Origin of the sequence: Kocuria sp. CPCC 205297, assembly GCF_040981035.1 — a bacterium.
GTDB classification, from domain to species: domain Bacteria; phylum Actinomycetota; class Actinomycetes; order Actinomycetales; family Micrococcaceae; genus Kocuria; species Kocuria marina.
The window spans coordinates 57,672-115,342 of the sequence record NZ_JAVKPY010000003.1 but is presented as its reverse complement, the minus strand read 5'-3'; the positions used below and the strand labels follow the sequence as shown (position 1 = coordinate 115,342).

Annotated in this window: 51 protein-coding genes and 4 tRNA genes (2 of these 55 cut by a window edge); 36 read left to right on the top strand and 19 right to left on the bottom strand. The window is 68.9% G+C overall.

Going from position 1 to position 57,671, the window contains the following annotated elements; genetic code table 11:
- From RF650_RS03535 to murA, 4 genes are all read left to right on the top strand, one after another.
- Positions 1-296: the 3' portion of a F0F1 ATP synthase subunit gamma gene (locus RF650_RS03535; RefSeq protein WP_368814095.1), read on the top strand. 616 nt of this gene lie to the left of the window's left edge; 296 of the gene's 912 nt are visible here — the last part of the coding sequence; its start codon lies off the left edge, out of view; the stop codon is at positions 294-296.
- A 42-nt stretch (positions 297-338) separates the two neighbouring features.
- Positions 339-1,805 carry a F0F1 ATP synthase subunit beta gene (gene atpD, locus RF650_RS03530; protein ID WP_035964656.1) on the top strand — a complete coding sequence of 489 codons (1,467 nt, stop codon included), beginning with the start codon at positions 339-341 and terminating at the stop codon, positions 1,803-1,805.
- Positions 1,806-1,807: 2 nt separating this feature from the next.
- A complete protein-coding gene (locus tag RF650_RS03525) occupies positions 1,808-2,086 on the top strand; it encodes a F0F1 ATP synthase subunit epsilon (RefSeq protein ID WP_064845716.1) in 279 nt (92 codons plus the stop codon).
- Between the two features lie 131 nt (positions 2,087-2,217).
- Positions 2,218-3,501, top strand: a complete 1,284-nt coding sequence (gene murA, locus RF650_RS03520; protein ID WP_131332678.1) for a UDP-N-acetylglucosamine 1-carboxyvinyltransferase — start codon at positions 2,218-2,220, stop codon at positions 3,499-3,501.
- A gap of 262 nt (positions 3,502-3,763) precedes the next feature.
- On the opposite strand, the gene RF650_RS03515 is transcribed toward murA, so the two are convergent.
- The 3 genes from RF650_RS03515 to RF650_RS03505 all read right to left on the bottom strand — a co-directional run bounded on the left by RF650_RS03515 (position 3,764) and on the right by RF650_RS03505 (position 6,339).
- The gene (locus RF650_RS03515; RefSeq protein WP_064845714.1) at positions 3,764-3,967 is read right to left on the bottom strand and encodes a cold-shock protein; all 204 of its coding nucleotides are present in this window, start codon (positions 3,965-3,967) and stop codon (positions 3,764-3,766) included.
- Between the two features lie 292 nt (positions 3,968-4,259).
- The gene (gene nucS, locus RF650_RS03510; protein ID WP_368814094.1) at positions 4,260-4,955 is read right to left on the bottom strand and encodes an endonuclease NucS; all 696 of its coding nucleotides are present in this window, start codon (positions 4,953-4,955) and stop codon (positions 4,260-4,262) included.
- A 202-nt stretch (positions 4,956-5,157) separates the two neighbouring features.
- A complete protein-coding gene (locus RF650_RS03505; RefSeq protein WP_242670648.1) occupies positions 5,158-6,339 on the bottom strand; it encodes an AI-2E family transporter in 1,182 nt (393 codons plus the stop codon).
- Positions 6,340-6,489: 150 nt separating this feature from the next.
- Here RF650_RS03505 and RF650_RS03500 point away from each other — a divergent pair, with 150 nt between their 5' ends.
- The 4 genes from RF650_RS03500 (at position 6,490) to RF650_RS03485 (ending at position 10,739) form a co-directional block, all read left to right on the top strand.
- Positions 6,490-7,449, top strand: a complete 960-nt coding sequence (locus RF650_RS03500) for a tetratricopeptide repeat protein (RefSeq protein ID WP_064845712.1) — start codon at positions 6,490-6,492, stop codon at positions 7,447-7,449.
- Positions 7,450-7,635: 186 nt separating this feature from the next.
- Complete coding sequence (locus RF650_RS03495) at positions 7,636-8,637, top strand: ATP-binding cassette domain-containing protein (RefSeq protein WP_368814093.1); 1,002 nt, start codon at positions 7,636-7,638, stop codon at positions 8,635-8,637.
- Positions 8,619-10,364 carry a hypothetical protein gene (locus tag RF650_RS03490; protein ID WP_368814092.1) on the top strand — a complete coding sequence of 582 codons (1,746 nt, stop codon included), beginning with the start codon at positions 8,619-8,621 and terminating at the stop codon, positions 10,362-10,364. The genes RF650_RS03495 and RF650_RS03490 overlap by 19 nt, the downstream gene beginning before the upstream one ends.
- Before the next feature lie 24 nt (positions 10,365-10,388).
- The gene (locus RF650_RS03485) at positions 10,389-10,739 is read left to right on the top strand and encodes a DUF3039 domain-containing protein (protein WP_186368835.1); all 351 of its coding nucleotides are present in this window, start codon (positions 10,389-10,391) and stop codon (positions 10,737-10,739) included.
- Positions 10,740-10,797: 58 nt separating this feature from the next.
- Here the strand turns inward: RF650_RS03485 and RF650_RS03480 are convergent, their stop codons facing one another.
- Positions 10,798-10,980, bottom strand: a complete 183-nt coding sequence (locus RF650_RS03480; protein ID WP_312917730.1) for a hypothetical protein — start codon at positions 10,978-10,980, stop codon at positions 10,798-10,800.
- Here RF650_RS03480 and RF650_RS03475 point away from each other — a divergent pair, their 5' ends adjacent.
- Complete coding sequence (locus tag RF650_RS03475; protein WP_167318356.1) at positions 10,981-12,768, top strand: DEAD/DEAH box helicase; 1,788 nt, start codon at positions 10,981-10,983, stop codon at positions 12,766-12,768. It begins immediately after the preceding gene.
- Positions 12,769-12,822: 54 nt separating this feature from the next.
- Here the strand turns inward: RF650_RS03475 and RF650_RS03470 are convergent, their stop codons facing one another.
- Together RF650_RS03470 and RF650_RS03465 are read right to left on the bottom strand one after the other, a co-directional pair.
- The gene (locus tag RF650_RS03470) at positions 12,823-13,440 is read right to left on the bottom strand and encodes an isochorismatase family protein (RefSeq protein WP_144998123.1); all 618 of its coding nucleotides are present in this window, start codon (positions 13,438-13,440) and stop codon (positions 12,823-12,825) included.
- 14 nt (positions 13,441-13,454) lie between these two features.
- Positions 13,455-14,795, bottom strand: coding sequence for a nicotinate phosphoribosyltransferase (locus RF650_RS03465; protein ID WP_318545728.1), 1,341 nt, complete (start codon positions 14,793-14,795; stop codon positions 13,455-13,457).
- A 112-nt stretch (positions 14,796-14,907) separates the two neighbouring features.
- Between RF650_RS03465 and clpS the strand changes: the two genes are divergently transcribed.
- From clpS to RF650_RS03425, 8 genes are all read left to right on the top strand, one after another.
- Positions 14,908-15,210, top strand: a complete 303-nt coding sequence (gene clpS / locus RF650_RS03460) for an ATP-dependent Clp protease adapter ClpS (RefSeq protein WP_239318339.1) — start codon at positions 14,908-14,910, stop codon at positions 15,208-15,210.
- Positions 15,210-15,785, top strand: coding sequence for a DUF2017 domain-containing protein (locus RF650_RS03455; RefSeq protein WP_064845706.1), 576 nt, complete (start codon positions 15,210-15,212; stop codon positions 15,783-15,785). Before clpS ends, RF650_RS03455 begins: the two co-directional genes overlap by 1 nt.
- A gap of 68 nt (positions 15,786-15,853) precedes the next feature.
- Complete coding sequence (gene murI, locus RF650_RS03450; protein WP_368814091.1) at positions 15,854-16,744, top strand: glutamate racemase; 891 nt, start codon at positions 15,854-15,856, stop codon at positions 16,742-16,744.
- A 25-nt stretch (positions 16,745-16,769) separates the two neighbouring features.
- Positions 16,770-17,609 (top strand): MBL fold metallo-hydrolase, encoded by an 840-nt coding sequence (locus RF650_RS03445; protein WP_131332683.1) that lies wholly within the window; start codon positions 16,770-16,772, stop codon positions 17,607-17,609.
- A gap of 10 nt (positions 17,610-17,619) precedes the next feature.
- Positions 17,620-18,429 carry a ribonuclease PH gene (rph, locus tag RF650_RS03440; RefSeq protein ID WP_368814090.1) on the top strand — a complete coding sequence of 270 codons (810 nt, stop codon included), beginning with the start codon at positions 17,620-17,622 and terminating at the stop codon, positions 18,427-18,429.
- Entirely contained in the window at positions 18,419-19,120 is a 702-nt protein-coding gene (rdgB, locus tag RF650_RS03435; RefSeq protein WP_368814089.1) for an RdgB/HAM1 family non-canonical purine NTP pyrophosphatase, read from the top strand. Before rph ends, rdgB begins: the two co-directional genes overlap by 11 nt.
- Positions 19,121-19,123: 3 nt before the next feature.
- Positions 19,124-19,984, top strand: coding sequence for a phosphotransferase family protein (locus tag RF650_RS03430; protein WP_206398974.1), 861 nt, complete (start codon positions 19,124-19,126; stop codon positions 19,982-19,984).
- A gap of 39 nt (positions 19,985-20,023) precedes the next feature.
- Positions 20,024-20,605: a 3'-5' exonuclease gene (locus tag RF650_RS03425; RefSeq protein ID WP_131332686.1), complete on the top strand. Its 582-nt coding sequence runs from the start codon at positions 20,024-20,026 to the stop codon at positions 20,603-20,605.
- 28 nt (positions 20,606-20,633) lie between these two features.
- Here RF650_RS03425 and RF650_RS03420 read toward each other — a convergent pair whose 3' ends face one another.
- The 3 genes from RF650_RS03420 to RF650_RS03410 form a co-directional block, all read right to left on the bottom strand.
- Positions 20,634-21,842, bottom strand: a complete 1,209-nt coding sequence (locus tag RF650_RS03420) for an ADP-ribosylglycohydrolase family protein (RefSeq protein WP_368814088.1) — start codon at positions 21,840-21,842, stop codon at positions 20,634-20,636.
- A 215-nt stretch (positions 21,843-22,057) separates the two neighbouring features.
- A complete protein-coding gene (locus RF650_RS03415; RefSeq protein ID WP_368814087.1) occupies positions 22,058-23,203 on the bottom strand; it encodes a hypothetical protein in 1,146 nt (381 codons plus the stop codon).
- Positions 23,164-23,943 carry a DUF6318 family protein gene (locus RF650_RS03410; protein WP_368814086.1) on the bottom strand — a complete coding sequence of 260 codons (780 nt, stop codon included), beginning with the start codon at positions 23,941-23,943 and terminating at the stop codon, positions 23,164-23,166. The genes RF650_RS03415 and RF650_RS03410 overlap by 40 nt, the downstream gene beginning before the upstream one ends.
- Before the next feature lie 313 nt (positions 23,944-24,256).
- Here RF650_RS03410 and RF650_RS03405 point away from each other — a divergent pair, with 313 nt between their 5' ends.
- The 3 genes from RF650_RS03405 to RF650_RS03395 are packed head-to-tail and all read left to right on the top strand — an operon-like array spanning position 24,257 to position 30,060.
- Complete coding sequence (locus RF650_RS03405) at positions 24,257-25,480, top strand: exonuclease SbcCD subunit D (RefSeq protein ID WP_368814085.1); 1,224 nt, start codon at positions 24,257-24,259, stop codon at positions 25,478-25,480.
- Positions 25,481-25,491: 11 nt separating this feature from the next.
- On the top strand, positions 25,492-28,764 hold the full coding sequence (locus RF650_RS03400) for an AAA family ATPase (protein WP_368814084.1): 3,273 nt from the start codon (positions 25,492-25,494) through the stop codon (positions 28,762-28,764).
- A 9-nt stretch (positions 28,765-28,773) separates the two neighbouring features.
- A complete protein-coding gene (locus RF650_RS03395) occupies positions 28,774-30,060 on the top strand; it encodes a hypothetical protein (protein ID WP_368814083.1) in 1,287 nt (428 codons plus the stop codon).
- Between the two features lie 79 nt (positions 30,061-30,139).
- Here the strand turns inward: RF650_RS03395 and RF650_RS03390 are convergent, their stop codons facing one another.
- The 8 genes from RF650_RS03390 to bcp form a co-directional block, all read right to left on the bottom strand.
- Positions 30,140-30,823 (bottom strand): MBL fold metallo-hydrolase, encoded by a 684-nt coding sequence (locus tag RF650_RS03390; RefSeq protein ID WP_368814082.1) that lies wholly within the window; start codon positions 30,821-30,823, stop codon positions 30,140-30,142.
- The gene (locus RF650_RS03385; RefSeq protein ID WP_064845695.1) at positions 30,820-31,917 is read right to left on the bottom strand and encodes an S-(hydroxymethyl)mycothiol dehydrogenase; all 1,098 of its coding nucleotides are present in this window, start codon (positions 31,915-31,917) and stop codon (positions 30,820-30,822) included. Before RF650_RS03385 ends, RF650_RS03390 begins: the two co-directional genes overlap by 4 nt.
- A 243-nt stretch (positions 31,918-32,160) precedes the next feature.
- A complete protein-coding gene (locus RF650_RS03380) occupies positions 32,161-33,240 on the bottom strand; it encodes a YihY/virulence factor BrkB family protein (RefSeq protein WP_368814081.1) in 1,080 nt (359 codons plus the stop codon).
- A 313-nt stretch (positions 33,241-33,553) separates the two neighbouring features.
- Complete coding sequence (locus tag RF650_RS03375) at positions 33,554-33,904, bottom strand: MarR family winged helix-turn-helix transcriptional regulator (RefSeq protein ID WP_231885488.1); 351 nt, start codon at positions 33,902-33,904, stop codon at positions 33,554-33,556.
- A gap of 307 nt (positions 33,905-34,211) precedes the next feature.
- A complete protein-coding gene (locus RF650_RS03370) occupies positions 34,212-35,696 on the bottom strand; it encodes a malate:quinone oxidoreductase (RefSeq protein WP_082943204.1) in 1,485 nt (494 codons plus the stop codon).
- A 115-nt stretch (positions 35,697-35,811) separates the two neighbouring features.
- Complete coding sequence (locus RF650_RS03365; RefSeq protein ID WP_368814080.1) at positions 35,812-37,419, bottom strand: ABC transporter substrate-binding protein; 1,608 nt, start codon at positions 37,417-37,419, stop codon at positions 35,812-35,814.
- A gap of 52 nt (positions 37,420-37,471) precedes the next feature.
- Positions 37,472-37,556: transfer RNA gene (locus tag RF650_RS03360), tRNA-Leu, on the bottom strand.
- Positions 37,557-37,711: 155 nt separating this feature from the next.
- Complete coding sequence (bcp, locus tag RF650_RS03355) at positions 37,712-38,185, bottom strand: thioredoxin-dependent thiol peroxidase (protein WP_098054727.1); 474 nt, start codon at positions 38,183-38,185, stop codon at positions 37,712-37,714.
- 287 nt (positions 38,186-38,472) lie between these two features.
- Between bcp and RF650_RS03350 the strand changes: the two genes are divergently transcribed.
- Positions 38,473-38,988 (top strand): MarR family transcriptional regulator, encoded by a 516-nt coding sequence (locus RF650_RS03350; protein WP_311254115.1) that lies wholly within the window; start codon positions 38,473-38,475, stop codon positions 38,986-38,988.
- Between the two features lie 127 nt (positions 38,989-39,115).
- Here the strand turns inward: RF650_RS03350 and RF650_RS03345 are convergent.
- A tRNA-Lys gene (locus tag RF650_RS03345) sits at positions 39,116-39,188 on the bottom strand.
- 165 nt (positions 39,189-39,353) lie between these two features.
- Between RF650_RS03345 and RF650_RS03340 the strand changes: the two genes are divergently transcribed.
- The 13 genes from RF650_RS03340 to RF650_RS03280 all read left to right on the top strand — a co-directional run bounded on the left by RF650_RS03340 (position 39,354) and on the right by RF650_RS03280 (position 54,988).
- Positions 39,354-40,331 (top strand): NAD(P)-dependent oxidoreductase, encoded by a 978-nt coding sequence (locus RF650_RS03340; protein ID WP_368814079.1) that lies wholly within the window; start codon positions 39,354-39,356, stop codon positions 40,329-40,331.
- A 364-nt stretch (positions 40,332-40,695) separates the two neighbouring features.
- On the top strand, positions 40,696-42,573 hold the full coding sequence (locus RF650_RS03335; protein ID WP_368814078.1) for an acetolactate synthase large subunit: 1,878 nt from the start codon (positions 40,696-40,698) through the stop codon (positions 42,571-42,573).
- A 3-nt stretch (positions 42,574-42,576) separates the two neighbouring features.
- Positions 42,577-43,086, top strand: a complete 510-nt coding sequence (ilvN, locus tag RF650_RS03330; RefSeq protein ID WP_064845687.1) for an acetolactate synthase small subunit — start codon at positions 42,577-42,579, stop codon at positions 43,084-43,086.
- A 98-nt stretch (positions 43,087-43,184) separates the two neighbouring features.
- Positions 43,185-44,210: a ketol-acid reductoisomerase gene (gene ilvC, locus RF650_RS03325; protein WP_312918547.1), complete on the top strand. Its 1,026-nt coding sequence runs from the start codon at positions 43,185-43,187 to the stop codon at positions 44,208-44,210.
- A 144-nt stretch (positions 44,211-44,354) separates the two neighbouring features.
- Positions 44,355-45,908, top strand: coding sequence for a methionine--tRNA ligase (gene metG / locus RF650_RS03320; RefSeq protein ID WP_131332696.1), 1,554 nt, complete (start codon positions 44,355-44,357; stop codon positions 45,906-45,908).
- A 193-nt stretch (positions 45,909-46,101) separates the two neighbouring features.
- Positions 46,102-47,190, top strand: coding sequence for a 3-isopropylmalate dehydrogenase (locus RF650_RS03315; protein ID WP_131332697.1), 1,089 nt, complete (start codon positions 46,102-46,104; stop codon positions 47,188-47,190).
- A gap of 108 nt (positions 47,191-47,298) precedes the next feature.
- The gene (locus tag RF650_RS03310; protein WP_206398982.1) at positions 47,299-48,396 is read left to right on the top strand and encodes a branched-chain amino acid aminotransferase; all 1,098 of its coding nucleotides are present in this window, start codon (positions 47,299-47,301) and stop codon (positions 48,394-48,396) included.
- A gap of 117 nt (positions 48,397-48,513) precedes the next feature.
- On the top strand, positions 48,514-49,287 hold the full coding sequence (locus RF650_RS03305) for a fumarylacetoacetate hydrolase family protein (RefSeq protein WP_368814077.1): 774 nt from the start codon (positions 48,514-48,516) through the stop codon (positions 49,285-49,287).
- Between the two features lie 195 nt (positions 49,288-49,482).
- Positions 49,483-51,003 carry a glutamate--tRNA ligase gene (gene gltX, locus RF650_RS03300; protein ID WP_368814076.1) on the top strand — a complete coding sequence of 507 codons (1,521 nt, stop codon included), beginning with the start codon at positions 49,483-49,485 and terminating at the stop codon, positions 51,001-51,003.
- Between the two features lie 143 nt (positions 51,004-51,146).
- A tRNA-Gln gene (locus tag RF650_RS03295) sits at positions 51,147-51,218 on the top strand.
- Positions 51,219-51,382: 164 nt separating this feature from the next.
- Positions 51,383-51,455 (top strand) — tRNA-Glu (locus RF650_RS03290).
- 120 nt (positions 51,456-51,575) lie between these two features.
- Positions 51,576-53,330: a dynamin family protein gene (locus tag RF650_RS03285; RefSeq protein WP_368814075.1), complete on the top strand. Its 1,755-nt coding sequence runs from the start codon at positions 51,576-51,578 to the stop codon at positions 53,328-53,330.
- Positions 53,327-54,988, top strand: coding sequence for a GTPase (locus RF650_RS03280; RefSeq protein WP_368814074.1), 1,662 nt, complete (start codon positions 53,327-53,329; stop codon positions 54,986-54,988). The genes RF650_RS03285 and RF650_RS03280 overlap by 4 nt, the downstream gene beginning before the upstream one ends.
- 63 nt (positions 54,989-55,051) lie before the next feature.
- On the opposite strand, the gene RF650_RS03275 is transcribed toward RF650_RS03280, so the two are convergent.
- Positions 55,052-55,786 (bottom strand): IclR family transcriptional regulator, encoded by a 735-nt coding sequence (locus RF650_RS03275; protein WP_165489845.1) that lies wholly within the window; start codon positions 55,784-55,786, stop codon positions 55,052-55,054.
- A 238-nt stretch (positions 55,787-56,024) separates the two neighbouring features.
- On the opposite strand from RF650_RS03275, the gene leuC reads away from it, so the two are divergent.
- Together leuC and leuD are read left to right on the top strand one after the other, a co-directional pair.
- Entirely contained in the window at positions 56,025-57,458 is a 1,434-nt protein-coding gene (gene leuC, locus RF650_RS03270) for a 3-isopropylmalate dehydratase large subunit (protein WP_098054710.1), read from the top strand.
- Positions 57,459-57,504: 46 nt separating this feature from the next.
- Positions 57,505-57,671, top strand: partial view of a 3-isopropylmalate dehydratase small subunit gene (gene leuD, locus RF650_RS03265; protein WP_368814073.1) — the 5' end (the start) only. It continues 433 nt past the right edge of the window; 167 of the gene's 600 nt are visible here — the first part of the coding sequence; its start codon is at positions 57,505-57,507; its stop codon lies off the right edge, out of view.

The window sequence follows — 57,671 nt, the reverse complement described above, 5'->3', positions numbered from 1 at the left end:
ACGAGATCTCCGAGCGTTACGAGGCCCTCGAGGAGACGCAGAACAACTTCGAGTTCGAGCCGAACGCGGAGGAGCTCTTCAACCAGATCCTGCCCCGGTACGTGAAGGCGCGGATCTACTCCGCCCTGTGCCACGCGGCGTCGAGCGAGCTTGCATCCCGCCAGCGCGCCATGAAGGCCGCCGGGGACAACGCGACCGAGCTCATCAAGAAGTACACGCGCTTGATGAACAACGCCCGCCAGGCCGAGATCACCACCGAGTTGACCGAAATCGTCAGTGGCGCCGAGGCACTGTAGCCCGCGCTGCCCGCCCTTGCCAGCCGAAACGAAGTGAGAGAAATGACTGCCACAATCAACGACCAGGCCACCCAGCCGGTCTCGGAAGGTGCCACCGGCCGCATCGCCCGGGTGATCGGGCCCGTGGTCGACGTCGAGTTCCCCGAGAACCAGGTCCCCGACCTCTACAATGCGCTGACCGCGGACTACGAGTTCAACGGCCAGCCCCGCCGGATCACCTTCGAGACGGCACAGCACCTGGGCACCAACGTGGTGCGCGCGATCTCCCTGCAGCAGACCGACGGTCTGGTGCGAGGGACCCCCGTGCAGGACACGGGCGCCCCCATCTCCGTGCCCGTGGGTGACGTGGTCAAGGGCCACATCTTCAACGTACTCGGTGACGCGCTGGACCTGCCCACCTCCGAGCTGGACATCCAGGAGCGCTGGCCCATCCACCGCAAGGCCCCGTCCTTCGCGGAGCTCGAGGGCAGCACCGAGATGATGGAAACGGGCATCAAGTCCATCGACCTGCTGACCCCCTACATCAAGGGCGGTAAGATCGGCCTCTTCGGCGGCGCGGGCGTGGGCAAGACCGTGCTGATCCAGGAGATGATCACGCGTGTGGCCCGCAACTTCGGCGGCACCTCCGTGTTCGCCGGCGTTGGTGAGCGTACCCGTGAGGGCAACGACCTGTGGGTCGAGATGGAGGAGGCAGGCGTTCTCAAGGACACCGCCCTCGTGTTCGGCCAGATGGACGAGCCGCCCGGAACGCGTCTGCGCGTGGCCCTGACCGGTCTGACCATGGCGGAGTACTTCCGCGACGTGCAGAACCAGGACGTGCTGTTGTTCATCGACAACATCTTCCGGTTCACGCAGGCCGGTTCCGAGGTCTCCACGCTGCTGGGCCGGATCCCCTCCGCCGTGGGCTACCAGCCCACCCTCGCGGACGAGATGGGTGTGCTCCAGGAGCGCATCACCTCGACCCGTGGTCACTCCATCACGTCCATGCAGGCCATCTACGTGCCCGCTGACGACTACACCGACCCGGCTCCCGCGACCACGTTCGCGCACCTGGACGCGACCACCGAGCTCTCGCGTGAGATCGCCTCGCGTGGTCTGTACCCCGCGATCGATCCGCTGTCCTCGACCTCCCGCATCCTGGACCCGCAGTACGTGGGCCAGACCCACTACGACGTGGCCACCCGCGTCAAGGGGATCCTGCAGGAGAACAAGGAACTGCAGGACATCATCGCGATCCTCGGTGTCGAAGAACTCTCCGAGGAGCAGAAGGTCGTGGTCTCCCGCGCCCGCCGCATCGAGCAGTTCCTGTCCCAGAACACCTACACCGCCAAGCAGTTCACCGGCGTGGAGGGCTCCACGGTTCCCCTCGAGGAGACCGTCGAAGCCTTCGGCAAGATCTGCGACGGCGAGCTGGACAACGTCCCCGAGCAGGCGTTCTACAACGTCGGCGGCCTGGACGACGTCATGCGGCGCTGGGACGAGATCAAGGCCGAGACGGGCGAGAAGTAATCATGGCCGAACTCATCGTGGAAATCGTCGCCCTGGATCGCAAGATCTGGACGGGTACCGCGCGCCTCGTGCGGGTACGCACCACCGAGGGCGACATCGGCATCATGCCGGGACACGAGTCCATGGCGGGGCTGCTCAAGCCGGGGGAGTTCGCCATCGACCGTGTGGACGGCGACCGTCTCGTGGGCAGCATCGACTCCGGGTTCGTCTCCGTGGACAACAACCGTGTCACGGTGGTTGCGGACGAGGTCTCCCTGGATTCGGAGGCGCGTTCCGCCTGAGCGGTACCGCGTGACCGGTCGACGTCGACCCTCGTGCCTTCGGGTGCGGGGGTCGACGTCGTTCGCCTACCGTGGTGCGCTGGCCCAGGTGTCACGGCGGACTGTCCCGTACTCGTGATCGAGGAGAATGCATGGAAGAGAAGATCGAAGTACACGGGCCCACGAAGGTCAACGGTGAGCTGCCCGTGTACGGCGCCAAGAACAGTGTGCTCAAGCTCATGGCTGCGGCGCTGCTCGCCACGGGCCGTTCCACGATCACCAACGTCCCCGAGATCCAGGACGTCACGATCATGGCGGAGCTGTTGCGCCGGCTCGGGTGCGAGGTCTCGTACGAGCCCTCGGCGCACAGCGTGACCATCGACGTCCCGGAGGAGCTCGGTCACCAGGCCGACTACGACCTCGTGCGGGCCATGCGGGCGTCCATCTCCGTGCTGGGCCCGCTCATGGCGCGCTGCCTCCAGGCCGAGGTCGCCCTGCCGGGCGGGGACGCGATCGGAACCCGGGGCCTGGATATGCATCGCGCGGGACTCGAGGCCATGGGGGCCCGGCTGACCATCGAACGCGGGTTCCTGCGAGCTAGTGCACCGGACGGTCTGACGGGTGCGACCTATCGACTGGGCTACCCCTCCGTGGGGGCCACCGAGAATCTGATGACCGCGGCCACGACCGCCCGGGGCGTCACGGTGTTGGACAACGTGGCCCGCGAACCGGAGATCGTGGACATCGGCCGGATGCTGCAGGCCATGGGTGCACGGATCGAGGGGCTCGGTTCCACCACGATCATGGTCGAGGGGGTCCCGCGGCTGCACCCGGTCACGCACCGCACGGTCCCGGACCGCATCGTGGCCGGGACGTGGGCCTTTGCCGCCGCGGTCACGGGCGGTCGCGTGGAGATCGCGGGTGCGGAACCGGAACACCTGGACGTGGTGCTGGCCAAGCTGCGCTGCGCGGGTTGCGAGATCAACACCGCCGATGGGCGGTTCGTGGTGCGCGGTCCCGAGCGGCCCAAAGCCATCAACGTCTCGACCCTGCCCTATCCGGGGTTCCCCACGGATCTGCAACCGTTCGTGGTGGCGCTCAACGCGGTGGCCGAGGGTAGTGGGATCATCACGGAGAACGTGTTCGAGGCCCGGTGGGGATTCACCGCGGAGCTTGAGCGGCTCGGTGCGCGTGTGCGCCTGGACGGGCATCACGCCCGGGTGGACGGCGTCCCGTCGAACAAGCTGTCGGGTGCTCCCGTGGAAGCCATGGACATCCGGGCCGGCGCGGCTCTCGTGATCGCGGGGATGGCGGCCCACGGGGTCACCGAGGTCTCCGGGGCGGGGCACATCGACCGCGGCTACGAGCACTTCGTGGACCATCTGGCCGGAGCGGGAGCCAAGGTGCAGCGCCGCATGGCGCGCAGGTGGAACTGACCGCCCCCGCGGCGCTCCTCGGATAACCCGCCGCGCCCACCCACACCCCTGCTCCTACTCAGCAGAAGCAGATTTTGGCGCGCTGAGCTGCTTCTGCTCCACTTGACATTCTGTGGAGTGGGATTGCCGCGGCGTGCGAACGTCCTGTGCGTCCCGGCATCTGCCCCTCAGCTCACCCGGCCCCGCGACTCGCTCGCGTCACAGCGGGCGCGAGAAAACCCCCGCCACCTCGAAAGGCGACGGGGGTTTCGTCCGGCGAATATCAGATGACGTTCACGCCGGTGGCCTGCGGGCCCTTCTGGCCCTGACCGATCTCGAACTCGACGCGCTGGTTCTCTTCGAGGGTGCGGAAGCCGCCCGACTGGATTTCGCTGTAGTGCACGAAGACGTCGCCATCAGCGTCGTCCGGCGTGATGAAGCCGAAGCCCTTCTCTGCGTTGAACCACTTAACGGTGCCCTGAGCCATAATGGGGCATCTCCTTCTGGAGTATGTAGTGCGTGCACACGATTGTGCACCTGAACCGGTACCGCGAGAAGGCTGTGGATGCGGCTCACAAGATGTTGTGCCACAGCGCCAGTCAGAACTTCACGCTCGCTACCATTCCTGCGAGCATGTCAAACATGATGCGAGAACACCTCAAGCATCACACACTGTCGTCCCAGGGTCAATCGGCATCAGGTGATTTACTACGAGGTCCGAGAATATGACCGTTTTCCTCCCACGCTATCCGCAGACGGGTTCCGGCATAGGGGGCTGATCAGAAGAGGCGGGACTGGGTGTCCACGTTGCCGCGCATCTCGTCGTAGTCCAGGGTCAGGCACTCGATGCCGCGGTCGCGCGCGAGGACACGGGCCTGCGGTTTGATCTGCTGGGCCGCGTAGACACCTCGCACGGGGCTCAACAGGGGATCGCGGTTGAGCAGTTCGAGGTAGCGGGTCAGCTGCTCCACGCCGTCGATGTCACCGCGGCGCTTGAGTTCCACGGCCACCGTGGCCCCGCCGGCGTCCCGCGCGAGGATGTCCACGGGGCCGATGCCCGTGGGGTACTCGCGACGCACCAGGGAGAACCCGTCCCCGAGCAGGGTGATCTGCTCGGCGAGCAACCGCTGCAGATCGGCCTCCACGCCGTCCTTGACCAATCCGGGGTCCGTGCCGAGGTCGTGGGTGAGCTGGGAGTGGACGGTCATGATGTGGATGATCAGCCGGTCGTCGGACTTGCCCGCCTGGACCTCCCACACCTCGCTCACACCGTCCGCGGCAAGCTCGTCGGAGGGTTCGCGCACGTGCATCGTGGCGGGCGGGCTCATCCAGTTCAGCGGTTTGTAGGATCCGCCGTCGGAGTGGATCAGCACCGAGCCGTCCGCCTTGAGCATGATGAGCCGACGAGCCAGGGGCAGGTGCGCGTTCAAGCGCCCTTCGTACCGGACCGAGCAGTCTGCAATCACTAAACGCACCAGGACAGCCTAGCGGTCCGGCTGCCCCTGGCTGACGCGCTCTTGTGCACCGGCGACGATGCCGCGCGTCGGCATGGGCGGCAACGGCACGGAGCTGCCGCCGCGGACGACGGCCCGCACCTGCCTGCTCGGACGACGACGCGCCCCCACCTGCACGGGCGACGACGCGGCGCGGCGGGGTACAACGGCGTCGCCGCCGCCGTCAGCGCGCGTCCTGCCGCGGGACGAAGACCTCGCGCACCAGCAGCAGTCCCGCGGCCGCGGTGGGGATGGCGACGAGCGCACCGAGGATGCCCCACAGCGCACCGCCGGCGGCCACCGCGATCACCGCGACCGCGCCGGGAACGGCCACCGCGCGGGCCATGATCCTGGGCGAGACCACGTAGGCCTCGAGCTGGAGGTACGCGAAGTAGCACAGGGCAAACGGGATCGCGGTGTCCCACCCGCCGAGCGTGGCCATGAGCGTCACGAGGATGCCGGCGAGCACGCCACCCACCAGGGGGACGAACGCGAGCAGCGCGACGAACAGGACCAGCAGTGTGGCGTAGGGGACCCCCGTGACGTTCATGAGGATGAACGCGACGAGCGCGTTGAGCAGTGCCACGCACGCCTGACCCATGACGTAGTTGCCCACGCCCTTGGTCATCTGGTCGCCCAGGTGCTTGACCCGGGCGCGCTTGCTCGCGGGGGCCAGGCGATAGCACCAGGCCTTGATCGTGGGCAGCGAGAAGAGGAAGTACAGGCTCAGCGCCATGACGATGAGCGTCCCGGTCACTGCATTGATCACCACGCCGCTCACGCTCACGACCGAACCGAACATCCCGCCCAGTAGGTTCTCGTCCGTGGCGAGGCGTTCCTGGAAGGCCCCGGTGGTGTGTTGCACGGACGCGGCGATGTCGAAGCGGTCGTCCAGGCCCTGGAACAACTCGGAGTTCATGAACTCGGTCACGAGCTCAGGGGCGCGGGCCACGAGTTGCTGGGCCTGCTCGATCATGCGGGGGACCACGACCATGATGAACGCGGTGATCACCAGGGCCAGGGCCAGGATCACCACCCCGGCGGCCACCGCGCGGGGCAACCCCTTGGTCTCGAGCCGGCGGACCAGGGGATCCATCCCCAGACAGATGAACGCGGCCGTGACGATCCACCCCACGAGCCCGCCCACGTTGGTCAGCACGTAGTAGCCCAGCAGCGCGATCCCCACGCCCACGGTGAGCAGGAAGCCCGTCTGGATGGGATGCGTCCGCGTGTTCACGGGGTGGTCCCACGGCGCACGCCGCACGGGCTCTCCACCCGCAGCGGGTTCGGGCGGCACCTCGAAGCGGTGGCGGGTCGGACGGAAACGCGCGGGGGGCCGACCCTGCGCTCCTGGGGATGTGCTCACGCCGGAAGCGTACAACGCTGGGCCGCTGGGACTTCCAGCGTTCCCGGTGCACATAATGGGAGCAAAAGACACCCGTCCGTGCGCCCGGGAACAGGGCGCACGATCGAGTCCGCGTCCCATGTCGCGGACTCGCCGTCGAAGGAGGTTCCCATGAGCGAATTCCCCCGTTCCACCCCGGACCAGCAGCCCCCACGGGACGAGCAAGCGGTTCCTGCGTCCGTGCGCGGTGCCGTGGATCTCGGCGCGTCGGGCGGTGCCCGGACGGGTGCGCCGAACGACGACGCCGCGGCGGCGTCCGCGGGCGCCGGTAGCTATCGCGTGGAGCTGACCACCGCGAACTTCCAGCGCTACGCCGAGGCGTCCGCGACGTACCCTGTGGTCGTGGTGCTGCACGCGCCCCAGAGCCCGGAGTCGGAGACGTTCGTGGACGTGGTCGGGCGGGTCGTGGACGAGTTCCGGGGTCGGCTCATGCTGGGGACCGTGGACGCCGCCGCGGAACCGCAGATCGCGCAGGCGTTCCAGGCGCAGACCGTTCCCACCGTGCTCGCATTGCTCGGTGGGCGCGTGGTGCCGCTCGTGAACTCCACGGTCTCGGAACAGCAGTTGCGTGAGCTGCTGACCGAGCTCGTAAGCCTCGCGCAGCAAAACGGCGTCACGGGAACGGCCGAACCGGTCGCGGCGAACGAGCCCAAACCCCTGCCCCCGCTGCACCAGGAGGCCCTGGACAAACTCGAGGCCGGGGACCTGGCCGGCGCGGAGGCCAGTTACAACAAGGCGCTCGCGGAGAACCCGGGTGACCACGACGCCAAGCTCGCACTCGCCCAGGTGCACCTCTTGCAGCGCGTGAGCGCGATGGACGCGACCGCCGTGCGGGAAGCCGCGGCCGCTGATCCCACGAACGTGCAGGCCGCTCTGGACGTCGCGGACCTGGACCTCTCCGGTGGGCACGTGGAGGACGCGTTCCGGCGCCTGCTCAACCTCGTGCGCACCACGGCCGGGGACGACAAGGATGCCGCGCGTGCGCGTCTCGTGGACCTCTTCGACGTCGTCGGCGCGGAGGATACCCGCGTGGTGGCCGCGCGCGCCCAGTTGATGCGGGCGCTCTTTTAGGCTGCCGCTGATGTCCGGGCTGCGGCTGAAGTCGACCGGTACGGGCGGTGGGCCTTGCGGCGACGCGCGGCCCCGGACGGGCGTCGTTCAGCGGCCCCGGTGAAGGGTTGGGGGGATCCTCGGGTCGACAGTGACGAGGTCCGGTGAATCCGCCATGCCACGCGGGTCACTCAGTACATTGGTGACATGAGTAGCCCAGTGAACGGACCCACGACCCCGCGCCGCGAGCCCGCCCCCGGCGCCGGGGGACCCGTGGTGAACAACCCCTCGACCGAGCAGCAGGGAGCACCCCGGCACGCGGCGCCCTCTGAGCATGCGGCACCCCCTGAGGCCGCCCAGCGGTATGCGGCGCCCCATGCCACCACGCAGTACGCTCCCCGAGACCCCGCGCCGCACTCCGGCACGGGGACGCCCGCGCTCGCCGTGCGGGACCTCACCAAGTTCTACGGCCAGTCCGGCCGACCCGCCGCGGATCATGTGAACCTCACGGTGCCGCGGGGCTCCTTCTACGGCCTCGTGGGGCGTAACGGCGCTGGCAAGACGACCACGCTGTCCATGGCCACGGGATTGCTGCGCCCCTCCGCGGGCTCGGTGCTCGTGGGCGGGGGAAGCCGCGACGAGCTGGTGGACGTGTGGCGTGATCCCGTGACCGCCAAGCGACGCATGGGTGTGCTGCCCGACGGCGCCCACCTGTTCGACCGGCTCACGGGACGCCAGCTCGTGACCTACTCGGGTCTGCTGCGCGGGATGGACCGCGAGCTCGTCGCGCAGCGGACCGAGGACCTCATCGTGGCCATGGACCTGCAGGACGCAGCGGGGCGCCAGGTGCAGGACTACTCCGCGGGTATGACGAAGAAGATCGCCCTGGCCGCGGCCATGATCCACGCACCGAGCCTGCTCGTGCTGGACGAGCCGTTCGAGTCGGTGGACCCGGTCTCCGCCGCGAACATCCGATCGCTGCTGCACCAGTACACGAATTCGGGCGGCACCGTGGTGGTCTCGAGTCACGTGATGGACCTCGTGCAGCGCATGTGCGATCACGTGGCCGTGATGGACCAAGGCCGTGTCCTCGCGCAGGGGACCATGGACGAGGTGTGCGCCGGCATGTCCCTCGAGGACCGGTTCGTGTCCTTGGTGGGCGGACGCACCGAAGCGGGGGAGGGGTTGCAGTGGCTGCGTCCCGAGTGAACGACCCGCGCGACGCCGCGGCTCCCGACCACCTCGACACCGCATTCGCAGAAGGCCCCGCACAGGACGTCGCGCCCGACGCCGCCGTTCCCGCCTCCGTGCGCCCCTCGCACAGCGGGGGTGAACCCGTCACGCGCAGCATCGGGGCGTTCGAGGAGGCCCGGCGGTTGGCCGGGCTGAAATGGCGCGTGCTCATCAACACCCTGACCCGCAGCACGTGGATCCTGGTGGGCACGATTCTGGGTGGCCTCTACGCACTGTTCCTCCTGGGGATGGCGCTGACCGCGTTGATCGCGCTCGGGGGTGAAGCCCTCGAGACCGTGGTGGTCGCGTCGGTCCTGCTGGGTTCCCTGCTGCTCGTGGGCTGGTGGCTCGTACCGCTGGTCTCGTCCAAGGCCGACTCCACGCTGGACCCTTCCCGGCTCGCCTTGTTCCCCCTGAGCACCACGGGTCTGGTGGCCGGCCAGGTGGCGGGCGCGGTCGTCGGGATCCCGGGGGTGTTGACCGTGATCGCCCTGCTCGGCTGGCTGTTCTCGTGGCGCGGTTCCACGGTGGCGCTCATTGCGGCAATACCGTGCGCGATCATCGGCGCCCTGCTCGCGTTCGTCGGTTCGCGCTGCGTTACGGCCCTGGGCGCGAACGTCGCGAAGGGGCGGCGCACGAACGAGATCATCTCCATGGTCGTGCTGGTTCTCGTTGTGCTGCTGGGGCCCCTCATCTCCTTGTTCGCGACCGGCCTGGGCCAGGTGTGGCAGCTGCTGCCCACATGGGCGGGAGTACTCGCGTGGACCCCCCTCGGTGCGATCTGGGCGGTCCCCGGCGACGTCGCGTCGGGTCACTGGCTCGCGGCCCTCGCCCGTGTCGTGATTTCCGTGGTCACGCTGCTCCTGCTCGTGGTCGCCACGCGTGCGGGTCTGCGCCGCGCCCTCGGCGACGCCGCCGGCGGAGCCGCCCGGGGGACGTCCCGCCCGCAGGAGGGCGTCGGTCTGTTCGACCGGTTCCCGGCGAACCAATGGGGTGCGGTGGCCGCACGGTGTCTCACGTACTGGCTCAAGGACCCGCGCTACTCGGCGTCGCTGCTCATGATCCCCGCGATCGGGGCGGTCTCCTGGTTCATCGCGGGTGAGTCGGGGTTCAGTCTGTGGGCGCTGCCCCTGTTCGTGTCGCTGCTCATGGCGTACGCGATCTCCGCGGACGTCTCCTACGACAACACCGCGTTCAGCCTTCACGTGCTGGCACCGGTCTCCGGGCGTGCGGATCGGCTGGGGCGCGTGGTGGCCCTGCTGATCGTGGCCGTGCCGCTGGTGCTGCTCTCGATCGTGCTCTGGCTCGCGGGCGTGCAGCGCTGGGACGCCCTGCCCGCCGTGGTGGGCGTGTGCGTGGGGATCCTGCTCGGTGGCGCCGGCGTGGTCTCGATCGTCTCGGCCCGGTACACGTATCCCACGCCGCCCCCGGGCGCGTCCCCCATGAAGACACCCCAGGGGTTCACGATCCTCAACCTGGTGGTGCAGTTCGTGATCATGGGTCTCATGGCCCTGCTCGCGCTCCCGGCCGGGATCCTGCTGATCGTGTACCTCGTCACGGGAGCCGCCGTGTGGTGCTGGCTCGCGCCCGCCGTGGGCCTCGTGGAAGGCTTCGTGGTGTTGTGGATCGGCGTGCGTTCGGGCGGTAAGTGGCTGGACGCGCGCGGGCCCGAACTACTCCAGGAGGTGGCCGCCTACCGGTGAGCCGGGCCCGGTGCTCGGGGTAGAGTGGGGGACATGGAAATCACCGAAGCCCAGGAATTCACGGGTCCTTCCGTGCGCTCCTCCCGGGTGATCAGCAACGGTCTGTTCGGCACGAAGCCCGAGACCGTGGGTGGCACCTCCACGATCGAGCGCGAGGACACCCGGCAGCTGCAGGAACCCGGTGATCACGAGCGGTTCGCGCACTACGTCCGGAAGGAGAAGATCATGGAGTCGGCACTGTCCGGCGAACCCGTGATCGCCCTGTGCGGCAAGGTGTGGACCCCGGGTCGGGATCCCCAGAAGTTCCCCGTGTGCCCGGAGTGCAAGGAGATCTACCAGGGCCTGCGTCCCGGCAAGGACGAGCCCGAGAACTGACCACCCTTCCCTTCTCGTGAGGTCCCGCGCCGGGCGGGACCACCGGCGGCGCCCGCGCTCAGCGGGCGCCTTTGCCGTGCGGGGCCGCGCGGGCGGCGTCATCGTCCGTGCCTCGTACGACGGCGATCCGAGCGTCGTCGTCCGCGCGAGCGAGACCCCTGATCCGTGTGACGGGACCGGAGTGGATGCGCGCCAACGAGCGCGCGGAGAGGACGAGCACCACGTGTCTGACAGCGATCAAATGTCCCTTTTCGGAGCCGCGGCGGATCTCCCGCCGGCCTATCCGGACCGGGCGGCGTGGGGGACCGCGCCCAAGTTGCGCGCGTGGCAGGCGGAGGCGATCCACCGCTACGAACAAGCCCAACCGCGTGATTTCATGGCCGTGGCGACCCCTGGTGCGGGTAAGACGACCTTCGCGTTGACCGTGGCCAAGAAGCTGCATGACGCGGGGACCGTTCAGCGCGTGACCGTGGTAACCCCCACGGAACACCTCAAACGCCAGTGGGCCGACGCCGCGGCGCGCGTGGGACTCGCGATCGACCCCAACTTCAAGAACGCGGACGGCCAGCACGGCCGCGGCTACATGGGCGCGGCCGTGACCTACGCACAGGTGGCCAACAAGCCGCTGCTGCATCGCGCGCGCACCGAGGCCGGGCGCACGCTCGTGATCATGGACGAGATCCACCACGCCGGTGACTCCCTGTCCTGGGGCGACGGGCTGCGCGAGGCCTTCGAACCCGCGACTCGCCGGCTCGCCCTTACGGGTACACCGTTCCGCTCGGACACCTCGCCCATCCCGTTCGTGAGCTACGAGGAGGACGGGGACGGGATCCGCCGGTCCACGGCCGATTACACGTACGGGTACGCGGACGCCCTGCACGATCACGTGGTGCGTCCCGTGATCTTCATGGCCTACTCGGGTCAGATGCGCTGGCGGACCTCGGCCGGTGAGGAGATGGCCGCCCAGCTCGGGGAGGGGTTCACCAAGGACATCACGTCCCACGCGTGGCGTACCGCCCTGGACCCGCACGGGCAGTGGATCCCGTCCGTGCTGCGCGCCGCCGATCAGCGGCTCACGCAGGTGCGGCGCACCGTCCCGGACGCCGGGGCGCTCGTGATCGCCACGGACCATCAGGACGCCAAGGCCTACGCCGAACAGTTGCACGCCATCACGGGGGAGCGGCCCACCGTGGTGCTCTCGGACGACAAGACCGCGTCCAACAAGATCGACGAGTTCTCCGAATCCGACAAGCGCTGGATGATCGCGGTGCGCATGGTCTCCGAGGGCGTGGACGTGCCCCGGTTGGCCGTGGGCGTGTACGCCACGTCCACCTCCACGCCGCTGTTCTTCGCCCAGGCGGTGGGTCGCTTCGTGCGCGCCCGCAAGCGCGGGGAGACCGCGTCCGTGTTCCTGCCCTCGGTGCCCACGCTCATGGCGCTCGCAAACTCCATGGAGGAGGAGCGGGACCACGCGTTGGACAAGCCCAAGAACATGCCGGGGGTCGTGGACTTCGACCAGCCCATGGAAACGGGCTGGGACGACGACCTGCTGGATGAGGCCAACCGCGAGGACAAGGCGTCGTCGTCCCTGGCCCAGGGCAACTTCCAGGCCCTGGACTCGGACGCGTCCTTCCACGGTGTGCTCTTCGATGGCGGCGCCTTCGGCGGTGGCGCGGCGGTTGGTTCCGAGGAGGAAGCCGAATACCTGGGGATCCCCGGGTTGCTCGACGCGGACCAGGTCTCGGCCCTGCTGCGGGAGCGGCAATCGCGCTCGGCCCAGCGCAACGGTCGGAGCGGCCATGACGCACCCCAGACCCCCGCGGTGCCGGATCACCGCCGCCTGAAGGACCTGCGCTCGCAGCTGTCCAAGAACGTCTCCGCGTGGTCCGCGCGCACCGGAACACCGCACGGGGTGATCCACAACGAATTGCGCACCAAGTGCGGAGGCCCGGCCGTGGCCCAGGCCTCCGAGGACCAGCTGACCGCACGGATCGCCCTGTTGCAGCGCTGGTTCATCGGCCGGAAGTAGCCGACGCGGCGACGCGGCCAAGCGGCGCGGCCCGCACGGCGGCGCGGCGGGCGTTCAGTCCAGGCCGGTCACGACCTCCGCGCCCGCGGCCTCGAGTTCCTCGACCGCCCGCTCACCGGACTCGGCTGCCACGGGCGCGGTGAGCGGCAGCAGCACCCGGGTCTCGTAGCCGGCCTCCACGGCGTCCTTGGCGGTGGCCAGCACGCAGTGGTCCAGTGCGAGACCGACGACGTCCACGGCCTCGACGCCGCGTTCCTGCAGCCAGTCGTCCAGGCTCACGCGTTCTTCGTCGGAGTCCTCCTCCGATTCCCCCATGGGGACGTCCACGTCCGGGGCGGACAGGCCCTCGAAACCGGAGTAGGCGGCGTCGTATGCGCCCTTACGGAAGTACTCCGTGACGTACTCGGTGTCGAGATCGGGGTGCGTGTCAGCGCCGGTGGTCTCTGCGACGCAGTGCACGGGCCAGCTCGTGACGAAGTCGGGGGTGTCGCTGAAGTGCTCCCCGGGGTCAACATGCCAGTCCTGGGTCGCGGCCACGGCAACGTAGTCGCCGTGGTGGTCCTCGAGGTACTCGGAGACCTGCGCGGCGACCGCCGCCCCGCCTTCGACGGCCAGGCTGCCGCCCTCGCAGAAGTCGTTCTGGATGTCCACGATCAGCAATGCAGTGCGCATAGCTACCTCCCTGGTCAGTGTGCGGTTCCGGGTTCGATCACGGTGGGGATCACGGGCTCGCCCTCGGAGAGTCGGCGCGCCGCGCGGGGCAGTTCGGCCACGGAATCGACGTGGCGCTGCCGGGCACGGGTGACGGCCTCGGGGCCCGTGTAGCCGTCGTGCAGCTCGCCGCCGGTGACGTAGTCCACGAGCAGGGGTCGGTCATCGCCGTCGTCCTCGGGCACGTGCGACACGCCCACGATCTCGTGTGTGGCCACGCCCTGGGGATCACGACGGCGCAGCGCGTACTTCTCGCCGCCCACCGACTTCTTGCCGGAGGACGCCTTGGCCACGGGTTCCATGGCGCCCGAGGCGCCCTCGCGCGAGACGAGCTTGTAGACCATCGACGACGTGGGGGCACCCGAGCCCGTGACGAGGCGCGTGCCCACGCCGTATGCGTCCACGGGAGCGGCGCGCAGGGCGGCGATCGCGTACTCGTCCAGGTCGCTGGTGACCGTGATCCGGGTGTTGGAGTTGCCGAGCTTGTCGAGCAGCGCGCGCACGGACGTGGCCTGCGTCACGAGGTCGCCGGAGTCCAGGCGTACGCCCCCGAGGTCCTTGCCCGCGATCTCGACGGCGAGCGTGACGGCCCGTTCGACGTCGTACGTGTCGACCAGAAGGGTCGTGGACACACCCAGCGCGTCCAGTTGGGCGCGGAACGCCTGCTCCTCGGAGTCGTGCAGCAGGGTGAACGAGTGGGCCGCGGTGCCCACGGTCTTGACCCCGTAGCGGAAACCGGCCTCGAGGTTGGAGGTCGAGTCGAAGCCCGCGACCACGGCGGCGCGGGCCGCGGCCACGGCCGCCTGCTCGTGGGCGCGGCGCGATCCCATCTCGATGCACGGGCGCTCTCCCGCGGCACCCACCATGCGGGAGGCCGCCGAGGCCACGGCGGAATCGAAGTTCAGGACGGAGAGGATGTAGGTCTCCAGGACGCACGCCTCGGCAAACGAGGACTCCACGCTCAGCAGCGGCGAGTGGGGGAAGTACGTCTCGCCCTCGGCGTAGCCGCGGATCTGGCCGGTGAAACGGAAGTTCTCGAGGTACGCCACGGTCTGGGCGTCCACCACGGCGGTGTCCCGCAGGAACCGCAGCTGCTCGTCGGTGAATCGGAACTGCTCGAGCCCCTCGAGCACCCGGCCCATCCCGGCGAACACCCCGTAGCGGCGGCCGTTGGGGAGTCTGCGGGCGAAGACCTCGAACACGCTGCGGCGGGACGCGGTGCCTGCCCGGAGCGCGGCCTGCAACATGGTGAGCTCGTAGTGGTCCGTCAGCAAGGACGTGGGCTGCGGGTGCCAGGAATAGGTGTGCTCGTTCACGTGGCCAGCCTAGTGGGCCGTCCGTCGTGCGCACATCCGTGTCCCCGTGACTACCATGGAGGCGATGTTCACTACGCACCGCGCCGTCCCCGCCCGGATCCCGGCCGTCCAGATGAGCTCCGCGCCGGCGGAGTCCCCCGTGCTCGAACGGGAGGAGCAGGCGGTCACGGCCATGAACGTGCCGTGGAACGTGGTGGTGTGGGACGATCCCGTGAACCTCATGAGCTACGTGGTCTACGTGTTCCGCGTCCACTTCGGCTACTCGGACGCCAAGGCCCGCACACTCATGCTCGAGGTGCACAACCGGGGCCGCTCGATCGTGTTCACGGGAACCCTCGAGGAAGCGGAGACGCACGTGAGCTCGCTGCACGGCTACGGCCTGTGGGCCACGTACGAGAAGGCGGGGGAGCACTGATGGCGCACGGGTTCAAGCGCACGCGCAAGGGCATCGTCGGCCGGTTCGAGGCCCCCGAGGTGCGGTTATTGCAGAAACTGTTCTCGGACGTGGGGGAGACCCTGGCGCCCGCAGCGCGCGAGGACGGACCGGCTCGCAACGACGACCCGCTCGAGGCGCTGCTCGGCTGGGACGAGGAGGTGGCCGAACCCACGGACCCGGCGGTGCGCAGGCTGCTGCCCGCGGCGTCGTCGGACCCGGAACAGGCCGCGGAGTTCCGGCGACTCACGGACCGCTCGCTGCGCGAACGCAAGACCGCGGCATTGCGTGCGTCCTCCCTGGCCCTGGAATCCCAGCCCGTGGTGCTGAGCGTGGCGCAGGCACAGGACTTCGCGCGCTCGCTCAACGACGTCCGCCTGGTGCTGGCCTCCCGGCTGAACATCGACTCGACCGAGGCCGCCGAGCGCGTGGCCGAGCTGACCGACTTCGGGCGGGCCGAGGACGTGGAGCAGTACATGGGTGTGGTCTACAACTTCGTCTCCTGGCTTCAGGAGACCCTCATGAACGCGCTACTGAAGACCCTGCCGCCCCGGTGACCGGGGATCGCCAAGGTCACACGTCTCATGCGCGAGGGCGCGCGCGAAAAGCACTACAGTTTTCCGGTATGCAGGTGCACGAACGTCCCACCGGTCCCAATCCCAACTCGCCCATCGGCGTGTTCGATTCGGGTGTGGGCGGGCTCACGGTGGCGCGGGCGATCATCGACCAGCTGCCCAACGAGGAGATCCTCTACGTCGGTGACACCGCGCACGGCCCCTACGGGCCCCTGCCGATCGCCGAGGTGCGTTCCAACGCCCTGCGCATCATGGACGACCTCGTGGACTCCGGGGTCAAGCTGCTCGTGATCGCGTGCAACACCGCGTCCGCCGCAGTGCTGCGGGATGCGCGCGAGCGTTACACGCGCGGTTACAACATCCCCGTGACCGAGGTCATCCAACCCGCGGTGCGCCGCGCGGTGGCCACCACGCGCTCCGGTCGGGTGGGGGTGATCGGCACCGAGGCGACGATCGGCTCGCGCGCGTACGACGACACGTTCGCGGCCGCACCCCAGCTCGAAATCACGTCAGCGGCGTGCCCCGAATTCGTGGAGTACGTGGAGCGCGGCGTCACCACGGGGCCCGATCTGTTGCGCACCGCCCAGCACTACCTCCAGCCCCTCAAGGACGCGAGCGTAGACACCCTGGTGCTCGGGTGCACGCACTACCCGCTGCTCACGGCGGTGATCTCTTACGTCATGGGCGAGAGCGTGAACCTGGTCTCGTCCTCGGAAGAGGCCTCGCGGGACGTCTACCGCTGCCTGCTGGACAACCACCTCGAGCGGGATCCCGAGCTCGCTCCCCACCACGAATTCCTGGCCACGGGGGACCCCGTGAGCTTCGAGGTCCTCGCCCAACGGTTCCTGGGCCCCGAAGTGGTCCGCGTCCGGCACACGGCGTCCGTCGCGGAGCAGTACCCCACCGGTTCCCTCGCCACGATCCACGCGGCTCAGCGCTGAGTCGGCACCAGAAAGGCGATCACCCATGATCCTCACAGTGATCGGTAACACCGGAAGTTTTCCCGGGCCCGATGCCCCCGCCTCGTGCTACCTGCTCTCCGGCGAGGACGCGCACGGGCGCACGTGGCGCATCGTGCTGGACATGGGCAACGGTGCCCTGGGTGTCCTGCAGCGCCACATCGACCTGCACGAGATCGACGCGATCATGCTCTCCCACCTGCACCCGGACCACTGCGTGGACGTGGGCGGTCTGCACGTGGCCGTGAAGTGGGATCCCCGCGGATGGCAGGGCGGTCGCATCCCGATCTACGGTCCGTCCATGCTGCACGGCTACCTCAACCAGCTGCACCTGTTGCCGCCCGAGCACTCGATGGACACCGAGTTCGACTTCCACGTGTGGCAGGCCAACCAGCCCGTGACCGTGGGTCCGTTCACGGTCACACCCCACCCAGTGAACCACCCGTGCCCCGAGCCCTATGCGCTGCGCGTCGAGTACCGCGGGGCCCAGGGCACGGAAGTCCTCACGTATTCGGGGGACACCGACGTGTGCGACGAGCTCGTGGCAGCGGCCCGCGACGCGGACGTGTTCCTGTGCGAGGCCGCCTACCAGGAGGGCCGCGAGGACCATCTGCGCGGGATCCACCTCACGGGCAAGCGCGCGGGAGAGACCGCGACCGCCGCGGGTGTGCGTCGGTTGCTGCTGACCCACCTGCCCGTGTGGAACTCGGTGGACACGGCCACGGCGGAGGCCGCCGGAGCGTTCTCCGGTCCGGTCACGGTGGCGCGCGTGGCCACGAGTTACGACGTTGCCGGGCCGACCGACCAGTCGTTCACTGCATTGGCAAGCGCGGTGACCGGGGACTAGGCTGAAACCCATGACTTCGCCTACCGAGCCGGCACGATCCACCGAGAGTTCCACGGGCGAGGGTGGCTCCGCCGCATCGGGGCTGGTACGAGCGGACGGGCGCGCCGTCGACGAACTGCGGCCCATCACCATCACCCGCGGTTGGTCCGAACAGGCCGAGGGTTCCGCCCTGATCGAATTCGGCGGCACCCGTGTGCTGTGCACCGCGTCCCTCACGGAGGGCGTGCCTCGCTGGCTCAAGGGTGAGGGCCGGGGTTGGGTCACCGCGGAGTACGCCATGCTCCCGCGCGCCACCTCCACGCGCTCGGCCCGCGAATCGGTCAAGGGCAAGGTCGGTGGCCGCACCCATGAGATCTCGCGTCTGATCGGCCGCTCCCTGCGTTCGATCATCGACCTCAAGGCCCTCGGGGAGAACACCGTGGTCCTCGACTGCGACGTCCTGCAGGCCGACGGCGGTACGCGCACCGCGTCCATCACCGGCGCGTACGTCGCGCTCGCCGAGGCCATCCGCTGGGCCCACGACAACGGTATCCTCAAGCCGCGGGTCAACCCCCTCATCGACACGGTCTCGGCCGTGTCCGTGGGGATCATCGACGGTGTACCCATGCTGGACCTGCCGTACGTGGAGGACGTGCGCGCGGAAACCGACATGAACGTCGTCGTGACCGGCTCGGGGGACTTCGTGGAGGTCCAGGGCACGGCCGAGGGCGCACCGTTCAAGCGCGCCGAACTGGACGTGCTGCTCGACCTCGCCGTGGGCGGGTGCGCCCAGCTGGCCGAGATCCAACGGGAGACCCTGGAGGCCACCCGTGGCCGATGACGTACGCGGTGCCCGCGTGGTGCTCGCGACACAGAACGCGGGCAAGGTGCGCGAGCTGCAGGCCATGCTCCGCGACGCGGGGCTGACGGATCCCGGGATCGTGGTGGACGCGCGCACGGCCGGGCTGAGCGACGTCGTCGAGACGGGCGTCACGTTCCAGGAGAACGCGCTGCTCAAGGCGCGCACTGCCGCCGCGGAGACGGGACTCATCGCGCTCGCGGACGACTCGGGACTCAGCGTGGACGTCATGGGCGGCGCCCCGGGCATCTTCTCCGCGCGGTGGAGCGGGGTCCACGGCGACGACGCAGCCAATCTCCAGCTGCTGCTTGCCCAGCTCGGAGACATCGCCCCCGAGAACCGCCGCGGCTCCTTCCTGTGCGCCGCCGCGGTCGTCGCACCGGACGGCGCCGAGCACGTGGTCACGGGTGAGCTGCCCGGGAACATTCTGCGCGAACCCGCGGGGGAGAACGGGTTCGGCTACGACCCGATCTTCGCCCCGGACGGCCAGGACGGCCTCAGCTGCGCGCAGTTGAGCCCAGAGCACAAAAACAGGATCAGCCATCGTGCGCAGGCCATGGCCGCCGTGTTGCCGCACTTGTTGCAGCTGCTCACGGGTTTGAGTGGGACCGCGCGGCAGGACGGGCCGGAAGCCGCAGTGGCGTCCCCCCTGGAACCGGAGCCAGAGGACTGACCCATGACTTTCGCGTGCGGACACCTACCTTTTGCTCCGGCTGTCGAGGCTGTGTTGGCGGAGGCCAGGGTGCGCGTGGATCGCTCCGAGTGGGAGCTGCACGCCGGCGGGTCCGCGCACATCGTGGTCAACGCGGGGCACGTGATGAGCGTGCGGATCGCCAAGAACCCGACCTCGGGGGAGAACGTGCGCAGGCGTACCCGTGCGCTGTCGCGGCTACCGGAGTTCGACTTCGCCGTGCCGCGCCCCCTGACCCCCGTGCTGCAGGACGGGCGGTACACCGCGGTGGGGATGACCTGGATCCCGGGCAGCCCCCGCCCGCCGGGGCACGCGGACCCGCGGGAGCTGCGCAGGGTCCTCGAGCAGGTACATGATGCGGACGCGCGCGCGGCGGAACCGTGGCTGGACCGGCCCGGTCAGCACTGGGGCGGTCACCGCCGTCGCCACGTCCTGCTGGACCAGGTGCTGCCGCTGCTGCTCCCGCGGAACCGGGACCGCGCCATGAATGCGATCGAGGACCTCGTGGCCCTGGACAACGTCCCGCCGCGGCTCGTGCACGGGGACCTCATGGGCTCCAACATGCTGTGGCAGGACGATCACCTGGTGGGCGTGATCGACTGGGACCACGCGAGCATGAGCGATCCCGCGTACGACGTCGCGTCCCTGGGACTCTGGTTCGGCTGGTCCAGCGTGCGCCAGGCCACGGACGAGGAGAACTATCTGCGCGCGCGGTTGCACTCCCGGATCTTCCCGCTGCAGGCCGTGGCATACGCGCTGCACCATGAGCTCGACACCGCCCAGATCCGCCAGGCCGTGGAGAAGGCGGACGCGTGGTACGAGACCCGCGCCATGGCCTCCGTGTGAGCGACATGCCATGTCGGAGGCGTTGCCTACCCTGATCGGGTGCCCGTCAGTTTCACCGCCATAGATTTCGAGACCGCCAATCGCAGCCCTGCGTCCGCGTGCGCCCTGGGGGTGGTACGGGTCCGGGACGGTCAGGTGGTGGACACCCGGTACTCACTCATCCGTCCGCCGCTCGGCCACGACGGGTTCGAGCCCGGCAACGTCCGGATCCACGGCATCCGGCCCGCGGACGTCGCCCACGCGCCCACGTTCGACCTGCTGTGGGACTGGATGTGCGAGAACATCAGCCCGGAGGATCCGGATTCGGTTCTGGTGGCACACAATGCCGTCTTCGACACCGGCGTGATCAAGGCGGCGAACCGGGCGTGCGGCGGAACCGCTCGGAAGTGGGACTACGCGTGCACTCTCCGCTTGGCCCGCGCGGCCTACACGCTGCGTTCCTATGCTTTGCCGTCGGCGTCCCGCGCGGCGGGGGCGGAGGTCGCGGAGCACCACAATGCGCTCAGTGACTCCCTCGCGTGCGCCGGGATCGTGCTCGATCTCGCGCGCCGCAGTGGGGCGCGCAGCATGGCCGAACTCACGGCGCACTACGGGGTCAGGCTGCAGCGCGCGACCCTGTGACGCGACGCGCCTCCGATCGGGGTGATTCTCAGGCGTGCGGCCGCCACAGGGTGAGCCAGCGATCGGCCAGGGCGAGCAGTTCACGGCGGGTCGCCGCGCGGGTTCCGGAGGGATCGGTGCCGGATGTGTCCGTGCCGCTGTCCGTTTTTGTGGTGCGGCTGTTGTCGTCGGCCACGGCGTCCTGCCGGGCCATGCGGTCGTCGCCGGCGACGCCGTTGCCGCCGACCGAGCCGTTGTCGCTCTCCCCGATGTCCTCGCCGTGTGCGGCGTCGCCGAGCCCCCAGCGCGCGGCAGCAACACTGACCGCGACGGTACGTGCCGCGTCGTTCGCCGCCAGGTGACCGGACAGCAGCGAGAGAGCCCGCTGAGCGACGTCGTCCCCCGAGTTATCCGCGTGCGGCGCATCCTCGGCGCACAGCACCGCCGCGAGCCCCAGTGCCAGGGCCGACGACGCCGCGGTTCCGTCCCCCACGGCCCGCGTGAACGCTCCCGCGGGTTCCGTCATCCCATCGAACAGGGAGTCCCGGGCGGATCGGTCCGCGCACAGGTCGAGCAACTCCCGGGTGAGGGGCGCGGGCCGGGTCATGAGTGCGACCACTCGGCCGGTTTCCTCGACCACGTCCTGCAGTGAGGCCCCACTGCCCCGCGCACGGCCCGCCGCGTGAACGGTCAGGGCCGCACCAACAGCCGCGGTCTGTGCCTCGGCGCTGCCGTGGGTGATCGCGGCCGAGTCCACGGCGAGGGCCACGAGCGACTTCCACCCGATGTGGGGCACCAGTCCATAGGGCAGCGTGCGGGCCAGGATCTCGGCGCTGTCCGCACGTGGCAGGACCGGACGAGTGACCTCGCCCAGGCGGCCCATGGACAAGGCGGTGAAACCGTCCCCGGCGTGCTCACCCGGTGCGGTGAGGAGGGGGTAGTCGTGGTCCAGGTCGTCGTCGGGCGGGTGCGGTGCGTCGCCGGGGAGCTTCGCGCCGTTGCGCACGGCCCAGCGCAAGTACGCGAGCCACGCGCACGCCGTGGGATCCGCGGCCTGACCGTCATTCGCCCAGTGGGCAACCTCGTTCAGCGCCCCCGCGGTGCGCGCGAGGAGCTGGGTTCCCTCGCCGGGTCGTTCTGCCGCGGTCGCGCGCCACGGCGTAAGGAACACGCTCCTCACGAGCGACGGATACCACGACGACGCCGCGTCCAGACCGCGGTCTTGTTCCAACAGTTCGGGTGTGCGCGGTGAGGTCATGGGGTCAGTCTATGAGGGTGGCAAAGGACGGTGCGGGGTGATGCAGCTCGGGCATGGGGCCGTTCGAGAGGTCCGGGCGGCATGGGAGCCTGCCCGGGCTGGGGGCGCCTCGGGTACGGGACGGATCAAGTCGGCCGGGTGTCTCAGGAGCGTGTGCGGGCGTACGGGCATGTCCGGCCTCGAGAGCGTGGGGGCGCGACCCTCCCTGGGCTCGGCTATTTGTCGGTGCCGGGGCAGCCGATGCCGGTGGGGTTGGTGTGGCAGTCATCGGCGACGTTGTGCACGGTGGCCCGCCACACACTCAACGCGACCGGTGGGGAGGTGACTTGGTTGTAGCCGGAGACCGGTTGCCACCCGGTGTCGGCGATGTTGTATTCCCCGTAGAACGAGGTTGTCAGGGTCACGGTGAAGTCCCCGGTGGTCGTGTAGACGTGGGAAGTGTCGGTGGGCTCATCCCACGCACCGTCGGGTAGGGGTGCCCCGGTCAGGGGTGTGGGGCCCAGGGTGGTGCCGTCCCCGTAATACCAGGTGTATTGGACGGGGTAGGCCCTCACCTGGACAGGGTAGCCACCCAGGGTCGTGGTGAAGGTCTGGGGTTGGGCCTGCGCATAAACATTGGTGTGCATGTTCTTCAAGGTGTCCGGGGCGGGTTGGACGTGACTGGCGGCGGGGGCGACGGCCAGTTGTTGGAAGTCCTGGAGGGTGAACACCGGCAGCGGCACGTACCCGTCGTCGCTGGCTTGATCGGCTTGGGTGTTGCTGACGCACAGTTGGGTACCGCGCGCGGCGCGGGTCCTGTCATTGGCGCCGCCGATGACGATGTCCATGTTCACACCGGCGGCCCCGGTGTCGTCGGTGCATTCCTGGGTGGTACGGCACCGTGTGAGTGCTGCCCCACGTTGGTCGGTGCAGGGGTCTTGGAGGCCGTAGACGGTTTTGTTCTTAGCGGTGTCCATCAGGCGGGCGTTGAAGAAGATTGAATCCTCGTTGGACATGAGCCGATCACGCAGCGCCTTCTGGAACGTGGGATCGGTATCCGGATCCCACGCCGTGGCGCCACCAGGTCGCTGCCCATCTAGTCCGTTCTCCGTCTCGATTGCGCTGACACCGGGAGCCACGCCCGCCTCTCTCACGGCCAAGGTGATATCAATCACAGCATTTTCGGCGCTCGCACTTACTTCCCCGGGAATGGCCTCATCGCCCTGGCCAAATCCGGAGGGAGACTCAGCTGCGTAGGAAATATTGAGACCAAAAGAAGAAGTCAGGATTAGCAACAATGAAATGATTAACGCCGAAATTATGCCGCGCCCGTATCTCATCATCACAATTTGCCCCGGGGCGATGCTGTGACGTATGTCCATCGTCCATTTCCATACGTCAGGGACACATCCAAGAGATTTTCGTCGTCATACGGGAGCTGCCGGCTAACGATGTCCCCGTTGTCGATCACCATCACGCCCGCGCTCGATGCGTCGATCGGTAGAGTGTATTCGCCCGTTGGTCTTTGCACGAACGAATCGGGCAGAATCTGGGCGTCCTCGTAGCCTCCGACCATCCAACGGTTGGGCCCAAAATTGCGCTCGATTCGGGTGCGCTGGTCCGCGCATCGGCTACAGGATGACGACGTGACGTCGCGGATCAAAGACGTGTCCCCGGTTTGGAAGGCGTACCACTGCGCTGCCAACCGATAGTTCAGGAACGCCTGCGCGCCGGCCTCGGTTTCGTCCCTGGCCTCCGCGGGCATCACGGGCTTGGGAACATTGCGGGCCGGATGCTCCAGCGTGGCGGGTTCGTAGTCCTCCGGGACCTTCTGGCCCGTGGCCAGCACCGTGGGTTCCTCCGGACGCCAGTCATCGGGCAATGCGCTGTCGGACCCGCTCGGGGACCCGCTCTGCGGCGTCGTCGGGGATGCGGGGGAGGCGTCCGGCGCGGGGGACGTGGGCTGCGCCGTCGTCCCCGCGGAAGTGACTCCCGTGGGCGCGGCGCTGTCACCCCCACCCGCTCCGGGCGAGCCGTTACCGCACCCGGTGAGTAGCAGCGCTGCGAGCAGGGCGAGGGTCGTTCCCCGGCCGGCCGTGGCGATCAGTCGTGGTGAATGCATCCCGGTGAACCCCCTCGTGCCACACCGTTGTGTGACGTACCCGACATCCCCCAGAGCATAGAGGCGCAAGACGGCGCGGGCCATGGCCGGGCCGTAGCTTGTGGACGACGAAGAACATGCGCATGCATGACCCCTGGTCACGGCGTGGAAGAGGGAACTAGCGAGTAGAAACAATCCGCCACGTGGCGCGCCGCCGGCCTAGCGAAGCGGTGGCGGCCGCGGTGGATCACACCGTCAGGGGGCCTGCGCCGTGTGACCTGCACATGTGCGGGAGGTCGCTGTGGGTGTCCGAGACCGCGGTTACATTGACCCCATGCTGATCTTGCACACCTCCGACTGGCACCTGGGGCGTACCTTCCACGGCGTCGACATCCTGGACGTCCAGGCGCAGGCCATGGCCGAGATCGTCGAGTGGGTGCGGCACCACGGTGTCTCCGCGGTCCTGGTCTCGGGGGACGTGTACGACCGCGCCCAGCCCCGCACGGAGGTGGTGGAGCTGCTCAGCACCACCCTGGCGCAGATCCGCGAGGCGGGCGCGTACGTGATACTCACGAGCGGCAACCACGACTCCCCGGCGCGGTTGGGTTTCGGCTCCGGCATCATGTCCCACGGCGGCGTCCACCTGTTGACCCGCGTGCCGGACGCCCACGTCCCGGTCCTGCTCTCGCAGTCGACGGACTCCACGATCACGGTCGCCCGGGCAACGGCGCCGCCCGCCCCCGACCCGCGCGGTGCCACCCTGTCGGGGGCGTTCACGGTGGCCGTGTACGGCATCCCGTACATCGAACCGCGCGCGGCCGCGCTGTCGCTCGACTGTGCACCCACGCACCAGGCCGTGCTGGGCACCGTGATGGAGCGCATCGATGCGGACAGGAAAGAACGAGGCGACATCCCGTCCGTCGTCATGGCGCACGCGTTCGTGACGGGGGCGCAACCCACGGATTCGGAGCGCGTCGTCGATTCCGGGGGCCTCGGCACCGTCCCGGCGGAGGTCTTCGCCCGTCATGACTACACGGCGCTCGGCCACATCCACCGCCGGCAGCGAGTCGCGGACGCCGTGCGCTACAGCGGCTCGCCCGTGGCCTATTCCTTCTCCGAGGCCGGACACCCCAAGGGAGCGTGGCTCGTGGACGTCCAGGAGACCGGGGTCCATGAGGTCACCGGCTTGGACCACGCCGCGCGCATGGATCTGGCGTGCCTGCGGGGGACACTCGACGAGTTGCTACGGGATCCGGCGCACACCTCGGCGGAGGGCGCCTGGTGTCAGGTGGTCCTCACGGATCGTGACCGCCCGGCATCCGCGATGGATCGGATCAGGACGCGGTTCCCCCGCACGGTGGAACTGCGCTGGGAACCCGAGGGCGGCCGGACTCTGACCCAGCAGGCGTACAGCGCGCGGGTCGCGGAAGCCGCCGGTGCCGAGGAGCTGTGCGCCCAGTTCTACGACCACGTGCGGCACCGGGGGCTGTCCGGGCCGGAACAGGACGAGATCGCGGACGCGGTGGCCGCCGCGCGCAGCAGGGGAGTGGAGCAGTGAAGCTGCATCGGATGGAGATCACCGCCTTCGGGCCGTTCGCCAAGCGGGAGACGGTGGATTTCGACGTCCTGAACGAGGCAGGGGTCTTCCTGCTCAACGGCGAAACCGGGTCGGGTAAGACCAGCGTGTTGGATGCCATTTGCTTCGCGCTCTACGGATCCGGGCCCACGACTGCCGCCAAGGGCGGGCGCAAGGCCCAGCACAGTGATCACGCGGATCCCCGCACCGGGCCGCGCGTCGAGTTGGAGTTCACGGCGGGTGGCCGGCGGTGGCACGTGAGCAGGACGCCCGCGTGGCGCGAACCGTCCTCCCGGGCCGCGTCCGGGTGGAGCGACCGTCACGCCACGGTGTCATTGCGGGAACACGTGGCGGGGCAATGGGTGGACCGCGGTTACCGCCCGGACGACGTGGGGCAGACCATCCACCACGTCGTGGGCCTGGACCGTGAGCAGTTCACCCAGGTGATGATGCTTCCCCAGGGCCAGTTCGCCAGGTTCCTGCAAGCAGGTTCCAAGGAGCGGGAAGACCTCCTGGAAACGCTGTTCGGCACGGACGTCTACGCGGACATCCAGGATGAGCTGAAAACGCGCTCGGATCGAGCCAAGAGCGTCCTGCACGAGGCGGAACGCGAGGCGGAACGAGCGGACGAGGTCCTCGCCCGGCTCAGGGAACGCGTGGCCCACACGGTCGCCCGGTTACCGGAGGACGTCCTATCGGACCTCCCCGGGGCGCTCCGGACCCGATTGGATCTCCCGTCGGACGAGGGGTCGATCGGCGACGTCGCCGTGGGCACCGCGGCGGACGCCAACGGTGGAGAAACCGACGCGGATTCGTCCGACCAGGGCCGAGCCTCGACCAGCGCTGCGTCGGCCGCTTCGGAGGAGGCGCCCGCGGACGGGAAATCGGGAGACGCAGACAACGAAGGGGGCCCGGATCGATGGCGTGAGCTGGTCGACGACTGCGACACCCTCGTAGACACGGTGGGCCGGGCACGGGATGGCGCGGCGTCGTCGTACACAGGGGCCCAGCAGCGCTACGCACAATTGGAGACCCTGCATTCGCTGGTGAGGAGGCGCGGCGAACTCACGCGGCGCCGGGATGAACTCGCGGAGCATGCGGAGCAGTCGGAGGACGCGGCCCGACAACTGCGCGAGCACGAGGCGGCACAGGAATTGCAAGCGCCGCTCGTGGAACTGCGCGACGCCCGACGGCGCGTCGCGACCCTTGACGCCGCCGTCACCGACCTGTGTGCCACTGTCACCGGGGACGCGCCGTCGGCCCGCGTGGCTCAGCACATTCTGGGTCCGGACGCGAGCCTCATGGACGCCGTGGACGAGTCCGGGCAGGTGCCCGCGGGTCTGCGCGATGCAGCCGTGACCGCGCGCGAATCCGCCAGGGGCGCCGTGGCCCAGGAGGAGTCGCTCACGAGGGACGAGGAGGAGGCGGCTCGTGAACGCAAGGCCCTTTCGGCGCTCGAGGAGCGGGCGACGCACCTCACCCGGGACCTCGCCTCCGCGCGGGACGCCTTGACCCGCAGCGAGGAATCGCATCGCGAACTCCTGGGGGAGGTCAAGGACGAGGCCCTCGTGCGCGAACGGGCCCGCACCGCGCGGGAGGCCGTGGCCGCGAGTCGGGAATACGCACGGGCCCGGGCGGAGGAGCAGGAACGGGCGCGCCGGTACCGGGAGGATGAAACCGCACGGCGGGCTGCCGCCCAGCACGTGGAAGCGCTCGAAGCGCAGCGCTACGCGAGTGCGGCCGCGACCCTCGCCACCGGGCTGGAGCCGGGGGATCCGTGCCCCGTGTGCGGAGCCACGGAGCACCCGCACCTCGCCGGCGCCGGAACCGAGGACGAGGTCACCGATGACGCACTCGATCGCGCACGCGCCGCCCGGGACACCGCACAGGACACCGTGGATGCATCCCACGCAGCGTGGCAGCGGGCGCAGACCGGTGCGGCCGAGGCGCTCGCGCGCGGCGCGGACACGGACGTCGACGCCGCCGTGGACCGGTGTCGCCACGCCGATGAGGAACTGGCCCGACTCGAGCAGAGCCTGACCCGGGTGCGCCGGGGTGAGGCCGAGATCGCGGCTGCTCGGCGGGAGGTCCAAGATCTCGAGGGGGAGGGGACGCGGATCAACGGTGACATCGCGGGGACCCGTGCGCGCCTCGAGGGACTCCTGACACGGTGCGACCGGGTGCGTGAGGGGTTGGCCCTGCGCATCAGGGGTTTCGATTCGGCCACCGAGTTCCTCGAACGGTCCGAGCACCTCGTGCGCACGGTGAACGAGTGGGAATCGCAACAGCGGGCGCTGGAAGCCGCGCAACACGAGGTCCGCACCGCGCAGGGTGCCGTGGAACGTGCCCTTGACGCGTCCCCGTTCGAGACCGAGAGCGCCGCGGACGAGGCTCTCATGGACCCGGCGGACGCGGCCGGACTCTCCGAGCGGCTCACCGCCCTGCAGGAGGAGCGGGACTCAGTCTCGGCGGAACTCGCGACCCAGGACATGCAACGCGCCGAGGGGCTCAGCGCCGAGGAACGCGCGGGCTTGTCCGAGGAAGCACTGGCTCGCACCGCCGCCGAACGGGACGGGTACGAACAGTTGCGGGATGCATTGAACCAGAAGCTGGGCGGACTGCAGACCCTCGCGGCCGACGCCGCATCCCACGCCGAGCACATGCCCGCCCGACACGCCGAACTCGAGCGCGCTCGAGAGAACGCCCAGCGCCTGAGCGGACTCGCGGACGTGGCCACCGCGAATTCCCCCGAGAACGCCCTGCGGATGACCCTGACCTCGTTCGTGCTCGCCGCGAAACTCGAGCACGTGGCCGCGGTGGCGTCCGAACACCTCGCACGGATGTCATCCGGCCGCTTCACACTGGTGCATACGGATCGCACCCGAGGGGGTGGCAAGTCCGGGCTCGGACTCGAGATCGACGACTCGTGGACCGGTGTCCGCCGCGGTACGGAGACACTGTCGGGCGGGGAATCCTTCTTCACCTCGCTCGCGCTCGCCCTGGCTCTTGCGGATGTCGTCCGGTCCGAGGCCGGGGGACAGGAGATCGACACGCTCTTCGTGGACGAGGGTTTCGGCTCCCTTGACGAACAAACCCTCGAGCAGGTCCTCGAGACCCTGGACGGGTTGCGCCGCACGGGGCGGGTCATCGGTGTGGTGTCCCACGTGAGCGAGATGAAACAACGCATCGACACCCAGCTCGTGGTCACCAAGACCCCCGGTGGCTCGCATCTGTCGGTCGTCGCGGGGCCGTGGGATGCCGCGTAGGCTGAGGTCGTGAGTACTGCGATCCGCCGCCCCGCGCCCGAGAAGCCCGGCAAGGTGCTCACCCCGCGTGAACGCACCGTGCGCAGTGATCGCAGCCTGGGCGCGATCACCATGTTGCTCCGCCTGCCCCAGGTCATGGCCCCGTTGGGCCTGCTCACGCTCGTGGCGGTCTCGTCCTCCTCCGCGTGGACGGCCGCGTTGAGCTCGGCGTCCCTGTGTCTCGGCATAGCCGTGAGCGGCGTGGGTGTGGCAGCGCTGGCCAACGCCCGCTGGCGATTGTGGGCCCTGGTCGCGTTCTCCCTGATCCAGGGGATCATCCTCTGGGTGCTGTCACGAGCCCAGGTCACCGAGATCCCGGTCTCGTGGGATGCCGTGTCCGCGCTCGCGCCGTTCTTCGTGGCCGGCGTGGTCATGACACCCATGGGACTGGCCGCGCGGCTCCGCTGGGCCTCCGTGTTGCGAGCACAGGACCGGTCACAAGCGTTCCCGGCGGCCATGCGCCGCGAATCCGTGAACGAGGGACTGGCCACGGTGCTGGGTGCCGCGCTCACGGGACTGCTCGCTGTGACCATGGGCCCGGCGGTGGTGCTGCGTTTCGCCGCCGTGTGGACCGTGCTGATCACGGCGGCATTCGTCCTGCATTCCTCCTCCCGCTGTCCCCGCGCGGACATGCCCCTCTGGTCCTGGCGACGCCCCCGCGGCGCGCCCGGGCGTAGCCGTGCCGTGTTCCGGCTGAGCCATGGATTGATCTACGGTGTGGCGGCGCTGAACGCCCTCATGGGCGCGGTGCTCGGGTGCCTCGTGGTGTACTCAGTGTCCCTGGACAGCGTGGAGACCATGGGGGTCATCTATGCGTTGCTGGGGTTCGGGGCCGCCGTGGGGTCGAGCCTGGCCGTGCGTTTCCGCCGCCGGTTGAGCGCTGAGAACATGTGGATTCTCGCCGCCACGGGTGCACTGCTGGCATCCATGCTCATGTCCGCGCCGTCCGGTTTCGTGGGGTATTCCCTCGTGCTCCTCGCGCTCGGGTTGTTCTCAGGCCCGTGCCTGCTGTGCCTCCACAGCAGTGCCGGTTACGTCACTGCGGGCAGCGACTTCCTGGGACTCGTGGCACGCATGACTGTGACGTCGAGCATCGCCACGGCGCTGGGACTCACGCTCAGCGCGTACCTGGGCGTACACTTCGACGACATGACCGCGGCCATGGTCCCCATGGCGGCCGCTATGGTGCTGTTGTCCACCGCCCTCATCTTCAACTACACGCAACGCCGCAGCCCCGGGCCCAGGCCCCGTATTTGACGCTGCTCACACGACGACGCCGCCCGGGCCGGTTCGCAGGGGACCGGGCCGAGCGGCGTCGTACCGCGAGCGCGATCACTCAGTGGCCGCGGGCGATCCATTCGCTCAGGTGTGGCTTCTCCTGGCCGATGGTCGTGGAGTCGCCGTGACCCGTGAGCACGAGGGTGTCCTCGGGCAGCGTGAGCAGCCGTTTCTCGATGGAGTCGATGATCGTGGGGAAGTCCGAATAGGACCGCCCCGTGGCACCCGGGCCGCCCTGGAATAACGTGTCCCCGGTGAAGACCACCCCGTTCTCACCCAGGTGCGGGGCGTGGAACACCACGGACCCGGGAGAGTGGCCGGGCGTGGCCAACACGGTGAACATCACGGTGCCAGCGAGGATCTCCTGTCCGTCTCGCAGCGGCTCGGGCTCGGGCCCCTCCGGGTAGACGGCGCGCCACAGCATGAGGTCCTCGTGGTTCATCATGATCGGGGCGTCCGTGCCCGCGCGGTCGGTGAACTCGCGCACCGCCGCGATGTGGTCATCGTGACCGTGGGTCAGCAGCACGTGCGTGATGGTGCGATCCGCGACGGCGGCGAGCACGGTGTCGGGGTCGTGCGCGGGATCGATCACGACGCACTCGGCCTGGTTACCCACGACCCACACGTTGTTCTCCACGTCGAAGGTCTCGCCGTCCAGGCTGAACGTACCCTCCGTGACGCAGTTCGTGACGGTGACGCCGCCGCGCGGGTCGGTCAGGACGGTCTGCGGTGTGCGCGTCATCGGGCCAGTTCCACGACGGAACGCAGGACCTTGCCGGACTTCATGGTCCCGAACGCGGCGTCCACGTCCTCGAGGGCGATGCGCTCGGAGACGAAGGCATCCAGGTCCAACCGGCCCAGGAGGTATTGGTCCACGAGCATCGGGAAGTCGCGGGAGGGCAGGGTGTCCCCGTACCACGCGGACTTGATGGACCCGCCGTGGGAGAACACCTGGTCCAGCGGGATCTCCGCCACGGTCCCGGGATTGGGAACGCCCACCAGGACCATGCGACCCGCGAGGTCACGCGCCTGGAAGGCCTGCATGAAGGTGTCGGCCACGCCCACGGCGTCGATCACGAGATCCGCGCCGTGACCGCCCGTGAGCTCGCGGATGGTCTCCACGGGATCCACGGAACGAGAATTGACCGTGTGGGTCGCGCCGAGCCGCTGTGCGGTGCTCAGCTTGTCGTCGTCCACGTCCACCGCGATGATCGTCGTCGCACCCGCGAGCGCCGCACCCGCGACCGCAGCGGTGCCCACGCCGCCGCAGCCGATGATCGCTACGGACTCTCCGCGCTTGACCGCACCGGTGTTGATCGCCGCGCCGATCCCGGCGGTGAGGCCGCAGCCCAGCAGACCCACCGCGGCGTACTGTTCGCCCTCGAGCGGGGATTCGATGAGGGTGCACTGCCCGGCCGCGACCAACGTCTTCTCCGCGAACGCACCGATCCCCAGGGCGGGCTCGAGTTCCGTGCCGTCCTCGAGGGTCATCTTCTGCTCGGCATTGTGGGTGTTGAAGCAGTACCACGGTTCACCGCGGCGGCACGCCCGGCATTCGCCGCACACCGCGCGCCAGTTGAGGATCACGTGATCGCCCACGGCGACCTCCGTGACACCCTCGCCCACGGCACTGACCACGCCTGCGGCCTCGTGCCCCAGGAGATAGGGGAAGGCGTCCCCCACGCCGCCCACCTTGTAGTGCAGGTCCGTCTGACACACCCCGCACGTGAGCACGTCCACGAGTGCCTCGCCCGGCCCCGGATCGGGGACCAGGATGGTTTCAACGGTGGCGGGCTCGTTCTTGGCCCGCACCACCACGCCTTTGACCTTGTGCATACGGTTGCCTCCGTCGTCTCGTAGCTTCCTAGCGTCCTTCCAAGTATGCATGGTGGCCGCCACGCATCGTACGACGACGCCGCGCGTTCGCCCCGCGACGAAAACCGGGTGCGGATGACGAGCCGGGAGATGATCCGGGTTGACGAGAAACCGAATGACGGACCCGGGTGCCAGGCCCTGAACATGAGAACGCGGGCCCGCACGATGGTGCGGGCCCGCGTTGCCAAGGATCGTCGTGGGGACTCAGGAGTCCTGGGAGTAGTCCACGTGCTCGGTGCGCAGCCGGATCTTGCGCCCCTCGGCCTCGAGCTTCTCCTCCTTCTCCTTCTGCTTCTTCACCTGGGTGGTGTCCCGGGGAGGCAGCTGGACGGCGTGCTCGGCACGGATCCCGCCCTGCAACTGGCGGCCACGCTCGAGTTCGGCGTCCACCTCGGCGCCGAAGAGGAGCACGTTGTTCATGATCCACAGGCCCAGGAGCAGGATGATCACGGAGCCGATGACGCCGTAGGTCGCGTTGTAGCTCGAGAAGTTCGCCACGTAGAAAGCGAACCCGAGCCCGGCGATGATCATGAACACGAGCGCGATGGCCGCACCCGGGCTCAACCACTTGAACTTGGGCTGCTTCACGTTGGGCGTCGCGTAGTACAGGATCGCAATGAGCAGCACGAGCAGGAACAGGATGACGGGCAGCTTGGCCCAGTTCCACACGGTCACGGTGGTGGAACCCAGACCCACCAGGTCACCCACGGTCTGCGCGAAGTCACCGGAGAGCAACACCATGAACATCACGGCGGCCACGATCAGCACGATGATCAGGGTGATCAGCAGCATGATGGGCTTGAGCTTCCAGAAGGGGCGGCCCTCGGAGATCTCGTAAATGCGGTTCATGGCGCGGGCGAACGCACCGGTGTAACCCGACGCGGTCCACAGGGCACCCACGACACCGACGACCAGGGCGAACCCGGCCCCGGACTGCGTGGTCAACTGGGAGATGGGCCCGGACAACAGGTCCACGAGGGCCGCGGGAGCGTAGCGGTTCAGGAAGTCCAGGATGGCGTTCGTGGTGGCCTCACCCTGACCGAACACACCGAGCAGGGACACCAGCGCCAGTAGCGCCGGGAAGATCGAGAGCACCGCGAAGTACGTCAACGTGGCGGCCAGGTCGGTGCACCCGTCCTTGCTGAACTCGGACACGGCCCGCTTGAAGACGTAGCCCCACGACTGCCCCTTGAGTTCGGTGGGGGAGTCGGGTTTGGCGTCGTGGTCCGGGTCAGGGGCGGGGTTCTCACGACGTACCGTGGACTCCGGGTGCTGACTGGTCATGGGGGTCCTCTCCAGGAGCGGATGTGGTGGCTGCGCAAAGCAGGTACTCCCACAAGTTTAGCGACCTCCCGACCCCTGCCCACGCACCGTGCGCCTCTACGGCGCCGGCCCCGGTACTGCCGACGACACCGCCGCACGGCGCAGCACCGTCGGGCGCGGCACTGCATCATATGGTATCGGGGCATGCGGCACCGCCGGGGCGCGACTCCGCTGTACGCGACGTCGCCGGACACGACACCGCGCCCACGACGAATCGTGGGCGCGGTGTGGGCCGCCGTACGGGCGGGTCAGTGCGTGCAGCGGTGCGGATCGGTCACCGTGACAACGACAACGCGTACTGATGGATGCGTTCACTCAGTCGCGTGAGCACCCTGATCTCCTGGGCGTCCAGAGCGGTGCTCATGACGTCCGCGACCATCTGGTCGTTGTCCTGCGAGATCTGCTCGTAGAGCTGGGTCCCGGCATCGGTCAGGGCGACCCGCACACCGCGCAGGTCCTGGGAATCCTGGCGCCGGGTCACGAGCCCCTTGTTCTCGAGACGCTCGAGCATGCGTGAGAGGCTCGATTGCGTCAACAGCACGTGGCTGTTGAGATCGCGTAACCGCAGGCCACCCCGGCCGGTGGTGCACAGCGCGGCCAGGACCTCGAACTCACGACGAGACAAGCCGCGTAAATCCACTCCGCGTTGGAGCTGACGTGTCACCGACACATGGCAGCGGCTTAGTGCATCCCACGCTTCGACACTCCCCCTTGATGTCATTCTTCCCCCTTTGGCAACGTCCACCCCCTATGGACGTTATCTACATGTTACGAGAGGGGATGAGCGCGCCCCCAGCGAGCGGTGTCCACACTTGTGGCCGGGAGGACAGAGCCTGTCCACGCATTGGGGCACAGCTGATCAGAGGTGGAGACGACGGAGGGTCTTTGTGCGCAGTGCATAAAGACCCTCCGTAACGTCCGCCGGAACGGGACTACTTGATGCCGAGCACCTGGGCGGTGTGACCCATGATCTCGTCCGCGAGCTGCGGGTTCTCATCGAGCTTCTTGCCGTAGGAGGGGATCAGCTCCTTGATCCTGGGCTCCCACTCGGACATCTTTGCCGGGAAGCAGCGGGAGAGCAGGTTGAGCATGATCGGCACGGCCGTTGACGCACCGGGGGAGGCGCCCAGCAGAGCACCGATCGAGCCGTCCGCGCTGGTCACGAGTTCGGTGCCGAACTGCAGCACGCCACCCTTCTGCCGATCCGACTTCATGACCTGCACGCGCTGACCGGCCTCGATGAGCTCCCACTGGGACTCCTCGGCGGCGGGGTAGTACTCCCGTAGGGCGTCCATGCGTTGGGACCGGGTCTTGGTCAGTTCGCCCACGAGGTACTTGACTAAGTCCAGGTTGGCCAGACCCGCACGGGTCATGGGGTAGAGGTTGTGTGCGCGCACGCTCTTGGGCAGGTCCAGCAGGGAACCGTGCTTGAGGAAGTTGGGCTTGAACCCGCCGTAGGGCCCGAACATCAGGGTGCGCTCGCCGTGGACGTAGCGCGTGTCCAGGTGGGGCACGGACATGGGCGGGGCGCCCACGGAGGCCTGGCCGTAGACCTTGGCGTTGTGCTGGGACGTGACGGTGGGATCGGTGTTGCGCAGGAAGAGACCGGAGACGGGGAACCCGCCGAAGCCCTTGGCCTCCCGGATCCCCGACTTCTGCAGCAGGGACAGCGCGCCGCCGCCGGCACCCAGAAAAACGAAACGCGCGTGGATGACGCGGTTGTTGTCGCTGTTGAGCCTGTCCTCGACCGAGACGTTCCAGGAACCGTCGCTCTGGCGTTTCAGGGTGGTGACCTCCTGACCGTAGCGCACGGTCAGGTTGCGCCCGGTCAGGTGGGTGAGCAGCTGGTTGGTGAGGGCACCGAAGTCCACGTCCGTGCCCTCGGGGGCGAAGGTCGCCGCCACGCGACCGGCGCCGCGGCCGTGCATCGTGAGGGGCGCCCACTCGGCGATCTGGTCGCGGTTCTCGGTGAACTCCATGCGCTCGAACAGCTTGTGAGGCTTGAACGCGTCGTAGCGGGCGCGCAGGTAGTCCGCGTGGTCCTCACCGAACACCATGGAGATGTGGGGCACGGGGTTGATGAACGTGTCGGGGGACTCGAGCGTGCCGTTCTCCACGAGCGAGCTCCACAGCTGGCGCGTCACCTGGAACTGCTCGTTGATGTTCAGTGCCTTCGTGGCGCTCACAGTGCCGTCCGCGGCCTGGGGTGCGTAGTTCAGTTCGCACAGCGCAGAGTGTCCGGTGCCCGCGTTGTTCCAGGCATTGGAGCTCTCGAGACCCGCGGCGTTGAGGCGCTCCAGGACGGTCATGGACCAGTCCGGCTGCAGGTCGCTGAGCAGGGTCGCGAGCGTGGCGCTCATGATGCCAGCGCCCACCAGGACGACGTCGACGGATTCGGTGGGTTGAGATGAAGTCACATTGTCTCCCGTGCGTGCATGATCGACGCGGCACTGCGCCGAGGCTTTCCGTTGTCCAGGGTATCCCCAGCTCCAGTCAACTCCCAACGGAGCCGCCGGGCACACATGGTGCGGTTCAGGCCAGGCGCAGCTCGTTGAAGCGTTCGAACCCCGTGGAGGTCAACGGGAAGGACGCCACGCGCGAGTTCACAGCCACCGCCGAGACGGGGTGCGCGAGCGGCACGGCCGGGATCACCGCCGAGACGCGGTCATTGAGCGTGCGGTACGCGGCATTGCGGGCGTCGCCCTGGGGCATGGTGGCGGCGCGGTTGACCGCGGTGAGCAACCCGGCGTCGTCGTCCCCCAACTGTGCGTCGGGGGTGCCCAGCAACGTGCCCATGAAGCCGTCGGGGTCGCGGAAGCTCCCGCTCCAGCCCAGGAGGCTGAACGCGTGGCCCGCGGTGGGGTCGGTCACGGCGTCCACGTACCCGTCGTCCCAGTCCATGGGGACGGGGTCCAGACGGAAGCCCGCACGGGTGAGCTGCGCCGAGATCTGCGCGTACACGCGCTCCGGTTCCTGCAGGTACATCCGGGACGTATTGCGCGGGTAGTAGAAGCGCAGGGCCTGCCCCCGGTAGGAACTGGCCCGCAACTGGTCCCGGGCGCGCTGGGGGTCGTAGCCGGGGATCTGCAGGTTCTCGCCGTCCACGTTGAACCGGGCGGGGACGAACTGGTCCGCCACGTTGGTCCCGCTGGGGTACAGCTGGGACGCCAGGGCACCGCGGTCGATCGCGGAGGCGACGGCGCGGCGTACCGCGACGTCCCGCAGCACGGGGACGGAACGGTTGAACCCGAGGTAGGACACGGAGTAGGGGTCGCGGTAGAGCACCTGCACGCCGCGGCGCGCGAGGGGCGCGAAGGCGTCGAGCCCCACGAGGTCGTACGCGTCCACCTCACCCGTGAGCAGGGCCGCACAGCGCACATGTGCGTCACGGATGACCCGCATCTCGAGGGTGCCCACATCCCCGAGCTCGCCCCAGTAGCCCTCGTGGGCGGAGAGCTTCACGGTGTCGGCGGTCGCCGAGTCGAAGCGGAAGGGGCCCGTGCCCACGGGGTGCTCGTTCTCCGTCCCCGCCTCGATGCTCGCGGGGGAGGCGATCCCGAACGCCGGCTGGGTCAGGGCGGCCAGCAGCGGCGTGTAGGGGCGGGTGAGCTTCACCACCACGGTGCGCTCGTCCGTGACCTCCGTGCCGGCGTAGGCCGAGGCCACGAGCGGGCTCGACGTGCCGTGGCGGAAGGCCGTGGCGAACGCACAGCGCGAGGCCCACGGTTCGGAGGACTCGGCCTGGGCCTGCCACTTGTCGAAGTTCGCCTTGACCGCGGCGGCGTCCAGCGCGGCACCGTCATGGAAGCGGACCCCCCGGCGCAGGGTGAACGTCACGGACCGACGATCATCCGCGAGCTCCCACGACTCCGCGAGGCCCGGCGCGGGCTCACCGGTCGAGCGGTCCGCCGTAACGAGCCCCTCCAGGATCTGCGTGGCGATCCGGGCCGTCTCCTGCGAGTTCCTCCGGGAGGGGTCCAGCCCCGCCGGTGCCGCGGCGTGCGCCAGAACAAACGTGTTGCGGGGTGCGGTGGCGCTCGCCGAGGAGCGGGCGGTCGTGGACCCGCAACCGGTGAGCATGAGCCCCGCGCCCGCGAGGGAGAGGAAGGAACGCCGTCCGAGGCGGTTCTCAGCAACCACGGCGCATCCTTTCTCTGGCCGCCGCGTCGTCGCACGGCAGTACGCGGCATCATGGTGCGCAAGACGGGAATCGAACCCGCACGCCGTGAGGCACAGGAACCTAAATCCTGCGTGTCTACCAGTTCCACCACTCGCGCTGACATCGGGACCCGGACCCGGCCTGAACGCGGAGGGGGTGCCCGGAATCGTCCACCATACTAACCAGTGACTAACCAGTGCTTCCTCCGCGCTCGCCGAGAAGCGCGCGGTGCGGCCCCGGTTCCGGGTCCCAGGCTGGGCGGCGGCCGCCCGCTCAGGTGTCGAGGCCGAGGTCCCGGCGCAGCTTGGCCACGTGCCCCTTGGCGCGCACGTTGTACTGGACGAGGCTCACCGTCCCCTGTTCGTCGAGCACCACGGTCGAGCGGATGAGACCCTCATAGACCTTCCCGTAGTTCTTCTTCTCGCCCCACGCGCCGTACGCCTCCGCCACGGCGTGGTCCTCGTCCGAGAGCAGCGGGAAGCCCAGACCCTCGTTCTGTGCGAAGCGCTCGAGGGCAGCGGGAGCGTCCGGCGAGATCCCGAGCACACGGTAACCCTCGGCACCGAACGAGGCCATGTTGTCCCGGAAGTCGCACGCCTGCGTGGTGCAGCCGGGGGTCGCGGCGCGGGGGTAGAAGTACAGGATGACCTTGCTACCGCGCAGGCCCGCCAGGACGACGGGCTCCCCGTGGGCGTCGGGCAGGGTGAAATCGGGAGCGGCGTCCCCGGGGGACAGACGAACGGTCACGGCGTGATCCTTCCTGGTGAGTGACAGGTGTTCCCTAAGGACGCGTTCTCACGTACAGTTCAGGGATGCACCCGAGCATGCCATGCTTCGGGTTCACGCACCGGCTCCGGTCTCGGTCCCGCCGTACGACGTCGCTGCGTCCGCCCCGCGCCCAGTGCGCACGATCCCGGGCGGTTCCCGCAGTCGCACGAGAGGGGTTCGCAAGACGATGTTCGGCGCGGGGATTTGACTGGCGGGGTGCCCCGTAGTATTGTTCAGAGATTTCGTCGAGCGGATACGATAGTCCTATGTCCTACAAGAACCAGTGGCCCACGAACCGTCTGCTGTCCACGGCGGCTCGCCTCGTGGAACACGCGTGGAACGAGAACCTCGCGTCTCTCGGTATCACCCACGCGGGCGTGATGGCCCTGGACGTCCTCCGCTCGGAGGGCAGCATGACGCAGGCGCAACTGGCCCACCAAGTGCGCGTCCAGGCCCAGACCATGGGCAAGACCCTGCACCGGTTGGAGGTGCATGGTCACATCACGCGTTCCCGCAACGCGCTCGACCGCCGTTCCCACGTGGTGAGCATCTCCCCGGCGGGGGAGCGGGTCCTCGTGGACGCCGCGCGGTTGGAGAAGGGGTTGCTGGGTAGCGACCGTGACACGGACGAGCAGTTCCGCCGCAAGCTCATCGACCTGATCTCCACCCTGGGTGGTGCACGCTGGCGCATGGAGGTCGAGGATGGCGCCGAGACCCCGGCCGGTCCCACGGAGGGTGCCGACTCACCGACGGAGTCGGAACACAGCGCCACGTCGCGCTGACCCCGGCGGCGCAGCGGCGTCGTCGTGACCCGGAACGCGACGAGCGGCGGGGCGACCGCGCACGCTCGTTGAGTTAAGACAGCGAAAGGACCGGATCACATGTGATCCGGTCCTTTCGGTCGTCCCGTGCGCCCCCAGGGACTTGAACCCTGAACCCATTGATTAAGAGTCAATTGCTCTGCCAATTGAGCTAGAGGCGCGGGCGTTGGACGGGTCAGCGGGCGGTGTTCGCCGTTACTTTCTCCCTCGCAACGAGAGATTACTTTAGCACCACGGCGGGGGGAGTCAAATCGGGCTGCGGGGTGCCGATGGCCACGTCCGTAGTACGGGTCCTACGGCGTATACCGGACCGTAGAATCGGGGGCATGAGCCACTCCCAGGATGTCCCGCTGTCCGACCTGCGTGTGATCTCCTTGCCCGAGCAGCAGCTCTTCGACGAGATCAGCGCCGAAACCACCGATTTCACGTGCGTGCTGTGGGATCTGGAGAACGAGCCGGAGGGCTGCGCCCGGGAGGACGTGGACATCGCCGTGGCCCCCTACTACAGCGGGCGCTGGCTCAAGGAACCCTCCGTCGTGCGGGACGTGAGCCTGGTGCAGTTGCAGTCCACGGGCTTCGACGGCGTGCCCGAGAAGATTGGTGAGGACGTGGCCCTGGCCGCCGGCGGTTGGGTGCACGCGGCCGGGACCGCGGAGATCGCCCTGGGACTGATCATCGCCGCGCAGCGCAACCTGGACCGGGCCGTGTTGCAACAGCACGAGGGTGTCTACAAGCGGTACTTCTCGCGCGCGGTGGCTGACTCCCGCGTCACCGTGGTGGGCGTCGGGGAGATCGGAGGCGCGGTCATCTCCCGACTCGCACCGTTCGAGGTGGAGCTCACCCGAGTGGCTTCCCACGCCCGCGAGGACGAGGCCGGCCGTATCCACGGCATCGACGAACTCGACGAGATCCTGCCGCGCACCGACATCCTGGTGCTCGCGCTACCCCTCGGCGATGCGACCCGCGACCTGGTGGGCGAGCGGACCCTGGCACTGCTGCCGGACGACGCCCTCGTGGTCAACGTGGGCCGGGGTCCCGTGGTGAACACGGACGCCCTGACCGCGGAGGTCGTCTCGGGCCGTCTGCGCTGCGCGCTGGACGTGGTGGACCCCGAACCGCTTCCCGGTGACCACTCCCTGATGAGCGCGGCGGGCTCGATCGTGCTGCCCCACGTGGGCGGCTCCAACGTCTCCTTCCGGCCCCGGGTGCGCAAGCTGATCCTTGAGCAGCTGGAACTGATCCGGCAGGGTCGCTCACCGCAGTTCCTCGTGCAGCCGGGCCGACTGGCCCTGCAGGACGAGTGAGCACGGACAACCACGGTCCCGCACGGTCGACCACGGACGGGCTCGCGCACGCGGACGGGGGTGCCACGGTGGGGGACACAATGTTTCACATTGTGAGAAGGGGTGTCCGTAGTTTGACACCCACGTTCTGTGGGTCACACCATGGTCGGTATGACAACGGCACTGCGCATCGTGGTAGACCTCGTACCGGTCGTCCTCATTGGACACCGGGCCTGAGGAGTACTCGACGCGCGTACCCGCCAGGCCCTCAGCCCACGGAACCCGTGGCAAGGGCCTTTTTCCATGTATGACGACCTGTCACCGGCTCGCCCCGCGCCACCCCGCTCGGCATCTCGCACAACACAGCAGGTAAGGACACAGCACTATGAGTAAGGATCAGCCGATCTCACCGGCGGTGATGGCCCAGCGGCGGCCGCCCGCGGCTTCGGCGCCCCGGCCCGCGGAGACGGACCAGGCACGGCTGACGGGTACCGCGGCGGAGGTCGTGGCCCCGGAGGAGATGACCGGTTCCCAGGCGATCATCCGCTCCCTCGAGCAGCTCGGTGTCACGGACGTCTTCGGTCTGCCGGGTGGTGCCATCCTGCCCACCTACGACCCGTTGCTGGACGCCGAGAAGATCAACCATATCCTCGTACGCCACGAGCAGGGTGCGGGGCACGCCGCGGAGGGCTACGCCCTGGCCTCGGGTCGCGTGGGCGTGTGCATCGCCACGTCCGGTCCCGGTGCCACGAACCTCGTGACGGCGCTCGCGGACGCCAACATGGACTCGATCCCCATGCTCGCGATCACCGGTCAGGTGGCCAGCTCCGCGATCGGTTCGGACGCCTTCCAGGAGGCGGACATCGTGGGCATGACCATGCCGGTGACCAAGCACTCCTACCTGGTCACGGACGCCCAGGAGATCCCCCGGGTCATCGCGGAGGCTTTCCACCTCGCCTCGACCGGGCGTCCGGGACCCGTCCTGGTGGACGTGGCCAAGGACGCCCAGCAGGCGATGATGACCTTCAGCTGGCCCCCGCAGATGGAGCTGCCGGGCTACCGTCCCGTGACGCGCGGGCACTCCAAGCAGATCAAGGAGGCCGCCCGCATGATCGCGGCGGCACAGCGCCCGGTGCTCTACACGGGTGGCGGCGCCATGCGGGCGGACGTGCCCGCGGAACTACTCGAGCTCGCCGAACTCACCGGCGCGCCGGTGGTCACCACGCTCACGGCGCGCGGGATTTTCCCCGACTCGCACGACCAGAACCTGGGCATGCCCGGGATGCACGGGACCGTGCCGGCGGTATACGCGCTGCAGCAGTCGGACCTGCTGATCACCATGGGAGCGCGCTTCGACGACCGCGTGACCGGTCAGCTGAGCTCGTTCGCCCCGAACGCCAAGGTGATCCACGCGGACATCGACCCCGCGGAGATCTCCAAGAACCGCGTGGCGGACGTGCCCATCGTGGGGGATCTCAAGTACGTGATCCCGGACCTCACCCAGGCCGTGCGCCAGGAGTTCGAGGAAACCGGCACGCCGGATCTGGGTCTGTGGTGGGATACCCTGAACTCCCTGAGCGAGACCTATCCGCTGGGCTACACCAAGACCGATGACGGTCTGGGCAGCCCCCAGTACGTGATCGAGCGGATCTCCGAGCTGACCGGGCCGGATGCGGTCTACGTCTCCGGTGTGGGACAGCACCAGATGTGGTCCGCGCAGTTCGTGGACTACGAGCGGCCCCGGCAGTGGCTGAACTCCGCGGGCCTGGGCACCATGGGCTTCGCGGTCCCCGCGGCCATGGGTGCACAGGTGTCCCAGCCGGACCGCGTGGTGTGGGCGATCGACGGTGACGGGTGCTTCCAGATGACCAATCAGGAACTTGCCACGTGCGTGATCAACAATATCCCCATCAAGGTCGCGGTGATCAACAACTCGTCCCTGGGCATGGTGCGTCAGTGGCAGACCCTGTTCTACGACGGTCGCTACTCCCACACGGAGCTGAACACGGGTCACAACTCCCGTCGCATCCCCGACTTCGTCAAGCTTGCGGACGCCTACGGCTGTGCCGCCCTGCGCTGTGAGAAGGACGAGGACGTGGACGAGACCATCAAGAAGGCGCTCGAGATCAACGACCGCCCCGTGGTGATCGACTTCGTGGTCTCCGCGAACGCGATGGTGTGGCCCATGGTCCCCGCCGGGGTCTCCAACGACCAGATCCAGATCGCCCGCAACATGACGCCCGAGTGGAACACGGAGGACTGATCGATGAGCCGACACACTCTTTCCGTCCTGGTGGAGGACAAGCCGGGCGTGCTGACCCGCGTGGCGGGGTTGTTCGCGCGGCGCGCGTTCAACATCCACTCGCTCGCGGTGGGCCCCACGGAGCTGAACGGGATCTCCCGGATCACCGTGGTGGTCGATGCTGAGGGTGAGCTGCTCGAGCAGGTCACCAAGCAGCTGAACAAGCTGATCAACGTGATCAAGATCGTGGAGCTGTCGCCGGAGTCCTCCGTGCAGCGGGACCACATCCTGGTCAAGGTCCGCGCGGACGCGGCCACCCGGTTGCAGGTCACGCAGGCCGCGGACCTGTTCCGCGCCACGATCGTGGACGTCTCCACGGAATCCGTGGTCATCGAGTCCACCGGATCGCGCGACAAGATCCACGCCCTCATGGATGTCCTGGAGCCCTTCGGGATCCGGGAGATCGTGCGAGCCGGCACCGTGGCCCTGGGCCGCGGCCCCAAATCCATGTCCGATCGCGCCCTGCGTCACTGACCGCTCGGCCGCAGGACACCGCATCCCGCGCAACGCCCGTGCCGTTGCGCCCCGACGTGCAATGCCCATCCGCTATTCGAAGGAGATAGAGCAAGCCCATGGCAAAGATCTACTACAACGACGACGCCGACCTGTCGATCATCCAGAACCGCTCCGTGGCCATCATCGGCTACGGCTCACAGGGCCACGCCCACGCGCTGAACCTGCGTGACTCGGGTGTGGACGTCCGCATCGGCCTGTCCGAGAACTCCAAGTCCCGCGCCAAGGCGGAGGCACAGGGCCTGCGCGTGCTGACCGTGGCCGAGGCCGCCAAGGAAGCGGACGTCATCATGATCCTGACCCCGGACCAGGTCCAGGCGCAGGTGTTCGAGGAGTCCATCAAGGACAACTTGGACGAGGGTGACGCGATCTTCTTCGCGCACGGCTTCAACATCCGTTTCGGTTACATCACGGCCCCCGAGGGCGTGGACGTGGCCATGGTCGCCCCCAAGGGCCCGGGCCACACCGTGCGCCGCGAGTTCGAGGCCGGGCGCGGTGTCCCGGACCTCGTGGCCGTCGAGGTGGACGCGTCCGGTCAGGCGCTGCAGCTCGCGCTGTCCTACGCCAAGGGCATCGGTGGCACGCGCGCCGGCGTCATCGAGACCACCTTCACCGAGGAGACCGAGTCGGACCTATTCGGTGAGCAGGCCGTGCTGTGCGGCGGCATGTCCCACCTGGTCCAATACGGCTTCGAGACGCTGACCGAGGCCGGCTACCAGCCGGAGATCGCGTACTTCGAGGTGCTGCACGAGCTCAAGCTCATCGTGGACCTCATGGTCGAGGGCGGCATCGCCAAGCAGCGCTGGTCCATCTCCGACACCGCCGAGTACGGCGACTACGTCTCCGGCCCGCGCGTGATCGACTCCTCCGTCAAGGAGCGCATGCAGGACGTTCTCAAGGACATCCAGGAGGGCGTCTTCGCGGACCGCTTCATGAAGGACCAGGCCGCCGGCGGCAGCGAGTTCAAGGAGTTGCGCGCCAAGGAGGAGAAGCACCCCATCGAGACAACGGGCCGCCAGCTGCGCTCGCTGTTCGCGTGGGAGCAGACGGACGAGGACTACACCGAGGGCACCGCCGCTCGCTGATCCCTCCTTCCGTTGCCTCCGCGCCGACAGGGCGTGACATAACTGACGACGACGCCGCGGTGCCCCTCCCACGGGAGGGGCACCGCGGCGTCGTACCCACTTCAAGGGCGACGGGCACGGTGCGCGGGTCGATAGAGTGGTGGGGTGACTGAGCAGACTCCCTTCTACGTGACCACGGCCATTTCCTACCCCAACGGCGCGCCGCACATCGGCCATGCCTACGAGGCGATCGCCGCGGACACCCTGGCCCGGTTCAAGCGGCTGGACGGCTTCGACGTCCGCTTCCAGACGGGGACGGACGAGCACGGCCAGAAGATGCAGCAGACCGCCGAGAAGCTGGGCGTGAGCCCTCGTGACCTCGCGGACGCCAATTCCGCGCGCTTCCTGGCCATGGACGACAAACTGCAGATCGGTTACGACCGCTTCATCCGCACGACGGACGAGGACCACTACGCGGCGTCGCAGGAGCTGTGGCGGCGCATGGAGGCCAACGGGGACATCTACCTGGGCAAGTACGCCGGGTGGTACTCCGTGCGGGACGAGGCCTACTACGCCGAGGACGAGACCGAGGTGCGCTCGGACGGTCAGCGCTACTCGATCGGTACGGGCACGGAGCTCACGTGGACCGAGGAGGAGAGCTACTTCTTCCGGCTCTCCGCGTACCAGGACCGCTTGCTCGAGCTCTACCGCACCGGGTTCGTTCAGCCCGAGACGCGCTCGCACGAGATCGCGTCCTTCGTGAGCGGCGGACTGCAGGACCTGTCCATCTCCCGCGCCACGTTCGACTGGGGCGTGCCCGTGCCGGGCAACCCCGAGCACGTGATGTACGTGTGGGTGGACGCCCTGACCAACTACCTCACGGGTCTGGGCTACCCGGACACGGACGCCGAGCTGTTCCGGGCGTTCTGGCCCGCGGACGTGCACCTGATCGGCAAGGACATCGCGCGCTTCCACGCCGTGTACTGGCCGGCGTTCCTGATGTCCGCGGGGCTCGAGCTGCCCCGGAAGGTCTTCGCGCACGGGTTCCTGTTCAACCAGGGCGAGAAGATGTCCAAGTCCGTGGGCAACGTGATCGATCCCCACGCCCTGATCGGCGAGTACGGGCTGGACCAGTTGCGCTTCTTCCTATTGCGAGAGGTCCCGTTCGGCCAGGACGGCAACTACTCGCACGACGCGATCGCCGGACGCATCAACTCGGATCTTGCCAACGACCTCGGCAACCTGGCCCAGCGCAGCCTCTCGATGATCGCCAAGAACCTCGGGGGTGCGGTGCCGGAACCGCGGGACTTCACTGCCGAGGACCTCGAAATGCTCGAACAGGCGGAGTCGGCGGTGGGGGACTACCGCGCGGCGTTCGACGAGCTCGCGTTCCACCGCGGTCTGGAGACCGTGTGGCGGGTCATCGCATCGGCCAACCGCTACTTTACGGCGCAGCAGCCGTGGGTGCTGCGCAAGACCGATCCGGAACGGATGGCCACCGTGCTGTACGTGACGGCGGAGGTGCTGCGCATCGTCGCGATCCTCGTACAGCCGGTCATGCCGGATTCCATGGCCAGGCTGCTGGACCAGCTCGGTCAGCCCGAGGGGGAGGCGCGGCAGTTCTCGGCCCTGGGGACGCGGCTCGCCGCGGGGACCGAACTGCCCAAGCCCTCCGGCGTGTTCCCGCGCTACGAGGCCCCGGAGGCGCTCCAGGACTGAGGTACTGCGGTATCGAGGTGCGGTGGCCGGGTCGTCGTCGGTCGGCCCGGCCGTTGCCTGTCCGCACGACGCCGCAGCGACCGTTGCGGGCCGGTCGGCTGTCAGCGGATCTCGCGCCCACTGTTCGTCTCGCTATATGAAACCCGGGTTCACCATGTGGAAGGCCGCGGCGGGCGCACCTAAGCTGGCCTCCATGAGTCCGACGTCACCTTCCGCACCCGCCCGCAGCCACTCGATCGCCGTCCTGCCCGGTGACGGTATCGGCCCGGAGGTCGTGGCCGAGGCCGTCAAGGTCCTCGACGCCGTGACCCGCCCCGCGGGGGTGACCCTCGAGAAGACGAGCTACCCGCTCGGCGCCGAGCACTGGCTCGAGACCGGTGAGGTGCTCAACGAGGACACCATGGAACGGTTGCGTTCCCACGACGCGATCCTGTTCGGTGCCGTGGGTGCCGCCCCCAACGACAAGCGCATCCCCTCCGGGATCCTCGAACGCGATCTGCTGCTCAAGCTGCGCTTCGGGTTCGACCACTACATCAACCTGCGCCCCGCGGTGCTGTACCCCGGTGCCACGAGCCCTCTGTCGGACCCGGGGGAGATCGACTTCGTGGTCGTGCGCGAGGGCACCGAGGGGCTCTATGCGGGTAACGGTGGCACGCTGCGCACGGGCACCGAGCACGAGATCGCGACCGAGGTGTCCGTGAACACGGCCCACGGTGTCCGCCGCCTGGTGCGCTACGCGTTCGACCTCGCGAACAGCCGCACGCGCAAGCGGCTGACCCTGGTCCACAAGCACAACGTCCTGGTCAACGCCGGGCGGCTCTACCAGCGAACCGTGGACGAGATCGGGGAGCAGTACCCGGACGTCACCGTGAACTACATGCACATCGACGCCGCCACGATCTTCATGACCACCGACCCCGCGCGCTTCGACGTGATCGTGACCGACAACCTGTTCGGGGACATCCTCACCGACCAGGCCGGCGCGGTCACCGGGGGTATCGGTCTGGCGCCCAGCGGCAATATCAACGCGGACCGCACCGCGCCGTCCATGTTCGAGCCCGTCCACGGCTCCGCCCCGGACATCGCCGGTACCGGCACCGCCCAGCCCACGGCCGCGATCCTCGCGGGCGCCATGATGCTCGAGCACCTGGGCCACCCCGATCTCGCGGAACAGGTCAACGCCGCCGTGCGCGCAGACCTGGAGGCGAACGGTTCCGCGCAGCGCAGCACGTCGCAAGTGGGCGACGACGTCGTGGCGCAGTTGGGTGCGCGCAGCGCCTAAGGTCCACGTCCCGGCCACCGCGGGCGGGATACTGGGAGCACATCATCACGCGCCAGCGCACCGCCTCAGCAGGGATGCCCGGCAGCACGCCGTCGAAGGAGAACACCAGTGAGCACTGAATTCGTTAAGCAGCTCAACCCTCACCCCGCAACCGATGAGGTGCGCGAAGCCGTGTTGCGGAACCCCGGTTTCGGCAAACACTTCACGGACCACATGGTGTGCATCGACTGGCAGGGGGACGTGGAAGCGAACACCGGCCGCTGGGACAACGCACGGCTGCAGCCGTACGGCCCGCTGAGCCTGGACCCGTCCACCGCCGTGCTGCACTACGGCCAGGAGATCTTCGAGGGACTCAAGGCCTACCGGCACGCGGACGGATCCGTGTGGAGTTTCCGCCCCGAGGTCAACGCCGCGCGGCTGAATCGCTCGGCGCAGCGGCTGGCCCTGCCCACGCTGCCCGAGGAGACGTTTGTAGATGCCATCCGCGAGCTCGTGGCCCAGGACGAGAAGTGGGTTCCTTCCGGGGAGGGCGAGTCCCTCTACATCCGTCCGTTCATGATCGGTACGGAGCCGTTCCTGGGGGTGCGTCCGTCCAGGGAGGCGCTGTTCTCCGTGATCGCGTCCCCGGCGGGCAATTACTTCGGCACGGTCGAACCCGTGGACATCTGGCTCTCGCGCACGTACGCCCGCGCGGGCAAGGGCGGCACGGGCTCCGCGAAGTGTGGTGGCAACTACGCGGCGTCGTTGATCGCCCAGATGGAGGGGGACGCGCACGGGTGCAGCCAGGTGCTCTTCCTGGACCACGAGCGCGGGGACGCGGTCGAGGAACTCGGTGGCATGAACGTGTTCTTCGTCTTCGACGACGGCCGGCTCGTGACCCCCGAACTGACCGGGACCATCCTCGAGGGGATCACGCGCGACTCCGTGATCCAGCTGGCCAAGGAACGCGGGCTGCAGGTCGAGGAACGCGCCTTCACCCTGGACGAGTGGCGCGAGGGCGTGAACTCGGGTCACCTCACGGAGGTCTTCGCGTGCGGCACGGCCGCGGTGATCGCACCCGTGCGGCGGCTCGTGAGCCACGACGAGACCATCGGCCCGGAGGACGCGGCTCCCGGCGAGGTGACCATGTCCATCCGCAAGCAGTTGCTGGACATCCAGACCGGTAAGGCGGAGGACACGCACGGTTGGTTGACCCGCTTGGCGTGATCCACGTGGCGTGAATCCCTCGGCACGCTTCGCGTGGCGGGGTCCGTGCCACCCGTTCGACCAGCCGCCCCCGGTCCGACCTCGGTTGCACCGGGGGCGGCTGTGTAGCCTGTGAGCATGCGCATCGCACGGTTCACACACGACAACGAAATCCACTTCGGCACGGTGCACGGGGAACCCGGCGCCGAGACGCTGCGGTACCTCACCGGCGACCCTCTGTACGTGGGGATCCAGGAGCTCGAACGCACCGTGGCCGTGTCCGAGGCCCGCTTGCTCGCCCCGGTGATCCCGCGCTCCAAGATCGTGTGCGTGGGGCGCAATTACGCAGCGCACACGAAGGAGCTCGGCAACGAGCTGCCGCCCGCTCCCATGCTGTTCTTCAAACCGAACACCGCGGTGTCCGGTCCCGGCGATCCCGTGACCCTGCCCAGCTGGACCGAGGAGGTCTCGTACGAGGCCGAGCTCGCCGTGGTGATCGGGCGCATGTGCAAGGACGTCCCCGTGGAACGCGTTCCCGAGGTCGTGTTCGGCTACACCGCCGCGAACGACCTCACGGCCCGCGACGCCCAGCGCACCGACGGCCAGTGGGCCCGAGCCAAGGGATTCGACGGCGCGTGCCCGATCGGCCCGTGGATCGAGACCGAGCTGGACACCTCCGCCCTGTCCGTGCGCTCCACCGTGAACGGGCAGCTCAAGCAGGACGGCAACACGCGGGACATGATCTTCGACGTGGCCACGCTCGTCTCCTACGCGTCCGAGGCCTTCACGCTGTTGCCCGGTGACGTCATCCTCACGGGGACCCCCGCGGGGGTCGGGATCGTGGACGAGGGCGATCAGCTCTCCGTGCAGGTCGAGGGGATCGGCGAGCTCACCACGGTGCTGCGGCGCTGACCCGGCGCGCCGCCAGCCCACCCCCCCCGGGGTGCGCCGTCGCCTGACGACCCGGGGCGCACGCGTTGCCGAGCCGTCCCTCGGCGCGCCGTCGTCGGAGCCGGCCGGGGCGGTGCGGCAGCGCTCGCCGACGCCCGCGCGGGCAGTCCCCGTACCCGCCGCGGGGGTGACACCTACCCGTAGAATAAACGCATCATGACTGACGACGCAGCGACTTTGCACCCCACCGTTCCCGCCGACGCACCCGTGCGCGTGCGCTTCTGCCCGTCCCCCACGGGCACCCCGCACGTGGGTCTGATCCGCACGGCCCTGTTCAACTGGGCGTGGGCCCGCCACACGGGCGGCACGCTGGTGTTCCGGATCGAGGACACGGACGCCGCCCGCGATTCCGAGGAGAGCTTCCAGCAGATCCTGGACGCCCTGGGCTGGCTGGGCATCACGTGGGACGAGGGCGTCAACGTGGGCGGACCCCACGAGCCCTACCGGCAGTCCCAGCGCGGCGAGATCTACCAGGACGTCCTGACCCGGCTCGTGGCCGGCGGCTACGTCTACGAGGACTTCTCCACGCCCGAGGAGGTCGAGCAGCGTCACCGTTCCAAGGGTGAGGACCCCAAGCGCGGGTACGACAACTTCGATCGTGACCTCACAGAGGAGCAGAAGGATGCGTTCCGGGCCGAGGGCCGCAAGCCCGTGCTGCGCCTGCGCATGCCGGACGAGGACATCACGTTCACGGACCTCGTGCGCGGTGAGATCACCTTCAAGGCGGGCTCGGTCCCGGACTTCGTGGTGGCCCGCGCGAACGGCCAACCGCTCTACACACTCGTGAACCCCGTGGACGACGCCCTCATGGGGATCACCCACGTACTGCGCGGCGAGGACCTGCTGTCCTCCACGCCCCGGCAGATCGCGCTGTACCGCGCACTCATGGGCATCGGGGTCGCCGAGTTCATCCCCGAGTTCGGGCACCTGCCCTACGTCATGGGGGAGGGCAACAAGAAGCTCTCCAAGCGGGACCCGGAGTCTAACCTCTTCCACCACCGCGACAACGGGTTCATCCCCGAGGGTTTGCTGAACTACCTGGCCCTGCTCGGATGGTCGCTGTCCGCGGACGAGGACATCTTCACCGTGGACCAACTCGTGGCGAACTTCGACATCCACGACGTCCTGGCCAACCCTGCGCGCTTCGACCTCAAGAAAGCCACGGCGATCAACGGCACGCACGTGCGCATGCTGGACCCCCGGGACTTCCGGGACCGGCTGATCCCGTACCTGCGCTCCGCCGGCCTCGTGGGGGAGACCCTGACCGAGAAGGAGAACGACGTCCTGGATCGGGCCGCCCCGCTCGTGCAGGAGCGCATGAACCTGCTCGGTGAGACCCCCGGCCTGCTGGGCTTCCTCTTCCTGCCGGACGAGCAGATCGAGATCGCCCCGGACGCCGCCAAGCAGCTCAAGGACAGCGCACCCCAGGTGCTCGACGCCGCTCTCACGGCTCTCGAGTCGCTGGAGGAGTTCTCGGCCGAGAAGATTGAGATCGCCCTGCGCGAGGCAATCGTGGATGGGCTGGGGATCAAGCCGCGCCTGGCGTTCGGCCCGGTCCGCACGGCAGTGTCCGGCCAGCGGATCTCCCCGCCCCTGTTCGAATCCCTCGAAATCCTGGGGAAAGAATCGTCGCTCAAGCGCATTCGCGCGCTGCGCGAGCAGCTCGCCGCGTCCTGACCCGATCCGTCCGCGACGGGTGGGTGTCACCCGGGAGGCGACCCCCACCCTGCGGACCGGTTTGGCAGCGGCGGGTTCCCCGGGTATAGTTATTGCTCGTTGCGCGGCCGATCCGGTGCGGACCGGGCGGGCAGTGAGACCATTGGGATATGGTGTAATTGGCAACACAACGGTTTCTGGTACCGTCATTCTAGGTTCGAGTCCTGGTATCCCAGCGCTTTCTGGCATCGGACGGACCACGGTTCGAACGGACCGAGCATCGCTGTTCCACGGTGGGTTTTCCCGAATTGGAGCATTACCGCGAAGATGTTACTGTTTGGTGCGTCAACGCGGGACCGCACAGGAACGAGTTTCCGACAGCGGTCCACGGAAAGTACACGGCCCCATCGTATAGCGGCCTAGTACGCCGCCCTCTCACGGCGGTAACGCGGGTTCGAATCCCGCTGGGGTCACTACGGAAGAGCCTCGGTTTCCACGGAAACCGGGGCTCTTCGCATGTCTGCCACCCACTGCTCCCGTCCGTTCCCGGCGCGCTGCCGCGACGCCCGCGTGACGGCTGGCACAATGATCGTGTGAACACCGAGAACGCACCGGCCGTGCCGCTCATCGAGTCCCTCGAGACCACGCGTGAGCTCTTGCGCTCCACGACCCTGCCGCTCGCCACGGCGAGCGCGGCGCAACAGCGCGAGAACGCGGCGCGTGCCGTGGCCCAGTTGGACGACTACGTCCTGCCGCGTGTCCGTTCGTTGGACGCCCCGCTGCTGGCCGTGGTGGGCGGTTCCACGGGCGCGGGGAAATCGACCCTGGTCAACGCCCTCGTGGGCCACCCGGTCACACGCTCCGGGGCCATTCGCCCCACCACGCGCAGACCCCTGCTGATCCATCACCCGAGCGACGCGGGGGCGTTCACCACTCAGCGTGTGCTGCCGCACCTGGCCCGGGTCCAGGGGACCCTCGTGGATCCCTCTCGCCCCGCGCCGGCGCCCGACGACGGTGGGACGGCCGTGGAGGACACCGGGTCCCTCGTGTTGCTCGCGGACCAGAACATCCCCAAGGGCCTCGCGATCCTGGACGCCCCGGACGTAGATTCCGTCTCGGACAATAACCGGGCCCTGGCCGCCCAGTTGCTCTCCGCCGCGGACCTGTGGCTGTTTGTCACGACCGCCAATCGCTACGCGGACGCCGTGCCGTGGCAGCTGCTGCGCAACGCTGCGGGGCGCGACATCACGGTGGCCGTGGTGCTGGACCGGGTGCAGGCGTCGTCGGCCGCGGAGATCGAGGAGGACCTGCGACGGATGCTCAACGAGGAGGGACTGGGTGGCGCCCCGATCTTCGTGGTCGAGGAGTCCCCGCTCAACGAGCTGCGCATGCTGCCCCCGGCCGCCGTGGAACCGCTGCGTGAGTGGCTCGAGACGCTCGGCGCGGACGCGCAGGCCCGCTCGGAGATCGCCGCGCGCACCCTCGGGGGAGCGGTGCGGGAACTCGCGGACACGACCGACCGCACCGCGGAGGCCGTGGCGGGCCAGCAGCACACGGAGGAGCACCTGCGCCGCGAGGTGACCACGTCCTTCGACGAGGCGCTGCGCGCGATCATCGACTCCACTCGGGACGGGACCCTGTTGCGCGGTGAGGTGCTCGCACGCTGGCAGGACTTCGTGGGAACCGGCGAGTTCTTCCGCAGCCTCGAGGCGGGAATCGGGCGGGTCCGGGACCGGATGACCGCGTTCTTCAAGGGCCAACCCGCACCCGAGGTGCGCGTGGAGGAAGCCATCGAATCGGGTCTGCAGGCCGTGATCGTGGAGAACACGGCCCGTGCCGCGGAATCCGCCGAGCGGCGCTGGCGTGACGAGCCCGCCGGACAGGTGTTGCTCGCGGGCCGGGATGCGGCCGGCCTGCCACCGGACTTCCCCGACCAGGTCGCGGAGAGCATCCGGTCGTGGCAGTCGGACGTCATGCTCATGATCCAGCAGGAAGGCGCGGGCAAGCGCACGCGGGCCCGCGCAATGTCGCTGGGCGTGAATGCGCTCGCCGTGATCCTCATGATCGCCGTGTTCTCGACCACGGGCGGGCTGACCGGCCTGGAGGTCGGGATCGCGGGTGGTTCGGGTGTCGTGGGGACCAAACTGCTCGAGGCGGTCTTCGGTGAGGACGCCGTGCGCCGGATGAGCGACCAGGCGCGCAAGAACCTGGAGACCCGGATCCGGACGATGCTGGCCGGTCGTGCCAAGCAGTTCCTGGACACGATCGACGAACTCGGGGAGCACCCCTCGGCCGAGCAACTGCACGCAGCGGCCGCCCGCGTGCGCGCAGAGAGCGAGGCCCTGTGAGCCCGCGTTCCCGGGACCAGGACGTGTCCCTGTCCGATCGGATCTCAGGACTCGCGCAGGCCGTGGAGATCGCGGAGGGTCGCCTGGACGCCGAGGTGATCCGGGGTGCGCGGGAGACCCTCGAGCGCGCCGCGCAGCGCCGGGCCCTGTCCGCGGACCACACCGTGGTGGGCTTCTTCGGCGCCACGGGCTCCGGCAAGTCCTCCCTGTTCAACGCCGTGGTCGGTCAGGACCTCGCCCGTAGTGCGGCGCGCCGACCCACGACCTCCGCACCGCTCGCCGCGATCTGGGGGGATGAGGGCAGCCAGCCGCTGCTCGACTGGCTCGACGTCGCTGACCGCAGGGTCGTGGGTCCCGCGCTGAGCACGTCCACCGGGCGCAAGGCGAGCACCACGAGCGGTGGGCTCGTGCTGCTGGACCTGCCGGACTTCGACTCCGTGACGCGGGAACATCGGCAGATCGTCCAGCGCATGGTCGGTCTCGTGGACGTGGTCGTGTGGGTCGTGGACCCCCAGAAGTACGCGGACGCGGTGTTGCACCAGGACTTCGTGCAGCCACTCGCGCGCCACGGCGCCGTGACCATGGTCGTGCTCAACCAGGCGGACCGGCTCGATGAGCGGGACGTCCCCTCGGTGCTCGCATCGCTCACGGAACTCGTGGCGCAGGACGGCCTCCCCGCGACCGGGCCGAGCGCGCCCGTGGCCGTCTCCGCTCTCACGGGTCAGGGTGTCCCGCAGCTGCGGGACCGGATCCACGCCGTGGCCGCCCAACGCGCCGCCGCCGGGCAGCGGCTCGAGGCGGACGTCATCCACAGCGCCGGGGAACTCGCGCGCGCCGCGGGGGAGGGCGATCCGCGCGGGATCACCAAGGACGCGAGTGAACGGCTCACCGCCGGGCTCGCGCGTGCCGCCGGCATCGACCTGGTCGCGGACGCCGCGGCCCGTTCGTACCGGTTGCGCGCGGGGCGGCACACCGGGTGGATCGCCACGCGCTGGCTCACCCGCCTGCGCAAGGACCCGCTCAAGCGCCTGCACATCGAGAGCCATGACAAGCACTCGGACCCCGGGGTGCACCGCACGTCCCTGCCGCCCATGAACGCGTCCCAGAAGGCCGCCGCGGACTCCGCCGTGCGCGGTTTCGCGGACGATGTCTCCCAGGGCGCCGGGGAGCCGTGGCGGCGCAGCATCCGTGGCGCCGCCCGCAGCAACGAACAGCGGTTGCCGGACGCGCTGGACCAAGCCGTCGCACGCACCAAGTTCTCCGCGCGCGGGGCGTCCTGGTGGTGGATCGTCTTCGACGTCCTGCAGTGGCTCGCCATGCTCGTCACGGTGCTCGGTCTGTTGTGGTTGCTGGGTCTGTTCCTGGCCGAGTACTTCCAGATCCCCCTGCCCCCGCCACCCACGGTCGAGGGCTTCCCACTACCCGTGCCCACGCTCATGGTGCTCGCGGGGGTCGTGCTCGCGCTCTTCCTCGCGCTCACGGGCGCGGTGATCGCGTCGCTCGCGTCCCGTGTCCGGGCCTCGCGGGTACGACGTCGCTTGCAGCGATCCGTCCGCACGACCGCCGAGGAGACGGTCCAGGCCCCGGTGGAACACGAACTCGAGGCGCACCGCGAGTTCACCGGGGCCGTGGCACGGGCGGCGCTCACGCGGCGCTGACCTGCACGGCGTGCTCGGGGCTCACCCTTGCGGATGCGCCCGGCCCGGGTTGCGCCCGCGGGCTCACGCGGCGCTGACGCGCACGGCCTCCGAGAGGTGCCGGGCCGCCTGGACCACGATGTCCGCGTGCTTCCGACCGGGCTGCTTGGACAGGCGTTCGATGGGTCCCGAGATGGACACCGCGGCGATCACCCTGCCCGAGGGTCCACGCACGGGCGCGGAGACCGAGGCGATCCCCGGTTCGCGTTCGCCGATCGACTGGGCCCAGCCGCGGCGTCGTACCCCGGCGAGGGTCGTGGCGGAGAACCGCGCGTGATGCAGCCCCTCGATCAGGCGCGCGTGGTCCTCCCACGCCACGAGCACCTGCGCGGCGGAGCCCGCCTTCATGGACAACTGGGTGCCCACGGGGATCGTGTCGCGCAAGCCGATGGGCCGTTCGGCCGAGGCCACGCACACGCGCCACTCGCCCTGGCGGCGGAACACCTGGGAGGACTCACCGGTACTGTCCCGCAACTGCAGGAGCACGGGGGCCGCGGCAGAGATCAGCCGGTCCTCACCCGCGGCCGAGGCGAGCTCCACCAGGCGGGACCCGAGGACGAAGCGCCCGTGCACGTCCCGGCCCACGAACCGGTGATGGGCGAGCGCCACTGCGAGCCGGTGGGCGGTGGGTCGCGCGAGCCCCGTGGTCTCCACGAGATCCGCGAGGGAGGCCGCGCCGGCCTCGAGGGCGTCCAGGATAAGGGAGGCCTTGTCGATGACCCCCACGCCGGAGGGGGAGAACGAGGACTCCTCGGGCATGCCCGAGCCCGTCCCTCGGCCGCCCAGGGGAGAGCCCAGGGGGGCTCCGGAAGGATCCATCGCGTGCGTCGTGTCCATGCCTTGATATTGCCGTCTCACAATGCGAGAAGCAAGTCCGAGGAGTGGAACTGCTCGCCGCGAGCGATGACCATGATGGCAACGGTCACGTGCGGGACGCGCGAACGCCGCCCACGCGGCGTCGCCCACCGCACGCCAGGACACGAGCAGGAGTGACGAGATGACGAGCACACAGACCACCGCGCCGCGGACGCTGGCGGAGAAGGTGTGGAACGACCACCTGGTGCGCCAGGGTGAGGCCGGACGCCCCGACCTGATCTACATCGACCTCCACCTGCTCCACGAGGTCACGAGCCCCCAGGCCTTCGAAGGCCTGCGGCTGGCCGGACGCGGACTGCGGCGCACCGATCTGACAATCGCGACCGAGGATCACAACACGCCCACCGAAAACATCTTCTCGACCATCGCGGACGAGACCTCCCGCAAGCAGATCGAGACGCTGCGCCGCAACTGCGAGGAATTCGGTGTGCGGCTGCACTCTCTGGGGGACGCCGAACAGGGGATCGTGCACGTGGTGGGTCCGCAGCTGGGGCTGACCCAGCCGGGGATGACCGTGGTGTGCGGTGACTCCCACACATCCACGCATGGAGCCTTCGGGGCGCTCGCGTTCGGGATCGGCACGTCCGAGGTGGAGCACGTCATGGCCACCCAGACCCTCTCGCTCGCACCGTTCAAGACCATGGCCATCAATGTGGAGGGCACGCTCAAGCCGGGGGTCAGTTCCAAGGACATCATCCTGGCCGTGATCGCCAAGATCGGCACGGGCGGCGGGCAGGGTCACGTGCTCGAGTACCGCGGGTCCGCGATCCGCTCCCTGTCCATGGAAGCGCGCATGACGATCTGCAACATGTCGATCGAGGCGGGTGCGCGGGCGGGGATGATCGCGCCGGACCGGACCACGTTCGACTACGTCGAGGGCCGCCCGCACGCGCCACAGGGTGAGGACTGGGACGCCGCCGTGGAGTACTGGAAGACCCTGCGCACGGACGAGGGCGCCACGTTCGACCGCGAAGTGTTCATCAACGCGGATGAACTGGAGCCGTTCGTCACGTGGGGCACCAACCCGGGTCAGGGCGTGCCGCTGTCCCAGGCGGTCCCGGATCCGGAGGACGCCGGGGACGACAACGCCAAGGACGCCGCGCGGCGCGCCCTCGAGTACATGGGCCTGGAAGCCGGAACACCCATGAAGCAGATCCCCGTGGACACCGTGTTCCTGGGCTCGTGCACCAACTCCCGCATCGAGGACCTGCGGGCCGCCGCGGCGATCGTCAAGGGCCGCAGCAAGGCCGAGAACGTGCGGGTCATGGTTGTCCCCGGTTCCGCCAAGGTGCGCTTGCAGGCCGAGGCCGAGGGGTTGGACAAGGTGTTCACGGACTTCGGCGCGGACTGGCGCTTCGCGGGATGCTCCATGTGCCTCGGGATGAATCCGGACCAGTTGGCACCGGGGGAGCGCTGCGCCTCCACGTCCAACCGCAACTTCGAGGGGCGCCAGGGCAAGGGCGGGCGCACCCACCTGGTGTCGCCGGTGGTCGCGGCTGCCACGGCCGTGCGGGGGACCCTCAGCGCGCCGTCGGACCTCGAGCCGGTGGCCTGAGCCCCGCAACCCGCCGCGACGTACACCACCAGAAAAGGACACAGCCATGGAGAAGTTCACCACCCACCGGGGCGTGGGTGCCCCGCTCAAGCAGTCGAACGTGGACACCGACCAGATCATCCCCGCCGTTTACCTCAAGCGCATCACCAAGACCGGTTTCGACGACGCCCTGTTCGCCGGGTGGCGCAAGAACCCCGAGTTCGTGCTCAACCA

Bases quoted from the DNA above. Each gene is read 5' to 3' on its own strand.
- RF650_RS03275 (WP_165489845.1), bottom strand. From the start codon at position 55,786: ATGCCCGAGGAGTCCTCGTTCTCCCCCTCCGGCGTGGGGGTCATCGAC.
- RF650_RS03405 (WP_368814085.1), top strand. From the start codon at position 24,257: ATGCTGATCTTGCACACCTCCGACTGGCACCTGGGGCGTACCTTCCAC.
- murI (WP_368814091.1), top strand. From the start codon at position 15,854: ATGCAGGTGCACGAACGTCCCACCGGTCCCAATCCCAACTCGCCCATC.
- RF650_RS03335 (WP_368814078.1), top strand. From the start codon at position 40,696: ATGAGTAAGGATCAGCCGATCTCACCGGCGGTGATGGCCCAGCGGCGG.
- RF650_RS03380 (WP_368814081.1), bottom strand. From the start codon at position 33,240: ATGACCAGTCAGCACCCGGAGTCCACGGTACGTCGTGAGAACCCCGCC.
- RF650_RS03455 (WP_064845706.1), top strand. From the start codon at position 15,210: ATGGCGCACGGGTTCAAGCGCACGCGCAAGGGCATCGTCGGCCGGTTC.
- RF650_RS03445 (WP_131332683.1), top strand. From the start codon at position 16,770: ATGATCCTCACAGTGATCGGTAACACCGGAAGTTTTCCCGGGCCCGAT.
- RF650_RS03475 (WP_167318356.1), top strand. From the start codon at position 10,981: ATGTCCCTTTTCGGAGCCGCGGCGGATCTCCCGCCGGCCTATCCGGAC.
- ilvC (WP_312918547.1), top strand. From the start codon at position 43,185: ATGGCAAAGATCTACTACAACGACGACGCCGACCTGTCGATCATCCAG.
- RF650_RS03400 (WP_368814084.1), top strand. From the start codon at position 25,492: ATGGAGATCACCGCCTTCGGGCCGTTCGCCAAGCGGGAGACGGTGGAT.
- RF650_RS03470 (WP_144998123.1), bottom strand. From the start codon at position 13,440: ATGCGCACTGCATTGCTGATCGTGGACATCCAGAACGACTTCTGCGAG.
- rph (WP_368814090.1), top strand. From the start codon at position 17,620: ATGACTTCGCCTACCGAGCCGGCACGATCCACCGAGAGTTCCACGGGC.
- RF650_RS03500 (WP_064845712.1), top strand. From the start codon at position 6,490: ATGAGCGAATTCCCCCGTTCCACCCCGGACCAGCAGCCCCCACGGGAC.
- RF650_RS03350 (WP_311254115.1), top strand. From the start codon at position 38,473: ATGTCCTACAAGAACCAGTGGCCCACGAACCGTCTGCTGTCCACGGCG.
- RF650_RS03415 (WP_368814087.1), bottom strand. From the start codon at position 23,203: ATGGACATACGTCACAGCATCGCCCCGGGGCAAATTGTGATGATGAGA.
- RF650_RS03315 (WP_131332697.1), top strand. From the start codon at position 46,102: ATGAGTCCGACGTCACCTTCCGCACCCGCCCGCAGCCACTCGATCGCC.
- ilvN (WP_064845687.1), top strand. From the start codon at position 42,577: ATGAGCCGACACACTCTTTCCGTCCTGGTGGAGGACAAGCCGGGCGTG.
- gltX (WP_368814076.1), top strand. From the start codon at position 49,483: ATGACTGACGACGCAGCGACTTTGCACCCCACCGTTCCCGCCGACGCA.
- RF650_RS03340 (WP_368814079.1), top strand. From the start codon at position 39,354: ATGAGCCACTCCCAGGATGTCCCGCTGTCCGACCTGCGTGTGATCTCC.
- RF650_RS03495 (WP_368814093.1), top strand. From the start codon at position 7,636: ATGAGTAGCCCAGTGAACGGACCCACGACCCCGCGCCGCGAGCCCGCC.
- clpS (WP_239318339.1), top strand. From the start codon at position 14,908: ATGAGCTCCGCGCCGGCGGAGTCCCCCGTGCTCGAACGGGAGGAGCAG.
- atpD (WP_035964656.1), top strand. From the start codon at position 339: ATGACTGCCACAATCAACGACCAGGCCACCCAGCCGGTCTCGGAAGGT.
- leuC (WP_098054710.1), top strand. From the start codon at position 56,025: ATGACGAGCACACAGACCACCGCGCCGCGGACGCTGGCGGAGAAGGTG.
- RF650_RS03305 (WP_368814077.1), top strand. From the start codon at position 48,514: ATGCGCATCGCACGGTTCACACACGACAACGAAATCCACTTCGGCACG.
- RF650_RS03430 (WP_206398974.1), top strand. From the start codon at position 19,124: ATGACTTTCGCGTGCGGACACCTACCTTTTGCTCCGGCTGTCGAGGCT.
- RF650_RS03410 (WP_368814086.1), bottom strand. From the start codon at position 23,943: ATGCATTCACCACGACTGATCGCCACGGCCGGCCGGGGAACGACCCTC.
- RF650_RS03390 (WP_368814082.1), bottom strand. From the start codon at position 30,823: ATGACGCGCACACCGCAGACCGTCCTGACCGACCCGCGCGGCGGCGTC.
- RF650_RS03420 (WP_368814088.1), bottom strand. From the start codon at position 21,842: ATGACCTCACCGCGCACACCCGAACTGTTGGAACAAGACCGCGGTCTG.
- RF650_RS03515 (WP_064845714.1), bottom strand. From the start codon at position 3,967: ATGGCTCAGGGCACCGTTAAGTGGTTCAACGCAGAGAAGGGCTTCGGC.
- RF650_RS03525 (WP_064845716.1), top strand. From the start codon at position 1,808: ATGGCCGAACTCATCGTGGAAATCGTCGCCCTGGATCGCAAGATCTGG.
- RF650_RS03385 (WP_064845695.1), bottom strand. From the start codon at position 31,917: ATGCACAAGGTCAAAGGCGTGGTGGTGCGGGCCAAGAACGAGCCCGCC.
- murA (WP_131332678.1), top strand. From the start codon at position 2,218: ATGGAAGAGAAGATCGAAGTACACGGGCCCACGAAGGTCAACGGTGAG.